The sequence below is a fragment of the Paracoccus pantotrophus genome (genome assembly GCF_008824185.1).
Classification (GTDB): domain Bacteria; phylum Pseudomonadota; class Alphaproteobacteria; order Rhodobacterales; family Rhodobacteraceae; genus Paracoccus; species Paracoccus pantotrophus.
Genome location: NZ_CP044423.1, coordinates 641,490 through 697,372 on the forward strand (window position 1 = coordinate 641,490; position 55,883 = coordinate 697,372).

A 55,883-nucleotide genomic window follows, 5' to 3' on the forward strand; every position below is an offset into this window, starting at 1 on the left:
TTGCCGCCGGTCGTCGTGAACGGCGTGACGCTCGATCCCGGCCGCATCGCGGCCGAGGCGCAGAACCACCCCGCGCCCAAGGGCAAGCCCGGCCATGCCTGGCGCGCTGCCGCCCGCGCGCTGGCGGTGCGCGAGCTTCTGCTGCAGGAAGCTCGCGTCCAGGGCATCGCGGCGGAACCCGCCGAGCTTGCCCCCGGCCAATGGGAGACCGAGGACGAGGCCGCGATCCGTGCCCTGCTGGACCAGGCGGTCGAGCCCGCGCCCGCCGACGAGGCGGCGCTGGCCGCGCATTATGCCGCCCATCCCGAACAGTTCCGCGCGCCCTCGCTCTATGAGGCGGCGCATATCCTGTTTGCGGCCGCCCCCGACGATGCCGAGGCCCGTGCCCAGGCGCGGGAGCGGGCCGAGGCGGTGCTGGCCGAGCTGCGCGCCCAGCCGCGACGCTTTGCCGAACTGGCCGCCGAGCTTAGCGCCTGTTCGTCGAAAAGCGCCGGCGGGGTGCTGGGGCAACTGACCTCGGGCGATACCGTGCCCGAGTTCGAGGCCGTGCTGGCCACGATGGAGGAGGGGGGGCTGGCCCTGGCCGAGACCCGCTATGGCCTGCATGTCATCCGTCTGGATGCGCGCGCGCGCGGCGCCGTGCTGCCGCTGGAGGCGGTGTTGCCGCAATTGCGCCAGGCCCATGACAAGGCGGCCTGGCTGCGCGCCAGCCGCGACTATCTTGACAGGCTGATCGCCGGGGCGGACATCTCCGGCATCTCCTTCGACCGGGAAAGGCGCGCGTGATGCAGCTTGCCTATGTCAGCCTGCCGGGCCGCGGCGCGAGCGACCGCTTCCTGGCCGCCTTTGCCCAGGCGGCGCAGGCGGCGGGGCTACGGCTGGCGGGCACGGTGCAGACCAATCCCCAGCGCGAGGGCCGCGTCAAATGCGACATGGACCTGCGCGTGCTGCCCGACGGCCCGGTGCTGCGCATCAGCGAGGACCGCGGCAATGGCGCACGTGGCTGCCGGCTGGACGCGGGCGTGCTGGAGGCGGCGGTGCTGGGCGTCACGGCGGCGCTGCCCGGTGCCGACCTGCTGCTGGTCAACAAGTTCGGCAAGCAGGAAGCCGAGGGCCGCGGCTTTGCGCCCCTGATCGCCGAGGCGCTGTCGCGCGGCATCCCGGTGCTGGCCGGGGTGAACGGGCTGAACCTGCCGGCGTTCCAGGCCTTTGCCGATGGGCTTGCCACGCCGCTTCCCGGTGAGCAGGCGCAGGTCATGGGCTGGTGCCAGCGGATTTGCGGGCTGCAACCCGCCTAAGCCGAAAAGCTCCGCAACGAAAAAGGCCCGGTCGCGCTGACCGGGCCTTTTTGCATGGCGCGCTTCAGGCTGGGCGCCTTGCCCCCGAGACCGGCTTTTTCGCCACCCGCGGCCGCGCCAGCACCGGCAGGTAGAGCAGGGCGAAGCCGCCGAAGGCCAGAACCCACAGCGTGCCCGACAGATGCAGTAGCCAGACCTGGGCCGGCAGCAGCCCGGCCAGCAGCCGCAGCGCGACCGAGGCGGTCAGCGCCAGGTAAAGCGCCGTGGTGCCGCGCCCGGCATGCAGCGCGCGGCCGCTATGGCCCAGGCTCGCACGGCTCATTACCGCAAGCGTCATCAGCCCGATGGCGCCGGCCAGCCAGACATGCCGCGCCGGCGCCGCGGCCATCAGGCCGAAGCCCGCCACCGCCTCGGCCCAGAAGCCGAGCGCCAGGAAGCCATAGGCCAGGTGCAGCACCCAAAGCAGCGGCTCGGCCCCGGTCTGCGCGCCCTGCCAGCGCGCCAGCCGCCACAGATGCGCCGCACCGCAGGCCAGCATCAGCCAGGGCATGGCCCGGCCGTCGGGCAGGGCGACGAAGCCCGCCAGCGTGACCACCGTCAGGCCCAGCACCAGCCCGTCGCCGCGGCCGAAGGGCGCCGGCAGGCGCTGCACCCCCCGCGCCGCCAGCCAGTTGCGGGTAAAGCTGGGGATGATGCGCCCGCCGATCAGCGCGACCAGCACCAGGCCCGCGGCCAGGCCCAGCCGCATGCCCATGCCCTCGAAGGCCGCGTCTCCGCGAGCGGCCTCGATGTGAAACAGCGCGTTGCCGGCGGTGAACAGCCCGAGCAGCGCCAGCACCGGCAGGTTGCGCCAGTTCCGGCCATGCAGGATCTCGCGCGCCAGGAAGGCCAGCAGCATCACCCCGCAGGCCAGGTCGGCCAGCAGGACCACGCGCCAATCGAGCAGCGCCGAAGCCCCGACCGCGGCCCGGCCCAGCAGCCACAGCCCGACCAGCCCGGCCAAGGGCGCGCCCATCACCGGCAGCCGCCCGGTCCAGTTCGGTACCGCGGTCAGCAGGAAGCCGGCGATGACCCCGCCGAGATAGCCGTAAAGGAACTCATGGGCGTGCCAGCTGAACGGGTCGAAGGCCAGGGGCAGGATCTCGGCCCCGCCGAGCATGGCGACCCAGATCGCCATGGCCAGCGCCGCCCAAAGCGCCGAGAGCAGGAAGAAGGCCCGGAAGCCGTGGCTCAGCAGTACCGGGCCGTGGTAGTTGCGCATGCGTTCCGAGGTGGACATCGCGCGTCTCCGTCAGACAGGGATCAGGGGCAGGGGGCGGCGCCGGGGCGCGCCTCCAGGAAGCCTTGGGCAAAGATGGCGCCGGGCTGGATGCGGCGCAAGCCGGCCAGTGCGTCCTGCGCCGAAAGCCCGCTTTCCAGCAGCCGCGCGTAAAGCCGGGTCACGGCCGCGAAATCGCCCGGCTGCGGCGACAACCGCAGCGCGGCGACCCCGGCCTCGCGCAGGGCATCGACCTGTCCCGCGACGCTCATATGCGCATAGCTCAGCGTCTGGACGCCGTTCACGGTCAGGAAGGGCTGGCCCTCCAGCGTCTCGACCGTGCGGCCGTCGGGATCCTCGGCGCAGACGAACTGGCAGCTGTCCTTGGCGCGGTCGTGCAGCCGGGCGTGATAGCAGCGCCCCGAGATCGCGAGCGGCGCTCGGCCATGGCCCCAGACCTCGACCGCGACGCCGGCCTGCCGGCCGGCCTGCGCCAGCTGCGCGACCGAGTCCAGCGGCAGTTCGGGCGGCAGGCAGATGCGCTGCGCGCCCTTGCCGGCCAGCCATTCCAGCGTGCCCTCGTTATAGACGTTGACGGTCGGGCCGACCCAGAAGGGCGCGCCCTCGGGCAGGTGCTTGAGCGCGCTGAGGTCGGCGATCTCGACCGGCAGGCCCGAGGCGAACAGCTCCTCGGTCTGCCGCCTTTCGCGTTTCAGCGTGATCAGCGTCAGCGTGGACAGCGCCACCTCCTTGCCGGCGGCTTGCAGAACCTCGACGGCGGCGGGGATCTCGTGCTGCCAGAAGGGCAGGCGCTTCGAGCAGACCCATTCGCCGATCACCACCCGCTGAACGGGGGTATCGGCCAGCGTCCGGTAAAAGGCGCGGACCTGCTCCGCGCTCCAGAAAAAGGCGATGGCGCCGACGGTCAGGTCCATGGTCATCTCCAGGTCTTGGCATAGGCGCCGGTGGTGGCGGCCTGACCCTCGGTCAGCCGCGCAAGCAGTCCCTCGGGCATGGGCGCACCCTGTTCGGCGGCCTCGACGGCGGCACGGAAGGCGCGCACCACCTGCGCGACATAGGCGCGGGATCGCTGCCGCCCCTCGATCTTCAGGGCGCTGACCCCGGCCTTTTGCAGCGCCGGAATCAGCCGGGTCGCGTCCAGGCTGACCGGATCCTCGAAGATATGGCCGGTCTGGCTGTCCCCCTTGCCGTCGGGCGAGGTGAAGCAGCCCTTGCACAGCGTCGGATAGGGCACCGGCATGCCCTTGGGCGTGCGGTGGATCAGGAAATCACCCAGCCGCGCCTCGTGATTGCCGCCAACATCGGCATAGGCGACGTGGCTTGCGGGCGAGCAGACGCCGTTCATGTTCGGCGAAAGCCCCGTGGCATAGGAGGACAGCGAACAGCGCCCCTCGGCCATGACGCAAAGCCCGCCAAAGACGAAGACCTCGGTTTCCACCTCGATCTCGCGGTTGATGGCGGTGATTTCCTCGACCGACAGCACGCGGGGCAGCACGACCCGGCGGATGCCGAAGGTTTCGGCATAGAAGTTGATCGCGTCGGGATTGGCGGCGGCGGCCTGCACCGACAGGTGCAGCCGCAGGCCGGGATGGGCCTCGGCGGCATGCGCGATCAGGCCCAGGTCGGCCAGGATCACCGCATCGGCGCCCAGCCGGGCGGCATCGGCCACGGCGCGGTGCCACAGCGCCTGGTCGCCAGCGCGCGGAAAGGTATTGATCGCCACCAGAACCTTGGCGTCGCGGGCATGGGCATAGGCCACGCCCTCGGCCAGTTCCTCGCGGCTGAAATTCAGGCCGGGAAAGTTGCGGGCATTGGTTTCGTCGGCAAAGCCGCAATAGACCGTATGCGCGCCCGCATCGACCGCGGCGCGCAGCGCCGCCGGGGTTCCGGCCGGGCAGACCAGTTCCATCATGGCATCACCTCTTGTCGGGACAGGACCAGCCCGCTTCTGCGCGCGACCAGCGCCGAGCCGCGGCGCAGCCAGCGCCCCAGCGGCCGGCCGGTCAGCGCCGCCAGTTCCTCGGTCAGGTCCAGTTCGGCATCGTCCAGCGCATTGCGCAGCGCCAGTACCGCCGAGGTATCGCCGCCGATCTGCAACTCGCCGGAAAAGAACAGCGCATCGCCGTCCTCGGCGCCGTGCAGCATGGCGAGGAAGGCCGCCAGCCCGCCCCGGATCGCGGCGTCATGCTCGGGCGGGGGGGCGTGGCGCGGATGCGCGGTCAGCCGCCGCGCCTGGGGCTGCATCAACAGCAGGAACGGCGCGTCGCTGACATCGAGCAGGAAGCGCGCCTGGGCATAGGGGCCGAGGCGCGACAGGATCGCGGGCTCGCGCGCGGCGATGCGGCGCAGGAAAGCCGTCAGCGCCAGGCCAAGGGCCGGGCGGGCAAGCGGCGGGGGCGGAAGCCGCATCAGCAGCGGCGGCAGGGTGGGGCGCTGGGTCATGATCCCGGTCTAGGCCGCCCAATCGGCGCTGTGATTGATATTCGTCAAATCAGCCGCGGAAATTCCCGCCTAGCCTTTCCGCCATGATCCGCCCGCCTTGCCGCGGGCCTGCCGGAGCCATTGATGCGCAGCCTTCCTTCCTTTCCCGACCTGCGGGCCTTTCTCTCCTGGCTGGAGGCGCGGGGCGAGTTCGCCCGCATCGCCGAGCCCGTCTCGCTGCGCCACGAGATGACCGCGGTCGAACTGGCCTGCCTGCGCCGCGGCGGCCCGGCCCTGCGCTTCGACCGGCCTGAAGGGGCGCGCATCCCGGTGATCGCCAATCTTTTCGGCACCAGGGCACGGGTCGCGGCCGGGTTGGGCCTGCAGCCGGACGAGGTCGCGGGCTTTGGCGAATTCCTGGCCGCGCTGCGCAGCCCGGCGCCGGTCGAGGGCATGCGCGACGCCATGTCGCGCTGGCCGATGCTGCGCGCGGCGCTGGCGACGCGGCCCAAGCTTTTGCGCCACGGCCCGGCGCAAGAGGCCGAACTGCCCGGCCTCGATTCGCTGCCGGTGCAGACGCCCTGGCCCGAGGATGGCGGGCCGCTGATCACCTGGCCGGTGGTGCTGACCCGGCCGCGGGACAGCCGGGCCGAGGATCTGACCCGCTACAATCTGGGCGTCTATCGCGCGCAGGTTCTGGGCCCCGACCGGCTGATCCTGCGCTGGCTGGCGCATCGCGGCGGGGCGGCGCATCACCGCAGCTGGGCGCAGGCGGGCGAGCCGATGCCGGTCGCCATCGCGCTGGGGGCCGATCCGGCGCTGCTGCTGGCCGCCGCGCTGCCGCTGCCCGAAACCGTGTCCGAACTGGGGTTCTCCGGCGTGCTGCGCGGTGCGCGCAGCGAACTGGTCGCGGCGCAGACCGTGCCGCTGATGGTGCCCGCCCGCGCCGAGGTGATCGTCGAGGGCTGGGTGCATCCCGGCGAGACCGCGCCCGAAGGCCCCTTCGGCGACCATACCGGCTATTACAACGCCGTCGAGCCCTTTCCCGTCATGCGCGTCAGCCGCATCACCTGCCGGGGCGATCCGCTTTACCTGTCCACCGTCACCGGCCGGCCGCCCGACGAGCCCTCGGTCATCGGCGAGGTGTTCAACGACCTGGCGCTGCCGGTGATCCGCGCCCAGATCCCCGAGATCACCGACCTGTGGCTGCCGCCCGCCGCCTGTTCCTATCGCATGGCGGTGGTGGCGATCGACAAGCGCTATCCCGGCCAGGCGCGGCGGGTGATGATGGCGCTGTGGGGGATGCTGCCGCAATTCAGCTATACCAAGCTGGTCGTCGTGGTGGACAGCGACATCGACGTGCGCAGCTGGGACGACATCGCCTGGGCGATCTCGACCCGGATGGACCCCGGCCGCGACGTGATGCTGCTGGACCGCACGCCGATGGATTACCTGGATTTCGCCTCGCCCGTCGAGGGGCTGGCGGGCAAGCTGGGGCTGGACGCCACCACCAAGATCGGCGCCGAGACCAGCCGCGAATGGGGCCGGGTCATGCAGCTTGACCCGGCGCATGAGGCACGGGCCGAGGCGCTTCTGGCCGCGGTGCTGCCATGAGGGTGGTGCTGGGCGTGTCCGGCGCCTCGGGCGCGGCGCTGGCGCTGGATTGCGCCCGCGCGCTGGCCCGGCTCGGGACGGAAATCGACCTGGTCGTCTCGGCCATGGCGCGGCGCACCCTGGCCGAGGAGGTCGGACCCGATGCGCTGTCCGCCTTGCAGGCGCTGGCAACGCGCGTTCACGCGCAGCGCGACCTGGGCGCGGCCATCGCCTCGGGCTCCTGCCCGGTCGCGGGCATGATCGTGGCGCCCTGTTCGATGCGCAGCCTTGCGGCCATCGCGCATGGTTTCGACGACGGGCTGCTGACCCGCGCCGCCTCGGTGCAGCTCAAGGAGCGCCGGCCTCTGGTGCTGCTGGCGCGCGAGGCGCCGCTGACGCTGGCGCATCTGGAAAACATGCAGGCCGCGACCCGGATGGGCGCGGTGATCCTGCCGCCGGTGCCGGCCTTTTACCTGCGCCCGCAAAGCCTGGCCGAGGTCACCGCCCAGATCGCCGCCCGCGCGGTCGATCTGCTGCGCCTCGGCCCGCCGCTGGCCCAAGCCTGGGCCGCCTCTCGACCCGCACCCCATGGAGGAGACCATCATGACTGACATCACCCTTGCGCCCGACAGTATCGTCGGCGACATCGCCGCCCGGCTGCCCGGTGCCGCCGAGGTGTTCCGCCGCGCCGGCATCAGCTTTTGCTGCGGCGCCGATTCGGGCCTGGCCGAAGCCGCTGAAAAGGCCGGCGTCGCCTTGCCGGCGCTGACCGCCGAATTGCAGGCGCTGATCGACAATGCCGGCCGCGACGCCCCGGCCGAAACCCCGGCGCTGATCGACCATATCCTCAGCCGCTATCACGACACCCATCGCGAGGAACTGGGCTGGCTGATCGGGCTGGCCGACCGGGTCGAGATGGTGCATGGCGACCATGACGAGGCGCCCCTGGGCCTGACCGAGGCGCTGATCGCGCTGCGCGACGACCTGGAATCGCACATGGCCAAGGAGGAGACGGTGCTGTTCCCGGCCATCCTGCAGGGCGGCGGCGCCATGCTGGCCGGGCCCATCCGCATCATGCGGGCCGAGCATCAGGATACCGCGGAACTGCTGCGCCGGATCGAGCATGTGACCCATGGCCTGACCCTGCCGGTCGGCGCCTGCGGTTCGTGGACGGCGCTTTACACCGGCCTGCGCAAGCTTTGCGACGACGTGGTCGCCCATATCCACCTGGAGGAGGAAGTGTTGTTCCCGCGCGTTCTCGCCTCGTGACCGGCTGCGGGGCTTCCGGCCGGCCGGATGCCCCGCTTGCGCGCTCAGCCGCCGCCGGCGTTGCGGGCCGGGACGTCGAAGCGGGCGCGTTTCAGGATCCTGCCCTCGGCGTCGACGGTCAGGCGCAGCGCCTGGTGCTGGAAAAAGAAGGTCAGGCGATGGCGCCCGGCATCCTCGCCCTCTCCGGTCTCGCAGCGGGTGGTGATGCGATTTTCCCGCATCAGTTCAGGCACCCGGCCGGGCTCGATCCCGAAGGCCGCGGCCAGTTCCTGCGCTTCGACGATGAAACCCTGTTCGGTCAAGTCGATCTTGCTCATGCCGTTTCCCTTCGCGGTGACGCCATGCCCGGCATATGGGGATGCGCCCGGCGTTTGGCCATGGCGGGACCGGGATTGGAAGCGACTTTCATCAAGAAAGGCGCGGGCGAGTGTATCGCGCCGCGCCCGGTCCCTCTCCCGGCGGTCGGTGCCGTCCCGGTCAGTTGACCTGGGCCAGTTCGGCATCCATGCGCTCGCGCGCCTTCTTGGGCATCTTGGCGGTCTTGGCGGCGTCGAGATTCTCGGGCGCGTCGCCGACCTGCACCAGCCCGACCATGCCCATGCCGAAATGCGGCGTGCATTTCACGCCATAAAGCCCCGGTTCGGTCACGGTCAGCGTGTAGGATTCGTTGATCTTGCTTTTGAAGGATTCGACGCCTTCCGGCAGGATTTCCTTGATCGCTTCGACATTGTGGCTCTTGTCGGTGGGGACGAAGTTGATGACGTCGCCCGGTTCGGCGCGCACGAAGGCCGGTTCAAAGACCATGGCGCCCGATTCGCCCTTGTTGAGCATATGCACCTCGTGGGTTGCCGCGAAACCGGGCGCGGCAAGGGCCAGAAGCGCGGCGGCGGCAGCGGCGAGGGAATGGTGGAACATCGTGTTCTCCTTGGTGGTCCGGGCGGACAAGCCCGCCCGTCGTGCCTGGTTTAGGTCCGGTACAGGGCATTCGGCTTGAGAAAAGTCAAAGTAAGAGAGAAAAGCTCGGACTTCCGGCATGACAGAATGTCGCAGGCGGTCCACCCGGTCCGCGGAATTGCTTCCCGGGAGCATTTTGCGGCTTCCAGGTTTGACCGAAATCAAAGCACGCGGCGGACAAAGGCATAATGAGAGGGGCATGTGCCACAGTGCAGCTCATAATCCGGCCCGGGCCTTGCTGTCTTTCGCGGCGATTCTCCTCCTTCTGTTGGCGGGATGGGCCGGCACGGGCGCTGCCATGCCCGGCCACCTGGCCGCGGCGCTGGCGGGCCCGCTGCAACAGACGGTGATCTGCGCCGAGGGCCATGCCCGCACCGTCTGGTTGGATGCCGATGGCAACGAACATCCCGCGCCGCAGGATTGCCGCGACTGCCCCGTCTGCCATTCGCCGCTGCTCGTCTCGGGGTCCGAGCCCGTCCTGCCGGGCAGGCCGGTGCGGTGGACGCGTCCCGCGGTGACGGCGGACGCGGCGCAGGTGCGCGGCGCGATCCGCCCGCTGCTGGTCCTGACGCGCGGCCCCCCGTCTTTCTCCTCTGTCTGGACCCATGCGGTCCCGTCGCCCGCGGGCGACAGCCTCTGGTCTGATGCGGGCGATCCGCGCCAGCCGAAGCGCCGGGCCCAGGCAATTGCCATGGATGCCCGAGCATGAAGATCCTCCGCCTTGCCCTGACGATCGCATCGCTGTTGCTGCCGACCCTGCCGGCAGCCGCCGAAAGCGTGCTGGCACAGCTGCTGCCGGAGCAGAACGCGGCCGAACTGGTGCCCGGCGCCGACGGGTTCGGGCCGATCCGCGCCGATCTGGCCGTGGCGCCGGTGCTGAAGGGCGGCGAGACCATTGCCCATGCCTTCGTCACCTCGGATTTCGTCGGCACCACCGGTTATTCCGGCAAGCCCATCCATACGCTCGTGGCGCTGGACAAGGATGCGAAGGTTGCCGGCGTCCGGCTGGTCAAGCATTCCGAACCCATCGTGCTGATCGGCATCCCCGAAGCCAAGGTCAAGGCGCTGGTCGAGGGCTACAGGGGCCTCGACCTGGTGGCCGAGGCGCAATCGGGCGGCACCGGGCATGAGGTCGAGATCATCTCGGGCGCCACGGTCACGGTGATGGTGATCGACGATTCCATCACGCGCTCGGGGCTGAGGGTCGCCCGCGCGCTCGGCCTGGGCGGGCTGGCGACCGAGGCCGCCGCCAGCGGGCCGAAATTCGAGATCGACCCCGAGGCCGCCCTTCCCGCCGACTGGCACGAGATGGAGGGCGACGGCACCCTGCGCCGGCTGACCCTGGACGCGGGACAGGTGAACGCGGCCTTTGCCGGCAATGCCGATCCCCGCGCCGGCCGGCGCGCCCTGTCCGAGCCCCCCGAGACCACCTTCATCGAGATGCAGGCCGGGCTGGTCTCGGTCCCCGCCATCGGCAAGGCGCTGCTGGGCGATGCGCAGGCGGCGAACCTGCAGGCCTGGCTCGCGCCCGGCGACCAGGCAGTGGCGGTGATGGGCCGCGGGCTCTACAGCTTCAAGGGCTCGGGCTATGTGCGCGGCGGCATCTTCGACCGCATCGTGCTGATCCAGGACGACATCTCGGTCCGCTTCCGCGACCGCGACCACCGGCGGGTGAATGCCATCGCTGCCGAAGGCGCGCCGGATTTCACCGAGATGGACCTGTTCAAGATCCCCGCCGCCTCGGGCTTCGACCCGACGAAACCCTTCCGCATCCAACTTCTGGTGCAGCGCGAGGTGGGGCCGATCGAGAAGGTCTTCCACACCTTCGACCTGGGCTATCAACTGCCGCAGAAATACCTGCGCAGCGTCGCCGCGCCGGCGCCCGAGGCGGCAGCGCCCGCGGCCCAGCACGACGAGAGCCAGGCCCAGGCGCAGCTGTGGAAGCGCATCTGGCTGGATTCCAAGGCCAAGATCGCCGGGCTCGGCGTCATGCTGCTGGTGCTGACCGGGGCCTTCTTCTTCCAGAGCTTCGCCACCCGCAACGAGCGCGCCTTCTATGTCTTCCGCATGGGCTTCCTGACCGTGACGCTGGTCTTCCTGGGCTGGTATGCCAATGCGCAGCTGTCGGTGGTGAACCTGATGGCGCTGTTCGGCAGCCTGGTGAACGGTTTCAGCTGGCAGGCCTTCCTGCTGGACCCGCTGACCTTCATCCTGTGGTTTGCGGTCGCCGCGGCGCTGCTGTTCTGGGGCCGCGGGGCCTATTGCGGCTGGCTTTGCCCCTTTGGCGCGCTGCAAGAGCTGACGAACCAGGTCGCCCGCAAGCTGCGCATCCCGCAATGGACGCTGCCCTGGGGCCTGCACGAGCGGCTCTGGCCGGTCAAGTACATGATCTTCCTTGGGCTTTTCGGCGTGTCGCTGATGAGCGTGGAACGGGCCGAGCATCTGGCCGAGGTCGAGCCCTTCAAGACCGCGATCATCCTGAACTTCGTCCGCGCCTGGCCCTTCGTGGCCTATGCGGCGGCGCTGCTGATCGCCGGGCTCTTCGTCGAACGCTTCTATTGCCGCTATCTGTGCCCCCTGGGCGCGGCGCTGGCGATCCCGGCGCGGATCCGCATGTTCGACTGGCTCAAGCGCTATCGCGAATGCGGCAATCCCTGCCAGATCTGCGCCCAGCAATGCCCGGTGCAGTCCATCCACCCGACGGGCGAGATCAATCCCAACGAATGCATCAACTGCATGCATTGCCAGGTGCTTTACCAGTCCAAGACCACCTGCCCGGTGGTGATCCGCAAGTTGAAGCGGCGCGAGGCCGTGGCCGCCGGCAGCGTGCCCAAGCTGGGCCAGCCCCCGGCCGGGCACCCCAACGCCGCCCGCAAGATCGAAGCTTGAACACGAAAAGGAGTTCGACCATGGAAACCAAACAGCAAAACGGCCTGAGCCGCCGCGCGCTTCTGGGCGCGACGGCCGGCGGCGCGGCCATGGCCGGCGCGTTCGGGGGGCGGCTGGCGCTGGGGCCGGCCGTGATCGGCGCGGGCGCCGCGGGCCTCGCCACCGCCGCGGGCAGCGGTGCGGCGCTGGCCGCCAGCGGTGCCGGTGCCGTTGCGCCCGGACAGCTGGACGATTATTACGGCTTCTGGTCCTCGGGCCAGACCGGTGAGCTGCGCATCCTGGGCATCCCCTCGATGCGCGAACTGATGCGCGTGCCGGTCTTCAACCGCTGCTCGGCCACCGGCTGGGGCATCACCAACGAATCGATCCTCATCCACGAACGCAGCATGACCGAGCGGACCAGGAAGCACCTTGCCGCCAACGGCAAGCGCATCCACGACAACGGCGACCTGCACCATGTCCACATGTCCTTTACCGAGGGCAAGTATGACGGCCGCTTCCTGTTCATGAACGACAAGGCCAATACCCGCGTGGCGCGGGTGCGCTGCGACGTGATGAAATGCGACGCCATCCTGGAGGTGCCGAACGCCAAGGCCATCCACGGCCTGCGCCCGCAGAAATGGCCGCGCAGCAACTATGTGTTCTGCAACGGCGAGGACGAGGCGCCGCTGATCAACGACGGCACCACGATGGACGACATCTCGACCTATGTGAACGTCTTCACCGCTGTCGATGCCGACAAGTGGGAAGTCGCCTGGCAGGTGCTGGTCTCGGGCAACCTCGACAATTGCGATGCCGATTACGAGGGCAAATATGCCTTCTCGACCTCCTACAACTCGGAAATGGGCATGACGCTGGCCGAGATGAGCGAGGCCGAGATGGACCATGTCGTCGTCTTCAACATCGTCGAGATCGAAAAGGCCATCGAGGCCGGCCAATACGAGGAAATCAACGGCTGCAAGGTGCTGGACGGCCGCAAGGAGGCGGGCAGCCTGTTCACCCGCTACATCCCCATCGCCAACAACCCGCATGGCTGCAACATGGCGCCGGACAAGAAGCACCTGGTCGTCGCCGGCAAGCTGTCGCCCACGGTGACGGTGCTGGACGTGACCAAGTTCGACGCGATTTTCTATGAGGATGCCGACCTGCGCAGCGCCGTGGTGGCCGAGCCGGAACTGGGGCTGGGCCCGCTGCACACCGCCTTTGACGGGCGCGGCAACGCCTATACCTCGCTTTTCATCGACAGCCAGGTGGTCAAGTGGAACATCGAGGAGGCGATCCGCGCCTATGCCGGCGAGGACATCGACCCGATCAAGCAAAAGCTGGACGTGCATTACCAGCCCGGCCATCTCAAGACCACGATGGGCGAGACGCTGGACGCGCGCAACGACTGGCTGGTCGTGCTGTGCAAGTTCTCGAAGGACCGCTTCCTGAACGTCGGGCCGCTGAAGCCGGAAAACGACCAGCTGATCGACATTTCGGGCGACCAGATGGTGCTGGTCCATGACGGCCCCACCTTTGCCGAGCCGCATGATGCGATCGGCGTCGATTCGGCGATCCTGTCGGGCGTCATCAAGTCGGTCTGGGACCGCAACGACCCGATGTGGGCCGAGACCCGCAAGCAGGCCGAGGCGGACGGCGTCAATATCGACGAATGGACCGACACGATCATCCGCGACGGCAACAAGGTGCGGGTCTACATGTCCAGCGTTGCGCCCAGCTTCTCGATCGAGAGCTTCAGCGTGACGGAAGGGGACGAGGTCACCATCGTCGTGACCAACCTCGACGAGGTGGACGACCTGACCCACGGCTTCACCATGGGCAACCACGGCGTCGCGATGGAGATCGGGCCGCAGATGACCTCTTCCGTGACCTTCGTCGCGGCCAATCCGGGGGTCTACTGGTATTATTGCCAGTGGTTCTGCCATGCGCTGCACATGGAGATGCGCGGCCGCATGATGGTCGAGCCGAAGGCGGCCTGACCCGATGCGCCGGCTGTCCCTGATCCTTGCCCTGCTGCTTGCCTCGCCCGCTCTCGCGGCCGAGCATGGGGTGGCGCCTGGCCGGGGCAGCCTGGCGCAGGCCATCGCCGGGGCCGAGCCCGGCGATGTGCTGGAACTGGCGGACGGGGTCCATGCGGGCCCCGTCATCATCGACCGGCCGCTGACCATCATCGGCAGCCGCGCGGCGGTCATCGACGGCGGCGGGCGCGGCACGGTTGTCACCATCGCCGCGCCCGATGTCACGCTGAAGGGCTTTTCCGTCACCGGCTCGGGCATGGTGAACAAGGATCTGGATGCCGGGGTCAAGATCGCCAAGGGCGCCGACCGGGCGCAGGTTCTGGACCTGCGGCTGACCGAGAACATGCACGGCATCGACGTGCATGGCGGCCGCGATGCCCGCATCGTCGGCAACGAGATCATCGGCACCCGCGACCCGCGCATGAACGAGCGCGGCAACGGCATCTATGTCTGGAACAGTCCCGGCGCGCTGGTCCGGGGCAATTCCGTGCGCTATGGCCGCGACGGCATCTTCTCGAACACCAGCGCCGACAGCTTCTATCGCGACAACCTGTTTCGCGACCTGCGCTTTGCCGTGCATTTCATGTATACCCGCAACACCGAGGTCACGGGCAATGTCAGCATCGGCAACCACCTGGGTTTCGCCATCATGTTCTCGGACCGCACGGTGATCCGCGACAACCGAAGCCTGGGCGACCGAGAGCATGGGTTGATGCTGAACTATGCCAACAATGCCGACGTGACCGGCAACCTGATCCGCGGCGGTGCGAAGAAATGCCTGTTCATCTATAACGCGCACAAGAACCTGATCTGGAACAACCGCTTCCAGGATTGCGGCATCGGCATCCATTTCACCGCCGGGTCCGAGCGCAACGTGCTCAGCGGCAATGCCTTCATCGGCAATCGCGAGCAGGTGAAATACGTGGGCACCCGCCATGTCGAATGGAGCCACGAGGGGCGCGGCAATTTCTGGTCCGACCATCCGGGCTTCGACCTGAACGGCGACGGCATCGCCGACGGGGTCTATCGCCCCAACGACCTGATGGACCATATCCTGTGGTCGCAACCCGCCGCGGCGCTGCTGACCGGCGCGCCGGCCGTGCAGCTGATCCGCTGGAGCCAGCAGAGCTTTCCCGCCACCCTGCCGGGCGGCGTGCAGGACAGCGCGCCCCTGATGCGGCCCCTGACCATCCCCGTCCCGCCCGAGATCGAGGCCTACGAGGCCGAGGCCGCGGGGCGTTGGGCAAAAGGAAACTACGATGACATCGACCCTGACGATCTCTCATCTCACTAAGCGCTTCCAGAATGTCGAGGCGCTGGCCGAGGTCTCGCTGGACCTCGGGCCGGGGATGCGCGTCGCGCTGCTGGGCCATAACGGCGCCGGCAAGTCCACGATGATGAAGATCATCCTGGGCCTCATTCCCTTCGATGCCGGCGAGGTGCGGGTCTGCGGCGCCGCGCCCGGCTCGGGCCAGGCGCGCATGCAGGTGGCCTATCTGCCGGAAAACGCCGCCTTTCACCCGGCCCTGACCGGAGAGGAGCAGATCCGCCACTACCTGTCCCTGCGCGGCGAAAGCCCGCGCCGGGCCATGGAACTGCTGGAGCGGGTGGGGCTGGCCAAGGCGGCGCGCCGCCGCATCGGCACCTATTCCAAGGGCATGCGCCAGCGCGTCGGCCTGGCCCAGACCCTGATCGGGCGGCCGCGGCTGCTGGTTCTGGACGAGCCGACATCGGGGCTCGACCCGGTGTCGCGGCGCGACTTCTATGCGCTGCTCGACGGGCTGGCGGCCGAGGGGGCGGCGATCCTTTTGTCCAGCCACGCGCTGACCGAGGTCGAGGCCCGCACCGACCGCATCCTGATCCTGTCGCAGGGCCGGCTGGTGGCCGAGGGTACGCTGGCCGATCTGCGCCGCCGCGCCGCGCTGCCGGTCGGGTTGACCGTGACGCCCGCCGCCGGCGCGGGGGCGGCGCTGGCCCAGGCGCTGCCGCAGGCGCGGATGGCAGAGGACGGCACGCTGCACCTGGCCTGCGCGCAGGACGAAAAGCTGGGGCTGCTGGCGCGCATCGCCGGGCTGGGCGGGCAGGTCGCGGACCTGGACGTGATCCCGCCGAGCCTCGAGGACATCTACAGCCATTTCAGCCGGAGGGACGGGCAATGATCCGCCGCATCCTTTCCACCGCGGCGCTGGAGTTCCGCATCGCGCTGCGCAACCGCTGGGTCGCCATCGCCACCGCGCTGATGGTGGTCTTTGCGCTGGTGCTGGCGGCGGCGGGTGCCGCGCCGACCGGCGACATCGGCGCCGACCGGCTGTCGGTCGTGGTCGCCTCGCTGACCTCGCTCGCCGTCTATCTGGTGCCGCTGCTGGCGCTGCTGATGAGCTTCGACGCCGTGGCCGGCGAGGTCGAGCGCGGCACCTTGCCCCTGCTGCTGACCTATCCGGTGGCGCGGGCCGAGGTGCTGGCGGGCAAGCTGGTCGCGCATATGGCGATCCTGGCTCTGGCGGTGGGGGCGGGCTATGGCGCCGCGGCGGCTGCGGCGGTCTGGACCGACCCGGCCTCGATCGCCGGCCTGCCGGCGCTCTGGCGGCTGATGTGGAGTTCGACCCTGCTGGGCGCGACCTTCCTGGGCGCGGGCTATGCGCTGTCCAGCTTTGCGCGCCGACCCTCGGGCGCAGCCGGGCTGGCGGTCGGGCTGTGGCTGGGGCTGGTGGTGCTTTACGACCTGGCGCTGCTGGCGCTGATCGTCGCCGATGGCGGCGGCGGCTTCACCACCGAGGTGCTGCCGGTGGCGTTGCTGGCCAACCCGGCCGACGCCTTCCGCCTGTTCAACCTCTCGGCCGCCGAGGCCACCGCCGCCGCCGCCGGCGTCGGCGGGGCCGCCGCGACCATCCCGCTCTGGCAATCGGCGCTGTCGGTCCTGGCCTGGCCGCTGGCCGCGCTTGGCCTGGCCATTGCCGCATTCCGAAAGGTCACGCCATGAGACATGCGCTGCTGCTGGTGCTGATGCTGGGCCTAGCCGCCTGCCGCGACGAGGTGGCGCAGGACACCGCCCCGGTCGAGATGAATGCCCAGACGCTGGGCCATTTCTGCCAGATGAACCTGCTGGAACATCCCGGCCCCAAGGCCCAGGTGCATCTGGAGGGGATGCCGGGCACGCCGCTGTTCTTCAGCCAGGTCCGCGATGCCATCGCCTATGCCAGGATGCCGGAACAAAGCCACCCGATCTTGGCCATCCAGGTGAACGACATGGGTGCCCCCGGCGCGACCTGGGACGATCCGGGGCAGGGCAACTGGATCGCGGCCGAGGACGCCTTCTTCGTCATGGGCTCGGTCCAGGCCGGCGGCATGGGCGCGCCCGAGGCGGTGCCCTTTTCCAGCCGCGAGGCCGCCGAGGCCTTCGTCGCCGCGCAGGGCGGGCAGGTGATGCGGCTGGACGCGATCCCGGACGAGATGGTGCTGGCACCCGAAGAGACCGTGCCCGACAGCGGTACCGAAGCCGATTTCATGAACCGCCTGCGCGCGCTGAGCCAACCCAAGGAGCCCGCGACATGAGCCTGTCCCGCCGTCGCTTTCTGACCATCACCGCCGCTGTCGCGCTTGCGCCGGCAAGCCTGCGCGCCCAGCCCGGCCGGCATTGGGTCGGCCAGGCGCTTGGCGCCCGCGCCTCGATCCGCATCGACCACCCCGAGGCCCCGGCGATCACCGCGCGCTGCCTGGCCGAGATCGAGCGGCTGGAAGGCATCCTCAGCCTCTATCGCCCCGAGAGCGCGCTCTCGCGCCTGAACCGCGACGCGGTGCTGGAGGCGCCGCCCTTCGAATTGCTGGAATGCCTGTCGCTGGCGGGCGCTGTGCATCGCGCCAGCGGCGGTCGGTTCGATCCGACCGTGCAGCCGCTCTGGGCGCTCTGGGCCGAGGCCGCCGCGGCCGGCCGCCGTCCCGCGCCGGACGAGCGGCGCGCGGCCCTGGCGCGCACCGGCTGGGACCGGGTGCGGCTGGACGCGGCCCGCATCACGCTGGAGCCGGGGATGGCGCTGACGCTGAACGGCATCGGCCAGGGCTATGTCGCCGACCGCGTCGCCGCCGTGCTGGAGGCCGAGGGGCTGGGCGAGATCCTGATTGACACCGGGGAATTGCGCGCCCTGGGCGGCCGGCCCGATGGCAGCGACTGGCCGGTGCGGCTGGCCGCGGGCGGCGCGGTGGGCCTGCGCGGCCGGGCGCTGGCGACCTCGGCGCCGCTGGGTACCAGCTTCGACGCGGCGGGGCGAGACGGCCATATCCTCGACCCGCTGAGCGGCGCGCCGGCGCGCCCGGCCTGGCGCGCGGTCAGCATCTCGGCCCCCGGCGCGGCCCTGGCCGATGCGCTGTCCACCGCAGCCTGCCTGGCCGAGGACCGGCCGCAGATCCTGGCGCTGCTGGCCGGTTTCGACGGCGCCCGGCTGGAATCGCTGCATCGCGGCGCCTAGGGCCGTCCGCGACCAGCCCCGGAATGCCGCCGTGTCCTGGCCGCGCGGCGGCTTTCGCATGTCCCGCGGCGGCGGGCTGTGAAGTATTTACAAAAATAGCCTAAACTGCGTCAATTAATTTACAAAATTTTCTTTTTAAAAAAATAGTTTACTGGAAAACAGAAATTGCATTAACATCAGCGCAACCGGTGTTCCGCCGCCCGTTGCAGCGCCTTGAGGAGGGTGCGGGCGTGCCGGAGCCGATCCTGTCGCGAGTAGAGGAGGCGCGCCATGAGCATTGAATCGATTAAGAAACATCCTGTTCCGGCTGGTTTTGAGGCTGCGCTGGTCACGCCTGGGGACTATGCGCGGCTCTATGCCGAATCGATCTCGGATCCGGCGGGGTTCTGGGGGCGCGAGGGGCGGCGTCTGGACTGGATCCAGCCCTATAGCCGGGTGAAGGACACCGATTTCACCCTGGGCCAGGTCTCGATCAAATGGTTCGAGGACGGGATCCTGAACGCCTCGGTCAATTGCATCGACCGCCACCTGCCCCGGCGCGCGACCCAGACCGCGATCATCTTCGAGCCGGATGATCCGAACCAGCCCGCCCGCCACATCACCTATGCGGAACTGTCGGACAAGGTGAACCGCTTTGCCAACGTGCTCCTGTCCCAGGGGGTGATGCGCGGCGACCGGGTGGTGATCTACCTGCCGATGATCCCCGAGGCCGCCTATGCCATGCTGGCCTGCGCGCGCATCGGCGCCATCCATTCCATCGTCTTCGCCGGCTTCTCGCCCGATGCGCTGGCCAACCGCATCAACGATTCGGGCGCCAAGCTGGTGATCACCGCCGACACCGCGCCGCGCGGCGGCCGCAAGACGGCGCTGAAGTCGAATACCGACGCGGCGCTTCTGCATTGCTCGGACCGGGTGCGCTGCCTGGTGGTCAAGCATACCGGCGACCAGACCAGCTGGATCGAGGGGCGCGACGTGGACGTGCTGAAGCTGATGGAGGAGGTCAGCCCCGACTGCCCGCCGCGGCCGATGGGGGCCGAGGATCCGCTGTTCATCCTCTATACCTCGGGCTCGACCGGCAAGCCCAAGGGCGTGGTCCATACCACCGGCGGCTACCTGCTTTATGCGGCGATGACGCATCAATACGTCTTCGACTACAAGGACGGCGACGTGTTCTGGTGCACGGCCGACGTGGGCTGGGTGACCGGGCACAGCTACATCGTCTACGGCCCGCTGGCCAACGGCGCCACGACGCTGATGTTCGAGGGGGTGCCGACCTGGCCCGATGCCGGCCGCTTCTGGGCGGTGTGCGAGAAGCACCGGGTCAACCAGTTCTACACCGCGCCGACCGCGATCCGGGCGCTGATGGGCCAGGGGCCGGAATGGGTCGAGAAGCACGACCTGTCGAGCCTGCGGGTTCTGGGCACGGTGGGCGAGCCGATCAACCCCGAGGCCTGGGTCTGGTATGACAAGCATGTCGGCAAGGGGCGCTGCCCGATCGTCGACACCTGGTGGCAGACCGAGACCGGCGGCCACATGATCACCTCGCTGCCGGGCGCGATCGAGACCAAGCCGGGCTCGGCGACGCTGCCCTTCTTCGGGGTCAAGCCGGTGGTGCTGGATCCGCAGAGCGGGGTGGCGCTGGACGGCGATGGGGTCGAGGGGGTGCTGTGCATCGCCGACAGCTGGCCGGGTCAGATGCGCACGGTCTGGGGCGACCACCAGCGGTTCATGGAGACCTATTTCCAGCAATATCCGGGCTATTACTTCACCGGCGACGGCTGCCGGCGCGACGAGGACGGCTATTACTGGATCACCGGGCGGGTGGATGACGTGATCAACGTCTCGGGGCACCGGATGGGCACGGCCGAGGTGGAATCGGCGCTGGTTGCGCATGAGAAGGTGGCCGAGGCGGCGGTGGTGGGCTATCCGCATCCGCTGAAGGGTCAGGGCATCTATGCCTATGTGACGCTGATGAACGGGGTCGAGCCCAGCGACGGGTTGCGCGCCGAGCTGGAGAAATGGGTGCGCACCGAGATCGGGCCGATCGCCAAGCCGGACCTGATCCAATGGGCGCCGGGCCTGCCGAAGACGCGTTCGGGCAAGATCATGCGCCGCATCCTGCGCAAGATCGCCGAGGACGATTTCGCCGCCCTCGGAGACATCTCAACCCTCGCTGACCCAAGCGTCGTCGACGAACTCATCGAAAACAGGATGAACCGGCACTGACGGCCGGCGGCCGGCGGCGGATCGCCGGCCCCGCAGGGTGCAGGACCGATTGCCATGGGCGATGCGCGCCCATGGACCGGCCGCGGCATGGCCATGGAGGCCCGCCGCCCGCCCAAGAGCCTTCCAGAAGAAGATCGTCTCGCCGGCAGGACGCCGGCGCGGCTGAAAAGACAGCATATCGTGGCAGTGGAGGAGCACGACCCCGATGCAAGACAACCTGGCCGAACGGATCGCCGCAGATCCGAACTATCAGTTACTAAAAGCGAAACGATCCCGCTATGGCTGGATCCTGACGATTGCGATGCTCGTGGTCTATTACGGCTATATCGTGCTGATCGCCTTCGACAAGGAACTGCTCGCCGCGCGGATCGGCGACGGTGTCATGACCTGGGGCATCCCCCTGGGCTTCGGCGTGATCGTCTTTACCATCATCATCACCGGCGTCTATGTGCGCCGCGCGAACAGCGAGTTCGACGAGCTGAGCGAGAAGGTTCGCCGGGAGGCGCTGAAATGACCAACAAGATCCTGCGCAACGGGCTGATGGCCGCGGCCCTGGCCATGCCGGGCGCCGCCATGGCCGCCGACGTGATCCAGGGCGCCGAGAAACAGGCGACGAACTGGACCGCGATCATCATGTTCGCCGCCTTCGTGCTGGCGACGCTTTACATCACCAAATGGGCGGCGGCGAAAACCAAGTCGGCGGCGGATTTCTATACCGCCGGCGGCGGCATCACCGGCTTCCAGAACGGGCTTGCCATTGCCGGCGACTACATGTCGGCGGCATCCTTCCTGGGGATCTCGGCCGCGGTGATGATCTCGGGCTATGACGGGCTGATCTATTCGATCGGTTTCCTGGTCGGCTGGCCGATCCTGACCTTCCTGATGGCCGAGCGGCTGCGCAACCTGGGCCGCTTCACCTTTGCCGACGTGGCGGCCTTCCGCTTTGCCCAGACCCCGGTGCGCATCTTCGCCGCCTCGGGCACGCTGGTCGTGGTGGCCTTCTACCTGATCGCGCAGATGGTGGGTGCGGGTTCGCTGATCCAGCTGCTGTTCGGGCTGGACTACTGGATCGCGGTGGTGATCGTCGGCGCGCTGATGATGATCTATGTGCTGTTCGGCGGCATGACCGCGACGACCTGGGTGCAGATCATCAAGGCCTGCCTGCTGCTGGGCGGCGCGACCTTCATGTCCTTCATGGTCATGTGGCATTACGGCTTCAGCCCCGAGGCGATGTTCGCCGACGCGGTCCGCGTCAAGGCCGAACTGGCCACCGCCGGCGGCAAGACCGCCGAGGAAGCCGCCGTTGCCGGCCAGTCGATCATGGGTCCGGGCACCTTCATCAAGGATCCGATCTCGGCCATCAGCTTCGGTATGGCGCTGATGTTCGGCACCGCCGGCCTGCCGCATATCCTGATGCGCTTCTTCACCGTTCCCAGCGCCAAGGAAGCGCGCAAGTCGGTGATGTGGGCGACCGGCTGGATCGGCTATTTCTACCTCTTGACCTTCATCATCGGCTTCGGCGCCATCACCTTCGTTCTGACCAATCCCGAGTTCCTGGACGGCACCGGCGCGCTGGTCGGCGGCAGCAACATGGCCGCGGTGCATCTGGCCAAGGCGGTGGGCGGCAACGTCTTCCTGGGCTTCATCTCGGCCGTGGCCTTCGCCACCATCCTGGCGGTGGTCGCCGGCCTGACACTCTCGGGCGCCTCGGCGGTCAGCCACGATCTCTATGCGACCGTGATCAAGAACGGCAACCCCGCGCCGGGCAGCGAGCTGCGCGTCTCGCGCATCACCACGCTGGTGCTGGGCCTGGTCGCGGTCGTGCTGGGCATCGCCTTCAAGAACCAGAACATCGCCTTCATGGTGTCGCTGGCCTTCGCGGTGGCTGCCTCGGCCAACTTCCCGGTGCTGTTCATGTCGGTGCTGTGGAAGGATTGCACGACCCGCGGCGCGGTGATCGGCGGCTTCCTGGGGCTGATCTCCTCGGTGGTGCTGACGGTGCTGTCGCCCTCGGTCTGGGAAGCGACGCTGGGCAATCCCGCCGGCTCGGCGCCCTTCCCCTATACCTCGCCGGCGCTGTTCTCGATGACGCTGGCCTTCCTGGGCATCTGGATCGTGTCCAAGATGGACAACGGCGCGCGGGCGCGCATCGACCGGGCCGGCTACCTGGCCCAGCAGGTGCGCTCGGAAACCGGGATCGGCGCGGCGGAAGCCTCGTCGCACTGAACCGGCCGGCCCGTCCCTTCCGGGGGCGGGCCGCTTCGCCGCCTCGATCCGGCCGGGCCGGGTCTGGTGTCCGGTCTTTCGGAGGGGGTGATGGCCCATATCCTGATCGTCGAGGACGAGGACAATATCGCCGCCGCGCTGGAGTTCCTGCTGGCGCGGGCCGGCCACAGCTACAGGCGGACTGCCGGCGGCCTCGCGGCGCTGGACGAGATCCGTTCCAACCGGCCCGACCTGGTGCTGCTGGACATCATGCTGCCCGACATCTCGGGTTACGAGATCGTCGTGGCGTTGCGTGCCGATCCCGCCCTGCGCGACGTGCGGGTGCTGTTGATGACCGCGCGCGGCTCGGTGGTGGAACGCCGCAAGGGGCTGGCGCTGGGGGCGGACGGTTTCATCGCCAAGCCCTTTGAACTGTCGGAACTGCGGGCCGAGATCGCCCGGCTTCTGGAGCATGCCAACTGATCTCCGGGATCGGCTGGCCGCGCCGGATCGTCGCAGCGGGCCGGCTGTTCGGGCGGGACGCAGCTTTTCCCTTGCCTCCCGACGGCATATCGCGATCCTCGGGGCCGGGATCCGCGCCAGCACGGAGGATAGCGATGACCGACGCCTATCAAGCCATCATCGACCGCTGCGCCGGTCTGCCGCCCCTGCGCACCGCCGTGGTCCATCCGGTGCAGCATTCCGTCTTCGAGGCGGTGGGCGATGCGGTGGCTGCCGGGCTGATCGAGCCGGTGCTGATCGGCCCCGCCGCCCGCATCGCCGCTGCGCTGGCCGAGGCCGGCCAGGCCCCCGACGCCTATGAGATCGTCGATACCGAACACAGCCACGCCGCCGCCGCCCGTGCCGCGCAGATGGCCGCCACGGGTCAGGTCGGCGCCATCATGAAGGGCTCGCTGCATTCCGACGAGCTGTTGGGCGCGGTGATCCACCCGCAATGCGGGCTGCGCACCGAGCGGCGGATCAGCCACGCCTTCCTGATGCTGACCGAGGATTACCCGCGCCCCTTCATCATCACCGATGCGGCGGTCAACATCGCGCCCGACCTGATGGTCAAGGCGGATATCCTGCACAATGCCATCGTTCTGTGGCGCGTGCTGTGGGGGCCGGCCCGGCCCAAGGTCGCGATCCTTGCCGCGGTCGAGACGGTCAATCCCAAGATGCAGGCCACGCTGGACGCGGCGGCCTTGTGCAAGATGGCCGATCGCGGCCAGATCGCGGATGCGGAGCTGGACGGGCCGCTGGCCTTCGACAATGCGATCAGCCCGGCGGCGGCGCGGGAAAAGGGCATCGTCTCGCCGGTGGCGGGGCAGGCCGACATCCTGCTGGTGCCCGACATCGAATCGGGCAACATGCTGGCCAAGCAGCTGATCTTCATGGGCGGCGCCGATGCGGCGGGGATCGTGCTGGGCGCGCGGGTGCCGGTCATCCTGACCAGCCGCGCCGATTCCGTGCGCGCCCGGATGCTGTCCACCGCGCTGGCCGTGCTGATGGCCGAGGCGCGCCGGCTGGGGCAGGTGAAATGATCGCGGCGATTCTGACGCTGAATGCCGGCTCGTCCAGCCTGAAGTTCCGGGTCTTCGCGCGCGAGGGGCTGGCGCTGCTGGCGCGCGGGGCGGTCAGCCGCATCGGCGCGGATGCCGAGCTGGCGGCCCGGCTGGCCGGCGGGCCCGAGTTCCGCAGCCCGGTCGCCGGCGGCGATCATGCCGCGGCCATGCAGGCGGTGCTGGATTTCATCGATGCCCATGACGAGGGCTGGCGGATCGAGGCGGTGGCGCATCGCATCGTGCATGGCGGCACGCGCTACACCCGCTCGACCCCGGTCACGCCGCAGGTGCTGGAGGATCTGGCGGCGCTGATCCCGCTGGCGCCGCTGCACCAGCCGCACGGGCTGGCCGCCATCGCCGCGGCGCGGCGGCTGGTGGGCGAGGACGTGCCGAACCTGGCCTGTTTCGACACCGCCTTCCATGCCGGGCGGGATGCGCTGTTCACCCATTTCGCCCTGCCCGAGGCATTGTTCGAGCAGGGCGTACGCCGCTATGGCTTTCATGGCCTGTCCTATCAATGGCTGGCGCAGGTGCTGGCGCGCGACCATCCCGACCTGCATCGCGGTCGCGTCGTCGCCGCGCATCTGGGCAATGGCGCCAGCCTTTGCGCCATGCATCAGGGGCGCAGCGTCGATACCACCATGGGCATGACCGCGGTGGACGGCATTCCCATGGGCACGCGCTCGGGTGCCGTCGATCCGGGCGCGATCCTGCTGATGCAGCGCAGCTTCGGCATGGCCCCCGAGCAGGTCGAGGATCTGATCTACAACCGCTCGGGCCTTCTGGGCATGTCGGGCAGGTCGAACGATGTCGCGGCGCTGCTGGCCGACGGCTCGGCGCAGTCGCGTTTCGCGCTGGACCATTTCGCGCTGAAATGCGCGCAGGCGGCGGCGGCCATGGCGGTCTCGCTGGGCGGCATCGACGCCATGGTCTTCACCGGCGGCATCGGCGAGAACGCGGCCCCGGTGCGCGAGGCGATCCTGCGCCGCATGGCGCCCTTGGGCGATTTCGCGACGCTCATCATCCCCGCCAACGAGGAGCGGATGATGGCGATGGAGGCCGCGGCGCTGCTGGCCTAGCGCTGGCGGACATAGCTGCCCGGCGCGTCCTCCAGCACCGGATAGCCCGCGGCGGCGGCGCCCATGGCCGGCGGCGCCACCCGCTCGGCCGCGGAATGCCGCGCCAGCCAGTCGGTCCAGGCCGGCCACCAGCAGCCCTCGCGCAGCGCGGCGGCGTGCAGCCAGTCGTCGGACGGCAGGCAGGTGCCGTCCCGGCCGCGGGTAGCGATGCGGTGATGGCCGGGCCCGGTCGGATCCAGGATGATCCCCGCCAGGTGGTCCCGGTCCCCCAGCACGAAGGTCAGCTCGGCATCGCTGAGGCAATGCAGCCGGTAGACCGAGCGCCAGGGGGCGACGTAATCCTCTTCGGTGCCGACGGCAAAGACCGGCGCGCGGATGTTGCGCAGCGCCACCGGCCGGCCGTCCGCCAGCAGCCGGTCGCCGGCCAGCGCGTTCTCCAGGTAGAAGCGGCGCAGGTATTCGCCCTGCATGCGATAGGGCATGCGGGTCGAATCGCTGCTCCAGGCCAGGATGTCGGTCATCGGCTCGCGCTCGCCCATCAGATAGGCGCGCACCATGCGCGACCAGACCAGGTCGTTCGAGCGCAGGAAGCGGAAGGCGCCCAGCATCTGCTCGGCCGTCAGGTAGCCGCGCTGCCGCATCGCGCCTTCCAGGCTGTTGAGCTGGTCGTGGTCGATGAACAGGCCCAGCTCCCCCGGTTCGGCGAAATCCGTCTGCGCCGCCAAGAGCGAGATGCTGGCCAGTCGGTCGTCCCGTGCCCCGCCCATCGCCGCCGCCGCGATGGCCAGCAGCGTGCCGCCCAGGCAATAGCCTGCCGCATGGATGCCCCGCCCCGGCAGGATGGCCGAGATCGCATCCACCGCCGCCATCACCCCCAGGCTGCGGTAATCCTCCAGCGTCAGGTCGCGGTCCTCGGCCGTGGGATTGCGCCAGGAGATGCAGAAGACCGTGTGCCCGGCCCGGACCAGGTGCCGGACCAGCGAGTTTTCCGGCGACAGGTCGAGGATGTAGTATTTCATGATCCAGGCCGGGACCAGCAGCACCGGCTCGGCCAGCACGGTGTCGGTGTCGGGGGCGGGGGCGTATTGGATCAGCTCGATCAGGTGGTTGCGATAGACCACCTTGCCGGGGCTTGCCGCGACCTCCTGGCCGACGCGGAACCGCTCGGTCCCGACCGGGGGCTTGCCGGCGGCCAGCCGCGCCATGTCCTCGGCCCAGTTGCGCATGCCCACCCATTGGCTCAACCCCGCGGTCTCAAGGGTGCGGGTGATCACCTCGGGATTGGTGAAGGGCAGGTTGGCCGGCGAGGCCATGTCCAGCCATTGCTGCACCATCGCCGAGAGCAGGTTTTCGCGGTGCGGATCGACGCCGGGCACGTCGCGCGTCGCCTCCTGCCACCATTGCCGCGCCAGCAGGAAGCCCTGGGCCCAGAGGCTGAAGGGCGGGTTCTGCCAGGCTGCGGCCGCGAAGCGGCGGTCCTGGGGACCGGGGCGGATCACCGGCTCGGCCGCCGGATCGGCGGCGAGCGCCGCGGCATGGGTCAAGAGCGCGGCCGCCTCGCGCGCGGCCTTGTCGGCCAGTTGCAGCCGCTTGCCCGGCGCGGCGGCCAGATGCGCCGACCAGTCCATCAGCGCCATGCCGAGCGCCAGGGGCGAGACGCCGGTGCCGAAGCCGGCGGCCATCGCCTCGCGCAGCCGGTCGATGGCGCGATAGGGGGCCGCCCCGGTCGGGGTTGGGCCGGTTGCAGGGCTATTCACCGTTTCCTCCATGGCAGCAGATCCCGGTCGCGGGTGGGGCGGGCCGGGCGCCGCCGCGCCCGGCGGGCGGCTCAGGGCACCAGCACGGCCGCGCCGTCGAAGCGGCCGGCGCGCAGGTCGTCCAATGCGCGATTGGCCTCGCGCAGCGGATAGGTCGTGGTTTCGGTGGCGATGCCGATGCGGGGCGCCAGCGACAGGAAGTCCAGCCCGTCCTGCCGCGTCAGGTTGGCGACCGAGGCGATCTGGCGTTCGTGCCAAAGCAGCGCATAGGGAAAGGCGGGGATGTCGCTCATGTGGATGCCGGCGCAGACCACGCGGCCGCCCTTGCGCACCGCCTTCAGTGCCGTCGGCACCAGATCGCCCACCGGGGCGAAGATGATCGCGGCATCCAGCGGCTCGGGCGGGGGCTGGTCCGAGCCACCGGCCCAGACCGCGCCCAGCCGGCGCGCGAAATCCTGCGAGCGCAGGTCGCCGGGGCGGGTGAAGGCATGGACCGCACGGCCCTGCCACGTCGCCACCTGCGCGATGATATGGGCCGCCGCGCCAAAGCCGTAAAGCCCCAGCCGCGGCGCCTGGCCCGCGATCACCAGCGCGCGCCAGCCGATCAGCCCCGCGCAAAGCAGGGGCGCCAGCGCCACGTCCTCGCCCGCCTCGCCCAGGGGAAAGGCGAAGCGCGCGTCGGCGATCGCCGCGGTCGCATAGCCGCCGTCCCGCGTGTAGCCGGTAAAGCCCGGCGCGTCGCACAGGTTCTCGCGCCCGTCGCGGCAATAGGGGCAGGCGCCGCAGGCGTGGCCGAGCCAGGGGATGCCGACCCGCTGGCCCAGGGCAAGGCCGGTAACGCCGGGGCCGAGCGCCTCGATCCGGCCGACGATCTCGTGTCCGGGGATGATCGGCAGCACCGGGTCGGGCAATTCGCCGTCGACCACGTGCAGGTCGGTGCGGCAGACCCCGCAGGCCAGGACGCGGACCCGGATCTCGCCCGGACCGGGGTCACGGTCGGGCAGTTCGGTCCAGACCAGCGGCGCGCCGATCCTGTGCAGCAGCATGGCATGCATCGGGCATCTCTCAACAGCGGGGTCATGTCCAATATGCGGATGCCGGGGCGGGCTTGTAAATGGGCGCGGCCTTAGGTCGCGGGCCTTTCGGCCCGGCCGGTCACGCCGCCGCGTGCGGCAGCACCCAGATGCCGTTGTCGGGCACGGCATTGACGCGCAGCCGGCAGCCATAGGCGCTGGACAGCGCCTCGTCGGTCAAGACCTCGTCGGGGCGGCCCTGGCACAGGACGCACCCGCCGCTCATCAGCACCAGCTTTTGTGCGAAAAGCGCAGTCAGGTTCAGGTCGTGCATGACCGCGACCACGCCGCCGCCGGCCCTGGCGTAACCGGCGGCCAGCCGCATCACCGTTAGCTGATGGGCGATGTCGAGGCTGCTGACCGGCTCGTCCAGCATCAGCCAGCGCGGGCCCTCCGCGTCCAGCGGCTGCCAGACCTGCGCCAGCACGCGGGCCAGCTGCACCCGTTGCTGCTCGCCCCCTGACAGCTCCTGGTAGAGCCGGCCGGAAAAGCCCGGCAGATCGACCGCCGCCAGCGCCGCCGGCACCAGCGCCTCGGCGCGCTCGCCCCGCGCCTCGACGCCGATGCGCACGACCTCGGCCACGGTGAAGGGAAAGGACAGCGCGGCGGCCTGCGGCAGCACGCCCCGGCGCTGGGCCAGCGCCTCGGGCGACAGGGCGGCGATGTCGCGCCCGTTCAGGGTGATGGCCCCGCGGCAGGCCAGTTCTCCGGTCAGGCTGCGCATCAGCGTGGTCTTGCCCGAGCCGTTCGGCCCGACGATGGCGGTGATCTCGCCCGCCCGCGCCTCGACCGAGACGCCGTGCAGGATCTCTTTGCGGCCAAGGCTGACCCGGATGTCGGTGGCAATCAGGCTCACAGGTCCAGCACCCCCCGGTTGCGCAGCAGGATCCACAGGAAGAACGGCCCGCCCATGACGGCGGTGACGATGCCGATCGGCAGCTCGGCCGGGGCGATGACGGTGCGGCTGACCATGTCGGCCAGCAGCAGCGTCACCGCGCCCAGAAGCGCCGAGTTGACCAGCAGCCAGCGGTGATCCGGCCCGCTGGCCAGACGCAGCAGATGCGGCACGACGATGCCGACGAAGCCGATGCCGCCCGAGACCGCGACCGCGGCGCCGGTGGCGGCGGCGACGGTCAGGATGGCGCGGTTCTTGACCTTCTGCACCCGGATGCCGACATGGCCGGCCGCCGCCTCTCCCAGCGCCAGCGCGTTCAGGCCGCGCGCGAGCCAGGGGGCGTAAAGCAGCGCCAGCGCCATGATCGGCGCGCCGGCCAAGAGCTTGGGCCAGTTCGCCCCGGCCAGCGAGCCGAGCCCCCAGAAGGTCAGGTCGCGCAGCTCGCGGTCATTGGCACGCAGGATCACCAGCCCCGACAGCGCCGCCATGATCGCCCCCAGCGCGATGCCGGCCAGCAGCATGGTGGCGACCGAGGTGCGCCCGCGCCGGGTGGCGATGCGGTAAAGCGCCATGGTGGTCAGCCAGCCGCCGGCAAAGGCGGCGACGGGCACCAGATACCAGCCGAAGAACGCCGCGATCCCGGCCGGCAGCGTGCTGCCCAGCACGATGGCAAGGATCGCGCCCAGCGAGGCGCCCGAGCTGACGCCGACGATGCCCGGATCGGCCAGCGGGTTGCGGAACAGCCCCTGCATCACCGCGCCCGAGACCGCCAGCGAGGCGCCGGCAAAAATGCCCATCAGCACCCGCGGCAGCCGGATGTCCATCAGCACCACCCGGTCCTGCACCGCAAGCTCGCGCCCCGCCAGCAGGTCCGAGACCGCCCGCGCAAGCGACGTCCCCGAGGCGCCCCAGCCCAGCGAGACCACCGCGACCACCGCCAGCAGCAGCGCCAGGAACAACCCCAGGCGCCGCGCGCGATGGCTGCGGTCGCCTTGCAGCCGTCCGGGGCGAAGGTCGGGCGACAGGGCCACCATCACGACCCCGCGTATATCAGGTCGTGCAGCTCGACCGCCGCCTCGCCGGTGCGGGGACCGAAGCCCAGCAGTTTCAGCCCGTCCATCATCACCACCGTGCCCGCGCGTCCCGCCGGGGTCTGGGCCAGCGCCGGCATGGCCAGCACCGCCTGTTTCGCCGCCGTGTGGCTGCTGCCGCCATTGGCATCCGCGTCCGCCTGCGCGTCGCCGCGGCGCATCATCAGGATGACATCGGGCGCGGCCGCGATCACCGCCTCGTCGGTGACGGGCTTGTAGCCCTGGACGCCCGGCATGGCGTTCTGCGCCCCGGCCAGGCGGATGATGCCGTCCGCCGCCGTGTCCGCGCCGCCGGCCATGACGCGCCCGCCCTGCAGGGACAACACGAACAGCACCTTCTTCGGCTCGCCCACGGCCTGCGCCCGGCCGAGCGCCGCTTGCAGCTCCGCCGCCAGTTTGTCGTGCAGCGCGCGGCCCTTGTCCGGCACGCCGAGCGCCTCGGCCACCGCATCGACCTTGTCCAGAACGCCCTCGGCGTCATAGCGTTCCGCGACGCTGACGAAGGCCACGCCGGCCGATTGCAGCACTGCCACCGCCTCGGGCGGGCCGGCGCCGTCCTCGGCGATGATCAGGTCGGGTGCGACCGACAGCACGCCTTCGGGCGACAGCGCGCGCACATAGCCGACATCGGGCAGGGCATTGGCCTCGGGCGGCCAGTTCGAGGTGGTGTCGCGGCCGATCAGCCGCGCCTCCTCGCCCAGCGCATAGACGATCTCTGTCACGGAACCGCCCAGCGACAGCACGCGCTGCGCTTCGGGTTGATCCTCGGCCGCGGCCTGGCCGGCCAGCAGGACCAGGGCAAGCGCCAGCCGTTTCATTCTGCCGCCTCGGCCAGCGCCGGCAGGCCGGCGACCAGCGCCGCCCATTGTTCGGCATCACCGCCCTTTTCCGGGCGCAGGCCGAAGCATTGGAAGATCAGCGCCCCCTCGGCGTCGAAGGCCTCGACCGAAATGGCCGGGCCTCGCCTGGTGGGCTTGTCCACCGCCCAGACCTCGGCCACGTGGTCGCCGCGCAGATGCAGGTTGAAGCGCGGGTCCATGACATTGAGCCACGGCCCCATGGGCCTCAGCGACTGGACCTGGCCGGAATGGATCTCGATGCAGCCCATGTTGCCGACAAAGAACATCACCCCCACGCCCCCGGCATGGACGCGCTCCAGCAGCGCCGGCACCGCCTCGACCGCCAGCGGCCGCACCAGCGGCGCGCCGGCGATGCGATAGGCGCCCAGCCGGTTCATCTTGAGCCGCCGGATCAGGATGTTGAACTGATGCGTATCGGTCATCGCCGCCCATTCCCGGCGCAGGGCATCGGCGCGCTCGGCGCCGGCCTTGGGCGGCTCGACCGGCGCGCGGGGCTCGAAGCGGGCGGTGTCGGACTGGTCCGCCAGCGCCAGGTCGCGCTTCAGCGCCTCCCAGGCCGCCAGTTCCGAGCCCTCGCGCAGGTGGATCTTGTGGACCGCGTCGCCCGCCGCGTCAAAGACCTGGACCGAGCGGCGGGTGGCGGTTCCGACCTCGGATTCGACGGCGAAGGCATGCAGCCAGTGGCGCGGAAAGATGCGCAGGTCGATCTCGGGGTCCAGGGTCATGGCGGCATGCTCGCCATCGTGGAAGTCGTTGTAGGTGCCGAGTTTCTCGATCACGCAGGACCGGTTGCGGGTCAGGGCCATCACCTCGCCCAGGGCCTGCACCTGCGGGATCAGCCGGCCGGGCAGAGGGTCGATGCGGGTCGCGCCATGGCCGACCCGCGCCGCGACCAGCGCGGCCTCGGGGACGCCCAGCCGTTCGGCCAGGTCATAGGGGCGGCCGCCGTCCTCGGCCTGGATGCGGCGCAGATCCGCCGGGGAATGGTCGGTCATCGCGGTGTCCTTCGTTGCTGTTGCGCGCCAGCCTCTGCCCGGCTCGGTGCCGGACAAGGCGCAAGGAATCATTGACAGTTTTACTAAGAATATTTTAACCCGCGCAAGATGCCAGCCCCGTGGCCAGCCGTAGACTTCACGACATGACGACGGGGATCACATGCCACGCCATCCGATTCGCGGCGCGCTTCTGGCCGGAAGCGCCTGCGCCCTTACCTTTTCCACGCCGCTGCTGGCGCAGGAAACCGCCGGGACGCAGCCTGCGCCATCCACCTATGTGCTGGACCAGATCGTGCTGCGCGCCGGCAAGCCCAAGGTGGCCTCCGAGGTGCCGCAATCGGTCTCGGTCGTGGACGGCCAGCAGCTTGCGGATATCGAGCCGGTGCATATCGGCGAGGTGCTGGCGACGGTGCCCGGCGTCGCCGGCGTCGGCTCGGGCAGCTTCTTCGGCCAGGGTTTCAACATCCGCGGCTTCGGTTCCTCGGGCGCCGCCGCCTCGGAATCCGGGATCGTCCAGCTGATCGACGGCGAGGAGAAATATTTCGAATCCTACCGCCAGGGCGCGCTCTTCGTCGAGCCGGACTTCCTGCGCCAGGTCGAGGTGCTGCGCGGCCCCGGCTCATCCACGCTTTACGGCTCGGGCGCGCTCGGCGGGGTGATCGCCATGGAGACGATCGAGGCCGGCGACCTGATCGCCGAGGGCCAGAGCTTCGGCGGCAAGGCCAAGCTGGGCTATGCCAGCAACCCCGACACGGCCTTGGGCAGCGTCGCGCTCGGCTGGCGCCCGGCCGAGGATTTCGAGGCGCTCGCCGCCTTCGCCTGGCGCAAGCTGGGCGATACCAAGGATGCAGAGGGCAATACCAGCATCCGCTCGAACTCCAGGACGCCGAACCTGCTTCTGAAGGCGAGGAAGACCTTCGGCGATCACCATGTCGCCTTTTCCTACCAGCATCTGGAGGCCAAGGGCGAGAACCAGGACTTCAATCAGCTGGAAGGGGCGCAGGTGGGGCTGTTCCCGGGCTTTTCGGGCTGGGGCGTCGGCGACATCACCACCCGCGACCAGACCGCGCGGCTGATCTGGGGCTGGAACCCGGACGACAACCGCTATGTCGATGTGACGGCCACGCTGTCCTATACCAACACCATGAAGGACGTGCGGCAGGGCGACGATCCGGACGAGCCGATCATGCCCTCGCTGCTGGGGCGGCGCGACTATCGCCTGTGGAAGTTCAAGCTGGCCAACGTGGCCGACCTGTCGGGCGCCGGCCATGATCATGCCCTGACCACCGGCTTCGAGCTGCTCAAGCAGGATCGGTCGTCCAGCGTGCCCTCGGCCTCGCATCCCGAGGGCTTCACCCGCGCCTGGGGGGTCTATGCCCTCTCGGAAGTGACCTGGGACAGGCTGACGGTCAATTCGGGCCTGCGCTACGAAAGGCAGCGCACCGAGCCCAAGGACACCGTCGGTTTCGCCGCCGAAGAGCGCAGCTTCGAGGCGGTCGAGCCGCAGGTCGCGGCGATCTACAGGCTGGACGGGCAGTGGTCGGTCTTCGGCTCCGTCGCCTTCGTGAACCGGATGCCGACGGTGGACGAACTCTACGACGGCTCCATGGCCACGGCGCCGAACCCGAACCTGAAGGACGAGAAGGGCAAGAACCTCGAGGCCGGGATCTCCTATCGCGGCAATGGGCTGTTTGCCGAGGGCGACGAGGCGGTGATGAAGCTGACGCTGTTTCGCAATCACATCACCGACATGATCGCCCGCTCGGGCGCGGGACCGTCGGCCCATTTCACCAATATCGACCGCGCCTATCTGCGGGGCGGCGAGCTGGAGGCCAGCTATACGCTCGACGCCTGGGAGTTCGGCGCCGCGGTCTCGGTGGTCGAGGGCGAGGACCAGGACGGTACGGTGCTGGACACGCTGCCCAACGACCGCGTGACCTTGCAGGCGATCTGGCAGGCCGGCGACGCCTGGCGGCTGGGGCTGCGCAGCACCCTGGCCAGGGGCCGTGACAAGTCGGATGGCGAACATCGTGCCGGCTACGGCGTGCATGACGTCTTTGCCACCTGGGCGCCGCAATCCGGCGCGGCGGCGGGGATCGAGGTGCATATGGGCATCGACAACATCGCCGACCGTGACTATACGCCCGCCTCCTGGCTCAGCGGTCCGGCACCGGGGCGGAATTTCAAGCTGTCGGTCTCGCGCAGCTTCTGACGGGGCTTTCGGGCAGTCCCCGGAACGGCCGGGCCAGGCGCCGGCCGTTTTCATGCCCCGCGCCGGCCCCGCCTTGATGCGGGGCACGGGGTTCGGTTTCCGATCCGGGCCCGCCGCGTTCGGGCGGTTTACGCGACGGAACTGCCGCCGCCCCCTTGCGGTCGGCAAGGGGTTAGTGGTCGGAAATCACCTCAAGAAATGTATTTTACCCATTGCTGTCACTGGATTTTCACAAATCCATGCCACAGAGCCGCTGTTTCCGGCGCGGCGCTTGCCTGCCGCCTGCCATACCAAACCGACCAGTTGCGAATTGACACCCCGGCCCCCGGCAGGTGACAAATCCGCACAGGGAGGCGGATGGCGCATGGCGGGCCCTGGCCCAGTTGCTGCCGTCCGGGAACGATGACGCCGCAAGGCACGACTCGGAGGATACCATGCAGAAAACCCCATTCTGGCTTGCAGGGCTGATGGCGCTGCCCGTCGCGGCCGAGGCCAAGACCGAAATCTCGTGGTGGCACGCCATGACCGGCGCCAATGCCGAGGTCGTGACCAAGATCGCCAGCGATTTCAACGCAAGCCAGGCCGACTACGAACTCAAGCCCGTCTTCAAGGGCACCTATCCCGAAACGCTGAATGCCGGCATCGCCGCTTTCCGCGCGGGCCAGGCCCCCGACATCATCCAGGTCTTCGACGTCGGCACCGGCGTCATGATGGGCGCGCAGGGCGCCATCAAGCCGGTGGCCGAGGTGCTGCAGGAAGGCGGCTACGAATTCGACAAGAGCCAGTATCTGCCCGGCATCGTCGGCTATTACTCGACGCCCGAGGGGGACATGCTGTCCTTCCCCTACAACTCCTCCTCGCCGATCCTGTATTACAACAAGGACATCTTCGAAAAGGCGGGGCTGGACGTCGAGAACCCGCCCAAGACCTGGGCCGAGGTCTGGGCCGCTGCGCGCAAGATCAAGGAATCGGGGGCGGCGACCTGCGGCTATACCTCGACCTGGCTGACCTGGATCCATACCGAGAACTTCGCCGCCTGGAACAATGTCAGCTGGGGCACGAACGAGAACGGCCTGGCCGGCACGCCCGAGCTGAAGATCGACGGCCCGCTGTTCGTCAAGCATTTCCAGGAACTTGCGGACCTGGCGAAAGAGGGCGTCTTCGTCTATGGCGGCCGCACCAGCGAGGCCAAGCAGAACTTCACCTCGGGCGAATGCGGCATCCTGACCGAAAGCTCGGGCGGGCTGGGCGACATCGTGAAATCGGGCATGAACTACGGCATCGGCCAGCTGCCCTATGACGAGACCGCCGAGGGCGCGCCGCAGAACACCACGCCGGGCGGTGCCTCGCTCTGGGTGATGGGCGGCAAGTCGGACGAGACCTACAAGGGCGTCGCCGCCTTCTTCAACTACCTGTCGCAGACCGAGGTGCAGCAATACCTGCACGAGCAATCGGGCTATCTGCCGGTGACGATGGCGGCCTACGAGGCGACCAAGGGCTCGGATTTCTACCAGCAGAACCCCGGCCGCGAGACGCCGATCCTGCAGATGATGGGCAAGCAGCCGACCGAGAACTCCAAGGGCGTGCGCGCGCCGAACCTGCCGCAGCTGCGCGACATCCAGAACGAGGAGTATGAAAAGATGCTGGCCGGCCAGCAGGACGCGGCCACGGCGCTGAAGAACGCCGTCGAGCGCGGCAATGCCGCGATCCGCGAGGCCGCGGGCGGCTGAAACCAGGGGCGGGCGTTGCGGCGCCCGCCTGATCCGACAAGGGGGACGGATGAGACGCACGGTCTTTCCGCACAAGCTGTTGCCCTGGCTGCTGCTGGCGCCGCAACTGGCGATCACGCTGATCTTCTTCTACTGGCCGGCGGCGCAGGCCTTTCGCCAGTCGGTGCTGCGCGAGGATGCCTTTGGCCTGAAGACGACCTTCGTGGGGCTGGCGAATTTCCGCAAGGTGCTGAGCGATCCGAACTATCTGAACTCGGTCCGGGTGACGGTGGTGTTTTCGGTGCTGGTCGCCTTTTGCGCCATGGCGATTGCGCTGTTCCTGGCCGTGCAGGCGGAAAAGATCATCCGCGGCAAGGGCTTCTATCGCACGCTGATGATCTGGCCCTATGCGGTGGCGCCCGCCATCGCCGGCATGCTGTGGCTGTTCATGTTCAATCCCAGCTTCGGCACGCTGGCCTGGCCGCTGCGGCAGATGGGCATCTACTGGAACCCGCTGCTGGACGGCGAGCAGGCGATGGCGCTGGTTGTCGCGGCCGCGACATGGAAGCAGATCAGCTATAATTTCCTGTTCTTTGTCGCTGGCTTGCAGGCGATTCCTCGATCGCTTCTGGAGGCGGCGGCGATCGACGGCGCCTCGCGCCGCCATGCCTTCTGGACCATCACCTTCCCGCTTCTGGCGCCGACGACCTTCTTCCTGCTGGTGGTGAACACCGTCTATGCGCTGTTCGACACCTTCGGCATCATCCATGCCGTGACCGGCGGCGGCCCCGGCAAGGCGACCGAGACGCTGGTCTACAAGGTCTATAACGACGGTTTCGTGAACCTGATCATGGGCGATTCCGCCGCGCAATCGGTGATCCTGATGATCATCGTGATCGCGCTGACCGCCTTCCAGTTCCGCTTCATCGAGCGGAGGGTGCATTATGGCTGAATCCTCTCCGCTGGCCGCGCGCGGCGCCGGGCGAGTGCTGGCGCATTTCTGGATGGTGCTGGGCGTGATCGTGGTGGCCTTTCCGGTCTATTACGTCTTCGTCGCCTCGACCCATTCGGTGCAGACCATCCTGCGCCCGCCGCTGCCGCTCTTGCCCGGGCCCGAGGCGGCGCGGAACTATTCCGATGCCTTCTCGGGCGGGATCAGCCGCATCGGCGGGGTCAGCCTGTGGCGGCTTCTGGCCAATACCACCATCGTCGCCATGGGCATCGCGCTGGGAAAGATCGTGATCTCGATGGCCTCGGCCTATGCCATCGTCTTCTTCCGCTTTCCGCTGCGCATGGCCTGTTTCTGGCTGATCTTCATCACCCTGATGCTGCCGGTCGAGGTGCGCATCCAGCCGACCTACAAGGTCATGGTCGACCTGGGGCTGATCGACACCTATCCGGGGCTGATCCTGCCCCTGATCGCCTCGGCCACCGCGACGCTTCTGTTCCGGCAGTTCTTCATGACCATCCCGGACGAACTCTTGGAGGCGGCGCGGGTCGACGGCGCCGGGCCCTGGCGGTTCTTCAAGGACATCCTGTGGCCGCTGTCGCTGACCAATGTCGCGGCGATCTTCGTGATCCAGTTCATCTATGGCTGGACGCAATACCTGTGGCCGCTGCTGGTCACCAATTCCAACGAAATGAACACCATCGTCATCGCGCTGAAGAAGATGATCTCATTCGCCGATGCCGATACGCCCTGGAACCTCGTGATGGTCACAAGCGTGCTGGCCATCCTGCCGCCGATCCTGGTGGTGGTGCTGATGCAGCGCTGGTTCGTCAAGGGCCTGGTCGAGACGGAGAAATAGATGGCCCGCATCCTGCTTAACGATGTCCGCAAGAGCTATGCGGGAAACCAGGTCATCCACGGCATCACCATGGAGATCGCCGACGGCGAATTCGTGGTCATTGTCGGACCTTCGGGCTGCGGCAAGTCCACGCTTCTGCGCATGGTGGCCGGGCTGGAGGCGATCAGCGCCGGCACGGTCGAGATCGGCGGCAAGGTGGTCAACGACCTGGAGCCGCGCCAGCGCGACATCGCCATGGTGTTCCAGAACTACGCGCTTTATCCGCATATGTCGGTGCGCGAGAACATGGCCTACGGGCTCAAGATCGCCCGGATGTCGAAAGCCGAGATCGAGGCCCGCGTCGCCAAGGCCGCGACCATGCTGGAGCTGGAGCCCTATCTGGACCGCAAGCCGCGCGCGCTGTCGGGCGGCCAGCGCCAGCGCGTCGCCATGGGCCGGGCGCTGGTGCGCGAGCCCGCCGCGCTGCTGCTGGACGAGCCGCTGTCGAACCTCGACGCCAAGCTGCGGGTGCAGATGCGCCTGCAGATCAAGGAGATGCACCTGCGCACCGGCCAGACCACGCTTTACGTCACCCATGACCAGGTCGAGGCGATGACGCTGGCGGACCGGCTGATCGTGATGAACAAGGGCGTGGCCGAGCAGATCGCGACGCCCTTGGAAGTCTATCAGCGCCCGGCCAGCGAATTCGTCGCCGGTTTCATCGGCTCGCCCGCCATGAACATCTTCACCGTCTCGGCGGCCGAGGGCCGCGTGACCCTGCCCGGCGGGGCGGTGCTGCCGCTGCCGGGCCTGCCGCGCGGCGGCGATCTGCGGCTTGGCCTGCGTCCCGAGCATCTGCGGCCCGCCGCGCCGGGCGAGGCGGCGATCCCGGTCCTGCTGCGTTCGGTCGAGCGGCTGGGCGCCGATGCCTTCGGCTATGGCATGATCGAGGGCTCGGAGGTGCCACTGGTGTTGCGCCTGCCCGGCACCAGCGGGCTGGCGCGCGGCGACCGGGTCGACGTGGTGCCCGATCCGGGGCACCTGCATGTCTTCGATGCGCAAGACGGCCGGCGCATCGAGGGCTGAACGGGGGTCAACCGGTCAGCGCCCTGTCCAGCGCCGCGAAGATCGGCCGGGTCAGGCTTTGCCGCACCCGCCTTATGCCGGCCCAGCCGCGTTCCCGCGCCGCCTGGGTGCCGAAGGCACGGGCGCTGGCGATCCCGGCCAGCTCGTCCCAGCCGACCGGCGCCGCCACCGGGGCGCCGGGCCGGGCGCGCACCGAAAAGGGCGCAACCGCCGTCGAGCCGCGCTCGTTGCGCAGCCAGTCGATGAAGATCCGGCCCTTGCGGCTGGCCTTGGCCAGTTCCACCGTATAGCGGTCCGGTTCGTCCTGCGCGCAAAGCGTCGCAAAGTCGCGGGCGAAACGCTTGAGATCGCCCCAGCCGAGGCTGCGGCGCAGGGGCACGACCAGATGCACGCCCTTGCCGCCGGTCAGCATCGCCCAGGGCTCAAGCCCCAGGTCCAGCAGCCGGCCGCGCAGCGACAGGGCGGCGGCACGCACGGCGTCGAAGTCCAGCCCCTCGTCGGGGTCTAGGTCGAAGACCAGCCGGTCGGGCCGCTCCAGCCGGTCGCGGCGGGCGGGCCAGATGTGGAACTCGACCGTGCCCATCTGCACCGCGGCGACCAGCCCGGCCGCGTCGGCGACATAGGCATAGGCCGCATCCTCGCCGTCGCTTTCGGTGATCCGCATCTGCCGGATCGCCTTGGGAAAGCCCTTGCCGGGATGCTTCTGGAAGAACCGCTCGCCCGCCATCCCGTCGGGCAGGCGCAGCAGCGACAGCGGGCGGTCGGCGGCCTCCTCCAGCATCAGCGGCGCGATCTGCTGGTAATAGCGCGCCAGCCCCGCCTTGGTCAGCCCCGCCTTGCCCGGTCCGGCATCGGCAAAGATCACCCGCTCGGGATGCGAGATGGTCACGCCTTCGATCCGCTCGGTCATCACCGGCTCCTGCGCTGCCTTTGGGGACCAACGCCGGCGGCGGGGTCGCGGTTCGCCGCCGGCCGGATTTGCGCTTGGCCGCGCCGCACCTATATCCCTCGCTGCAATGCGAAAGGGACAGGCAGGATGATGGACGAGGCGCAGCGACCCGGCCGGGCAGGGCCGATCCTGCATTTCCGCGGCATGGCGGGGCAGGGCATCCGGCTGGCGGCCATCGTCATCCGGCCGAAGGACGAACCCGCCCCGCCGCCGATCCGCCTGTCAGAGGCCGAGATCGCGCCGCGCCGCATCGCCCAGATCGCCGGCATCGCCGTCTGGAGGCACGATTTCACCCTGACCCCGGCGGATGGCGGCTATGAATTCGAGGGCACCTTTCACGCGGTCGCGACGGATCTGTCGGGCGACCTGCGCCTGGCCTTCGTTTCCTGCAACGGCGAGGAGAACGGCGATCTGGACCGCGACGGCGCCGAGCGCAACCTGATGTGGACGCGGCTGGCGCGCGACCATGCCCGCGCGCCCTTTGCGCTGCTGCTGCAGGGCGGCGACCAGATCTATGCCGACGAGGCGACGCAGGGCCACCCGCTGAGCCGGGACTGGCCCGACAAGGTGCCCGAGGTGGACGACCTCGCGCAGCTTGCCGATCTGGCGGAACACCTGCGCCGCCGCTTCGTCGCGCGCTATCTGCATGTCTTGCAGGCGCCGGGCTATGCCGCGATGGCGGCGCAGGTGCCGGCGCTGTCGGTCTGGGACGACCATGACATCTGCGACGGCTGGGGCTCGCTGCCGGAACAGCGCAGCCGCTCGGCCGTGGGCCGGACCCTGTTCGGCGTGGCGCGCGAGACCTACCTGCTGTTCCAGCACGGTGCGGCGGAAGGCGACATTCCCGAGCTGTTCCTGGATGCCTCGGGCGAAAGCCTCGGCTGGAAGCGCGAACTGCCCGGCCTGACCATCGCCGCGCCCGACCTGCGGTCCGAGCGCCACCGCCACCGCATCATGGGGCCCGCGGGCTGGCAAGCGGTCGAGGCGCTGGCGCCGCAGGGCGAACATGTGTTCCTGGTCTCCAGCGTCCCGCTGCTGGGTCCGCGCCTGTCGCTCCTGGAGCGGGTGATGATGGCGATTCCGCGCATGCAGCATTACGAGGACGACCTGCGCGACCAGTGGCAAAGCCGGGTGCATCGTGCCGAATGGCGGCGCTTGCTGGCCGAGGTGCTGAAATGGCGCGCCCGTGCCCATGTCACCGCGCTGTCGGGCGAGATCCACCTGGCGACCCGCGCCGTGATGGGGCCGGATGCGCAGAAGGTGCATCAACTGGTCGCCTCGGGCATTTCGCATCGCGCGCCGCCGCAGGCCTATGCCCGCGCGCTGGGGCTGTTCGCCGGCTTGGGCGAGGCGCCCTTGCCCGGCCACCCGATCCGCATCCACCCGCTGCCCGGCCAGCGCCACCGCTATGTGGCGCAGCGGAACTACCTGATCCTGGCCCGCCGCGACGGGCGCTGGCAGGCGGTCTGGCACCTGGAGGAGAGCGGCGAAACCCCGGCGCTGGATCTGTCCGACTGATGGGACGGGAAGGGACGGGCGGTTGCGCCGCCGGCCAAAGCCCGCTATGTCGGGCGCCCATACCGGTCGCAGCCTACCCGGTCATCAAAACAAGGGTCACATGATGAAGACGACAGTTGTCTGCTCGGGCGGACTCGATTCCGTATCGCTGGCGCATATGATCGCGGCGCAGGGCGGGCTTTCGCGCCTGATTTCCTTCGACTACGGCCAGCGCCACCGCAAGGAGCTGGATTTCGCCGCCGCCGCCGCCCGGCGGCTGGGCGTGCCGCATCACGTCATCGACATGCGCGGGGTGGGGGCGGTGCTGACCGGCTCGGCCCTGACCGGCGGCGCCGAGGTGCCGGACGGGCATTATGCCGAGGAGACCATGCGCATCACCGTGGTCCCGAACCGCAACGCCATCATGCTGACCGTGGCCTTCGGCATGGCGGCGGCGATGGGCGACCGGGCGGTGGCGACCGCCGTGCATGGCGGCGATCATTTCATTTATCCCGATTGCCGCCCCGCCTTCACCGAGGCCTTCCAGCACATGCAGGACGCGGCGCTGGACGGCTATGCGCAGGTGCGGCTGCTGACCCCCTTCGTGCATCGGAGCAAGGCCGACATCGTGACCGAGGGCGCCCGCCACGGCACGCCCTTTGCCGAGACCTGGTCCTGCTACAAGGGCGGCACCCTGCATTGCGGCCGCTGCGGCACCTGCGTCGAGCGGCGCGAGGCCTTCCACCTGGCCGGCATCCCCGACCCGACCGCCTATGAGGATGGCGATTTCTGGCGGCAGGCCATCGCGGAACGGGGGCGGGCCTGATGTTCCGCATCGCCAAGGAGTTCCATTTCTCGGCCTCGCACCAGCTGGCGCATCTGCCGCCGGATCACCAATGCGCCCGGCTGCACGGGCACAATTATGTCGTCGTGGTGGAACTGGCCGCGGCCGAGCTGAATGCCGACGGCTTCGTGCGCGACTATCACGAGCTTGCGGCGCTGAAGCATTATATCGACACGCATTTCGACCATCGCCACCTGAACGACGTGCTGGACGGCCCCTCGACCGCCGAGAACATGGCGCGGCATTTCCATGACTGGTGCAAGGCGCGCTGGCCCGAGACGGTGGCGGTCCGGGTGTCCGAGACGCCCAAGACCTGGGCCGAGTATCGGCCATGACCCTGCGCATTGCCGAAATCTTCGGCCCGACCATCCAGGGCGAGGGCGCGCTGATCGGCGAGCCCACGGTCTTTGTCCGTGCCGGCGGCTGCGACTACCGCTGCCTCTGGTGCGACAGCCTGCACGCGGTGGAGAGCCGCCACCGCCACGAATGGCGGCCGATGAGCGCCGAGGCGATCTGGGCCGATGTGCGGCGCCTGTCCGGCGGCCAGCCGCTGACCGTCTCGCTGTCCGGCGGCAATCCGGCGATCCAGGATTTCGCCCCGCTGATCGCGCTGGGACGCGCCGCAGGCTACCGCTTCGCCTGCGAGACGCAGGGCTCGGTCGCGCAGCCCTGGTTCGCGGACCTGTCTACGCTGGTGCTGTCGCCGAAACCGCCCTCCAGCGGGCAGGTGGTCGATTGGGACGCCTTCGACCGCTGCCTCAAGGCCGGCGAGGGTGCCGGCCAGCGGGTGCTGAAGATCGTGATCTTCGACCGGCGCGACCTGGACTGGGCGCGCGCGGTCGCCGACCGCCATCCCGGCCTGCCGCTCTACCTGCAGCCCGGCAACCCCGAAACCGATCCCGCCCAGCCGGTCGATCCGCAGGCCCTGGCCGACCGGCTGCTCTGGCTGGTCGAGAACACGGTCGGCCGTGGCTGGCTGAAACCGCGCATCCTGCCGCAGCTGCATGTCCTGATCTGGGGCAACCGGCGCGGCGTCTGACATTCGGAGAGAAGCATGACCGAGACGATCTACAGCGGCCTCAAGCAGCTGGGCGGCGCCACCCGGCTGCCCGAAAGCCCCGACAAGGCCGAGCTGGAGCGGGTGCAGAACCCGCAGGCCGACGTGTCCTATAACGTGCGCTTTACCGCGCCCGAGTTCACCTCGCTCTGCCCGATGACCGGGCAGCCGGATTTCGCGCATCTGGTCATCGATTATGTGCCCGGAGACTGGCTGGTCGAATCGAAATCGCTGAAGCTTTACCTTGGAAGCTTCCGGAATCACGGCGCTTTCCACGAAGACTGCACCGTCTCGATCGGCCGGCGGCTGGCGGGGTTTCTTGCGCCGCGCTGGCTGCGCATTGGCGGCTACTGGTATCCGCGCGGCGGCATGCCCATCGACGTGTTCTGGCAGACCGGACCCGTGCCCGAGGCGGTCTGGATCCCCGACCAGGGCGTGCCGCCCTATCGCGGCCGCGGCTGAACCCCGCCCATCCCTGCAAGAAACTATCGGTCGGCGCGGTCCCGGAGTATCGGGCCGCGCCGATTTCGCTTGACAGCCCGGCGGCGAGTATGTGAGCATTTGCCCATCACATTAGCAAATGCTGATCCGCAGGGGAGGACAATCGAATGAGCATGATGCTGCGCGGCCTGATGGGGGCTTGCGCCATGACGGCGCTGGCGGCGCCCGCCTTGGCCGAGACGCTGACCATCGCCACCGTGAACAACGGCGACATGATCCGCATGCAGAAGATGACCAAGCCGTTCACCGATGCGAACCCGGACATCCAGCTGGAATGGGTGACGCTGGAAGAGAACGTGCTGCGCCAGCGCGTCACCACCGACATCGCCACCAAGGGCGGGCAATACGACATCGTGACCGTCGGCAATTACGAGGTGCCGATCTGGGCCAAGCAGGGCTGGCTGACGCCGCTCGAGGACATGGGCGAGGATTACGACGCCGCCGACATCCTGCCGCCCATCGCCGAGGGGCTGTCGCTGGACGGCAAGCTTTATGCCGCGCCCTTCTACGGCGAATCCGCGATGATCATGTATCGCACCGACCTGATGGAGAAGGCCGGGCTGGAAATGCCCGAGCGCCCGACCTGGGACTTCGTCTATGACGCGGCGCGCAAGATGACCGACAAATCGGCCGAGGTCTATGGCATCTGCCTGCGCGGCAAGGCCGGCTGGGGCGAGAACATGGCCTTCCTGACCTCGATGGGCGCAAGCTACGGCGCGCCCTGGTTCGACATGGAATGGAAGCCGCAATTCTCGGGCGAGGCCTGGAAGAAGGCGCTGACCGATTACGTCGCGATCATGAACGAGGCCGGCCCGCCCGGCGCCTCGTCGAACGGCTTCAACGAGAACCTGGCGCTGTTCCAGACCGGCAAATGCGGCATGTGGATCGACGCCACCGTGGCGGCCAGCTTCGTGTCGAACCCCAAGGATTCGACCGTGGCCGACAAGGTCGGCTATGCGCTGGCCCCCGAGGGCGAGAAGCCGCAGATGTGGCTCTGGGCCTGGACGCTGGCGATCCCGTCCTCGACCGATGCGCCGGATGCGGCCAAGAAGTTCGTCGCCTGGGCGACCTCGAAAGCCTATACCGAACAGGTCGCGGCCGCCGAGGGCTGGGCGAACGTGCCGCCCGGCACCCGGACCTCGCTTTACGAAAATCCGGCCTATCTTGAGGCCGCGCCCTTCGCCAAGCCGACGCTCGACAGCATCATGTCGGCCGATCTTGCGAACCCGACCACCGTGGAAGTGCCCTATATCGGCACGCAATGGGTGGGCATCCCCGAGTTCCAGGCGCTTGGCACCGCGGTCGGCCAGCAATTCTCGGCCGCGCTGGCCGGGCAGGCCAGCGTCGAGCAGGCGTTGCAGATGGCCCAGCAGATCGCCGAGCGCGAAATGGCCCGGGCCGGCTATCCGAAGTGACCGCCGGTCCGGCCTGACGGCCGCGAACCGGGCGGGGGGCGGCAAGCCCGGCCCCTGCCGCAATCCGAACCCTCATCGCTCGCGTGGGAGGCGCGCCGATGGCTACCCGACATCAGAAAACACTCGCGCGCCTGATGGTCGCGCCCTCGGTCCTGCTGCTGCTGGGCTGGATGATCGTGCCGCTGGCCATGACGCTGTGGTTCAGCTTCCAGAGCTACAACCTGCTCTCGCCCGGCATGGAACGCTTCATCGGCTGGGCCAATTACCAGTATTTCCTGTCCGATCCCGCCTTCTGGACCGCGATGCAGAACACGCTGCTGCTGGTCGGGGGCGTGCTGGTCATCACCGTGGGGGGCGGCATCCTGCTGGCCCTGCTGCTGGACCAGCCGATGTTCGGGCAGGGCGTGGTGCGCATCCTGGTGATCGCGCCCTTCTTCATCATGCCCACCGTCTCGGCGCTGGTGTGGAAGAACATGTTCATGAACCCGGTGAACGGGCTTTTCGCCTGGCTCGCCAAGGCGGTGGGCGCGCAGCCCATCGATTTCCTGGCGCAATATCCGCTGATGTCGATCATCCTGATCGTCGCCTGGCAATGGCTGCCCTTCGCCACGCTGATCCTGCTGACCGCGCTGCAATCGCTCGACAGCGAGCAGATGGAGGCGGCCGAGATGGACGGCGCCGGTGCTTGGGCCAAATTCACCCACCTGATCCTGCCGCACCTGTCGCGCGCCATCACCGTGGTGATCCTGATCGAGACCATCTTCCTGCTTTCGGTCTTCGCCGAGATCCTGGTCACCACCAATGGCGGGCCGGGCTACCAGTCCACCAACCTGACCTATCTGGTCTTTTCGCAGGCGCTGCTGCAGTTCGACGTGGGCGGCGCATCCGCCGGGGGCATCATCGCCGTCATCCTTGCCAATATCGTCGCGATCTTCCTGATGCGGATGATCGGCAAGACGCTGGAGTAAGAACCATGGCCCGCAAGATTTCCGATACCCGCCGCTGGGGCTTCACCATCCTGGCCTGGGGCGTGGCGCTGCTGATCTTCTTTCCGATCCTGTGGACGATCCTGACCAGCTTCAAGTCCGAGGCCGACGCCATAGCATCCCCGCCGAAATTCCTGTTCTTCGACTGGACGACCCAGAACTATGCCGAGGTGCAGTCCCGCTCGCCCTATTTCCGGCATTTCATGAACTCGGTCATCATCTCGGTCGGCTCGACGCTCTTGGGCCTCTTGATCGCCATCCCGGCCGCCTGGTCGATGGCCTTCCAGCCGGCCAAGCGCACCAAGGATCTGCTGATGTGGATGCTGTCGACCAAGATGATGCCGGCCGCGGGCGTGCTGATCCCGATGTATCTGCTGTTCCGGTCCTGGGGCCTTCTGGATACGCGGCTGGGCATCACCGTCGTCCTGATGCTGATCAACCTGCCGATCATCACCTGGATGCTCTATACCTATTTCCGCGAGATTCCCTCCGAGATCCTCGAGGCGGCGCGGATGGACGGGGCGAGCCTCAAGAACGAGATCCTGCACGTGCTGACGCCGATGGCGGTGCCCGGCATCGCCTCGACCCTGCTTCTGAACGTCATCCTGGCCTGGAACGAGGCGTTCTGGACGCTGAACCTGACCACGTCCAAGGCGGCACCGCTGACGACCTTCATCGCCAGCTATTCCAGTCCCGAAGGGCTTTTCTACGCGAAACTCTCGGCGGCGAGCACCATGGCCATCGCCCCGATCCTGATCCTTGGCTGGTTCAGCCAGAAGCAACTCGTGCGCGGCCTGACCTTCGGCGCGGTGAAATGAAAGGGGGGAATGATGGGTAGCATCACGCTTCAACAGGTCCGCAAGAGCTTTGGCGAGGTCGAGGTCATTCCGGGCGTCGATCTGGAGATCCACGACGGCGAATTCGTGGTCTTCGTCGGCCCCTCGGGCTGCGGCAAGTCCACGCTCCTGCGCCTGATCGCGGGGCTCGAGGATGTGACCTCGGGCCGGATCGTCATCGACGGGCGGGACGTGACCCAGGCGCCGCCCTCGCAGCGCAAGCTGGCCATGGTGTTCCAGTCCTATGCGCTTTACCCGCATATGTCGGTCAGGAAGAACATCGCCTTTCCGCTGAAGATGGCGGGCATGGCGGCGGATGAGCAGGAGCGGCGCGTCCAGCACGCCGCCGGCATCCTGAACCTGACCGATTACCTGGACCGCCGTCCCGGCCAGCTGTCGGGCGGCCAGCGCCAGCGCGTCGCCATCGGCCGCGCCATCGTGCGCGAGCCCTCGGCCTTCCTGTTCGACGAGCCATTGTCGAACCTCGACGCGGCCTTGCGGGTGAACATGCGGGTCGAGATTTCCGAGCTGCACAAGAAGCTGGCGACGACCATGGTCTATGTCACCCATGACCAGGTCGAGGCGATGACCATGGCCGACAAGATCGTCGTGCTGCGCGCCGGCCGGGTCGAGCAGGTGGGTTCGCCGCTCGAGCTTTACCGCAAGCCCGCGAACCGCTTCGTTGCCGGTTTCATCGGCAGCCCGAACATGAATTTCATCGAGGGCGAGGCGGCCGCCGCCAAGGGGGCCCATGCCATCGGCGTGCGCCCCGAGCATTTCACCATGTCCACCACCGGCGGCCAGTTCGCCGGCACGGTGGGCGTGGCCGAGCATCTGGGCTCGGACACCTTCCTGCATGTCGAGCTGGACGGCGGCACCCCCATCGTCGCGCGGGCGGCGGGCGAGTTCCCGGTGGATCACGGCGACCGCATCTGGCTGACCCCGCAGGACGGCCGGGTCTATCGCTTCGACCAGAACGGCCTTGCGCTTTGACGGCAGCCGCGTCGGGGTCGCTGCCGCGGCCCCGTCTTTGCAGATCAGAACCGGGATGAATTCGGATGGACAGGCTTTCCAACCAGACCCTCGACCGCCTCGGCCAGCCGGTGCCGGGCTATAACCGCGCCGCCCTGCGCCCCGGCATCCTGCATTTCGGCGTCGGCAATTTCTTCCGTGCCCATCAGGCCGCCTATCTGGACCGGCTGATGAACATGGGGCTGGCGCAGGATTTCGCCATCATCGGCGCCGGCGTCATGCCGGGCGATGCGCGGATGCGCGACACGCTGGCGGCGCAGGACTATCTTTACACGCTGGTCGAGCAATCGGCCGACCGCTCGGACGCCCGCGTGCTGGGGCCGATCATGGACTATATCGCGCCGGGCGATCACGGGCGGGTCATCGCCGCGCTGGCCGATCCGGCGATCCGCATCGTGGCGCTGACCATCACCGAGGGCGGCTACTTCATCGATGCCGCCACCGGGCATTTCGACCCGGCCCATCCCGCCATCGCGGCGGACGCGCAAAACCCCGACGCGCCGCGGACCGTGTTCGGCCTGATCGTCGCGGGGCTGAAGGCGCGGCGGGCGGCGGGGCACGCGCCCTTCACCGTTATGTGCTGCGACAACATCCCGCATAACGGCAAGGTCACCTGCGAGGCGGTGGCCGAAACCGCGCGGCTCTCGGACCCGGAGCTGGCCCGGTGGATCACGGCGAATGTCGCCTTCCCGAACGCCATGGTGGACCGCATCACCCCCGCCACCAGCGACCGCGAACGCCGCATGGTGCGCGAGAATTTCGGCATCCATGACGACGCCCCGGTCTTCTGCGAGGATTTCATCCAATGGGTGCTCGAAGATAACTTTCCCGCCGGCCGCCCGCCGCTTGAGAAGGCCGGCGTCGAATTCGTCGCCGACGTGACGCCCTGGGAACTGATGAAGATCCGCATCCTCAACGGCGGCCATGCGGTGATCGCCTATCCGGCCGGGCTGCTGGACATCCATTTCGTGCATGAGGCGATGGCCGACGCCCAGGTCCGCGCCTTCCTGGGAAAGGTCGAGGCGGACGAGATCATCCCCGCCGTGCCGCCGGTGCCCGGCACCGACCTGCAGGCCTATTTCGCCAAGGTGGCCGAACGCTGCGCCAATCCCAAGATCGGCGACACGGTGCGCAGGCTTTGCCTCGACGGTTCGAACCGGCAGCCGAAATTCATCGTGCCGACCATCGCCCACCGGCGGGAGCGCGACCTGCCCGTGGACGGGCTGGCGCTGGAATCGGCGCTGTGGTGCCGCTATTGCGCCGGCACCAGCGACAGCGGCGCGGTGATCGAGCCGAACGATCCGAACTGGGACCACCTGACGCAGGTGGCGCAGGCGGCCCGGACCGATCCCTCGGCCTGGCTGGACATGGCCGAGATCTATGGCGCGACCGGCCGCGATCCGCGCTTTGCCGAACCCTTCGCACGCTGGCTGGCCATGCTGTGGGACAGGGGCACGCGCGCGACGCTCGACGCCTATCTCAAGGGCTAGGCGGTGGTGCGCGGGCTGATCTTCGACTGCGACGGGGTGCTGGTGGATTCCGAACCCCTCGCCGTGGCCGAGATCGAGGCGCTGCTGCAAAGGCTGGGCGCGCCGATCGCTCGCGCCCGCATCTATGACGAGTTCCTTGGCCGTTCGTTTTCGACCATCGTCGAGGCGGCAGAGGGGCAGGGCGTCGATCTGCGCCCTGCCGTGCCCGGCTATGCCGAGGCGCTGGCCCTGCGCTTTCGCCGCGAATTGCGCCCGGTGCCGGGCATGGCCGAGGCGCTGGCGCAACTGTCCGGGCCGCGCGCCGTGGCCTCCTCCAGCGCGCCCGAGCGGTTGCGGCTGTCCTTGTCGCTGACCGGGCTGGCACCGCTCTTCGGGCCGCATGTCTATTCCGCGACGCAGGTGGCGCGCGGCAAGCCCGCGCCCGACCTGTTCCTGTTCGCCGCCCGGCACTTGGGCATCGCGCCGGCCGATTGCGTGGTGATCGAGGACAGCCCGGCCGGTCTGCGCGCCGCCCGCGCGGCGGGGATGCGGGTTATCGGCTTTCTGGGCGGCAGCCATGCCGCGCCGGCGCGGCTGGCCGAAAAGCTGGCGGCGCTGGCCCCCGACGCGCTGATTGACCACGCGCGGGATTTGCCCAAGACTTTGGCCGGACTGGGCTAGGGAAGGGGAATCGGCGTGCTGATCGGGGCCGTGGATGTGGGCTCGGCCCGCGCGCGAGCGGGGATTTTCACCCCCGAAGGCCGGCTGGTCGCCCGCGCGAGCCGGGGGTTCGCCACCATTCCGGGCCCCGACCGGCAGGCCATGCACGATTTCGCCGAGATCTGGCAGGCCGTGGCCGAGGCGCTGGCCGAGGCGCTGCGGCAGGCCGGCGCCGATCCCGCGCAGGTCGGGGCGCTGGCCTTTGACGCCACCTGCTCGCTGGTGGTCGAAGCGCCGGGCTTTGCCCCCGACGTGATCGCCTGGCACGACCACCGCGCCGTGGCCGAGGCGGCGGAACTCAGCCGCATCCCGCATGAGATCGTCACGCGGGCCGGGGGCTCGGTCTCGCCCGAGATGCAGACGCCGAAGCTGATGTGGCTGCGCCGCCACCGGCCCGAGGTCTGGGCGGCGCTGCAAGGGGTGCGCGACCTTTGCGACCACCTGGCCTTTCGCGCCACCGGGACCGAGGCGCGTTCGCTTTGCGCGGCGGCGGCGAAATGGCCCTGGCTGCCCGACCGCGGCGGCTGGCAGCGGGACTTGCTGGAACGGGCGGGGATCGCCGATTTCCCGCGCCCCGGCCCGGTCCTGCCGCCCGGCGCGCGTATCGGGCCGCTGTCGCCGCGGGGTGCGGCGGAACTGGGGCTGGAGCCCGGCACGCTGGTCGCCGCCGGGCTGATCGACGCCTTTGCCGGGGCGCTTGGCGCGGCGCCGGACATGCCGGCGCTGATCGCCGGCACCTCGAATTGCGTCATGGCGACGGGGCTGGCGCCGCGCGCGGCGCTTTGGGGGCCCTATCCCGGCGCCATCCTGCCCGGCGAAAGCGTCAGCGAGGGCGGCCAGTCCGCGACCGGCGCGTTGCTGGAGCGGGTGCGCGGGCTTTTCCCGCAGCCGGCCAGCCACGACGAGATCCTGGCCCGCATCGCCGCCGATCCCGAGCCTGCGCCCGACCTGCATGTCCTGCCCGACATCAAGGGCAGCCGCACGCCCTTTGCCGATCCGCTGCTGCGCGGCGTGATCCACGGCCTGACGCTGGAGCGCAGCGCGCAGGCGCTGGACGCGCTTTACTGGCGCGCGGCGGTCGGCATCGCGCTGGGAACGCGGCAGGTCATCGCGCATATGGGGCTGGCGCCCGCTGCGCTGGCCATGGCCGGGGGGCAGGCGCGCTCGGCCCTGCTGCGCCAGCTTTATGCCGATGCGACAGGGGCCGAGATCCACTGGCAGCCGCAGGACGCGGTGCTGCGCGGCACCGCCATCGCCGCCGCCGCGCCGCTGCTGGGCGGGATCCGCGCGGCGCGGGCGCGCTTTGCCCGGCCGGCCGAGGTGACCCGCCCCGAGCCCGCCGCCCGCGCCCGGCGCGAGCGGGACTGGCGCATCTTCCTGCGCATGCAGCAGCAGCGCGCCGAGATCGCCGCGATGTAGGGGTCAGTCGGCCAGCAGCGCCGCGCCGGTCGCGGCATCGGTGATCAGCCCGCTGATCAGACCGCCGCGCAGCGCGCCGCGGATCGCCGGCACCTTTTCGGCGCCATGGGCGGCGCCGATCACCAGCGTCGTCTCGCGCGGCGGGATCGGGGCCGAAGCCACGCGGTCGTTGCTGAGCCCCGCCACCAGTGCGCCCCGCGCGTCATAGGCCCAGCCGGTGATCTCGCCCACCGCGCCGGCCGCGACCAGCGCGTCCAGGTCGGGCTGCGACAGGAAGCCGTCCAGCATCAGCGGCGCGCCCGCGCCCACCGTGCCGATGCCGACAAAGGCCACCGCGGCCTCGGCCGACATGCGGATCAGCCGCTCGATGCTGGGCTGGCTGTTGACCGCCTGCCGCTCGCGCACGCTGGGGGCGATGACCGGCAGCGGCAGGGGAAAGCTGCGCGCCGTCACCAGGTCCGACAGCGTGAACAGCACGTTGTAATAGGCGGTCGAGCCGTCCGGCGCGATATTGCCGGTCAGCGAGACGATGCGGTGCTGCGGGCAGTCGATATGCGGCAATTGCGCGATGGCGCTGCGCAGGGTGCGCCCGGTGCCGATCGCCATGGTCATCGGCTCGGCCCGGCGCAGCCATTGCTCGATCACATCGGCCAGCATCAGCGCCACCCCGGCCTCGGGCGCATCCGAAGGGGCGATCTGGCAGAACGCCAGCCCGTACTTGCGCTGCAATCCTGCGGCCAGGTCCATGCAATGGGCAAAGGGATGGTCGATGCGGATCTTGACGATGCCCTCGGCCATGGCCTGCGCCACCAGGCGCTGCGCGGTCTGGCGCGAGATGCCCATGATCCCCGCGATCTCGTCCTGGGTCTTGCCCGCGACATAGGAAAGCCACGCCGCCTTGGCCGCTTGCTCCAGTTTCCGGCCCTGGTTCGACATGGGTTGGCTTTTCCGTCTTTCGCGCGTGTTCGGGGTGTTTTTTGCCGTCCCTGTGTAGCTTGCCGGCAACCCGGCTGTCCAGCGCGCCGCCCGCGGCGGCAGGCTGCGGCAAAAGCGACCTGTCTAAAATATGACCTTCACATTCATGTTTTGCTGACCTATGCAGGCGGGGTCATTCCGGCGTGCCCGCAGCCCATGCCCGCCGCCGCTATGCCGCATCGCAAGCCCTGTGCCAGCCGTTTCATTGCCACCCTCGCGCCGCACATCGCCGCCGGCGCTGTCCCTTGCGGGAAGATGAAGGACGTGCCGACATGGACGCTGACGACAAAACGAAACCCCTTGCGCGAATGATCCCGGTCTTGTCCGGGCTGGCGGCCGGGCTGTCCTTGCAGGCGGGGGCGGCGCTGGCGCAATCGGCCGCGCCCGGCGCGGTGATCGTGCTGGACGAGATCGAGATCCGCGCCGACACCACCGCCCGCCGGTTCGAGGCGACGCCCGGTGCGGTGACGCTGATCGACCGCAGCGAGCCCGTGGGCGAGGCCGCGCCGACGCTGGCCGACACGCTGTCCGAGGTGCCCGGCGTCGTGGTGCAGGAGTTCTTCGGCGGCAACGACCAGCCGCGCATCCAGATCCGCGGCGCGGGCCTGCAGCAGAACCCGGCCGAGCGCGGCTTGCTGATCCTTCAGGACGGCATGCCGGTGAACCGCGCCGACGGCTCCTATGTCGTGGGCCTTGCCGCGCCGGGCCAGGCCGAGAGCATCGAGGTGTTTCGCGGCGCCGCGGCCAATCGCATCGGCGCCAACGTGCTGGGCGGCGCGATCAACTTCGCCTCGCCCTCGGGCGTAACGGCGCCGGGGCTGCGGCTCAGCTTCGGCGGCGGCAGTTTCGGGCGGGGCGAGGTCGCGGGCAGCTATGGCATCGACGGCGAGCGGGCCGATGTGCTGCTGCGCTTCGAACATGCGCAGAAGGACGGCTATCGCGACCATAACGGCTCGCGCCGCAGCGGCATCGGCGGCAATGTCACCCTGCAGACCGGCGAGGCGGTGACGCGGTTGTTCTTCAGCCATACCGACCTGGAATTCGACGTGGCCGGGCCTCTGACCTGGGATGCGGTCCGGAACGATCCCGAAAGCAACCATGCCGGCCCGGTGATCGTCGGCGGCGCGCCGGTGGGGCCGGGGCCGAACGTGCCGCGCGACCGGCCGCGGCGCGACACCCGGCAGACCCTGGCCGGCGCCCGCACGACGCTGGAGCGCGGCGCGGACATCTATGATTTCGGCCTGAGCCTGTCGCGGACCGACGACAGTTTCGCCTTTCCGATCTCATCCGGGTTCCGCGATACCGAGGGCAGCGACGCCACGCTGACCGCGCGCTACAGCCGGATGGGCGAAGGGGAGTTGCCGCTGTTCGAGACCGGGCTGACCTGGTCCTTCGGCAAGGCCGACCGCGATTATTTCCACAACCTGGGCGGCGCGCGCGGCCCGGCCTTCGGCCGCAACCGGCTGACGGCCGATACCCTGTCGATCTTTGCCGGGGGGAACCTGCCCTTGGGCGGGTTCACCCTGTCGCCCTCGATCGCCTTCAACCATGCCAGCCGCGAAAGCGAGGATCGCTGGGGGGCGGCGACCCGGCCGACGGTGGGCTACAGCCCGATGAATCCCGGCATGCGCCTGCCCGATGGCGCGGTGCCGGCGGTCTCGACCAGCTACGACCGCAGCTATAGCGGCTTCACCCCGGCGCTGGCCCTGTCCTGGACCCCGGCCGAGGGGCAGTTTGCCTGGATTTCGCTGGCGCGCGGCTTCGAGCCGCCGACCCATGACGACCTGCTGGGGACGGTTGGCGGCACGCCGAACAGCGGGCCGGGCCGGCCGAACCCTGCCGATCCCGCGGCGCCTGCGGCCATGTTCGCGACGCCGGACCTGGAGGCGCAGACCTCGACCACGCTGGAGCTGGGCTGGCGCGGGACATGGCAGCGCCTGTCCTGGGACGCGACCCTCTATCACGCGCGGCTGAAGAACGAACTGCTGTCGCTGCGCGACGTGACCGGCGCCACGCTGGCCTCGGTCAATGCCGGGCGGACCCGGCACAGCGGGGCCGAGCTTGGCCTGTCGGGCGAGCTGACGGAAACGCTGGCGGCGCGGCTGGCCTGGACCTGGCAGGATTTCCGCTTCGACGACGATCCCCTGCGCGGCGACAACCGCATCGCCGGCGCGCCGCGCAACGTCATCTCGCTGGTGCTGGACTGGCGCCCGGTCGAACGGCTGGTGCTGACCGGCAAGCTGCATTGGGTGCCGGGCCGGACGCCGGTGGACAACATGAACACGGTCTTCAACGATTCCTATGCGCTGCTGGACCTGGGGGCCGAATATGCGCTGACGCCGAACGCCGCGGTCCATGTCCAAGTCACCAACCTGACCGACGAACGCTATGCCGCCTCGACGCTGGTCGTGGATCAGGCCATGGCCGGACAGGCGGCCTTCATCCCCGGCGAGGGACGCGCCTTCTACCTGGGCACGCGGCTGCGGTTCTGACCATGCCCGCCGCCGCCTTCCTTTCCGCGCCGCCGTCCCGCCTGTCCCTGTGCCCCCAGACCGCGCCGCGCCGCGCCCTGGCGGGCGCCATTGACCGCCTGGCGCGGGCCGTGCTTTTGTGCGGGCGGATCGAGGAAGCCCCCCGCATGCGACTGACCAGCTTTTCGGATTACGCCCTGCGCCTGCTGATCTATGCGGCGCGGCATCCCGACCGGCTGATCACCATCGAGGAGGCGGCCTTGGCCTATGACATCTCGCGCAGCCACCTGACCAAGGTGGCGAACGTGCTGACGCGGGCGGGGTTCCTGAACTCGGTCCGCGGCCGCTCGGGCGGGCTGGAGCTGGGCCGCAACCCGGCCGCGCTGTCCCTGGGCGAGGTGCTGCGCGTGACCGAGCCGGACATGGCCGCCGCCGAATGTTTTGGCCCCGAGGAGATCCGCGCCCCGAACCGGCCCGGCGCGCTGGACGCGGCGATCCGCGATGCGCTGGCCGCCTTCCTGCAGGTGATGGACCACCGCACGCTGGCCGACCTGCTGGCCGAGGAACAGGAGTGAGCCATGGTTTTTCCCGCCTTCTTCGACGATGCGCCGGCGATCCGGCTCCGCGATCCCCTGGCGGGTTTCCTGGGCTCGGCCGAGGACGGGGTGATGACCTATCGCTATGTCGATGCGGTGCGGCTTTGCGGCCATTCCTGCCCGGTGGTCGCCGGGGCCTGGCTGATGGTGCTGGCCGGGCTGGAATGGCTTTACGGCGACGACCTGCCCGAGCGCGGCGGCATCGAGGTGCATATGCGCGAGGGCGTCGGGCAGGGCACGACCGGCGTTGTCGCCTCGGTCGCGACGCTGGTCACGGGTGCCGCGGCCGAGGGCGGCTTTCACGGCATCGGCGCGGGGCAGCTGTTCGCGCGCCGCGGGCTCTTGCGCTTCGAGGCGCCGATCGACGGGGTCATGGCGCTGCGCCGGCG

53 protein-coding genes (2 of these 53 cut by a window edge) are annotated in these 55,883 nt (G+C 69.2%); 39 read left to right on the forward strand and 14 right to left on the reverse strand.

Features of this window, described 5'->3' with window-relative positions; translation table 11 throughout:
* Together ESD82_RS03030 and ESD82_RS03035 are read left to right on the forward strand one after the other, a co-directional pair.
* Nucleotides 1-786, forward strand: the 3' portion of a protein-coding gene (locus ESD82_RS03030; RefSeq protein ID WP_024842637.1) for a peptidylprolyl isomerase. It extends 18 nt beyond the left edge of the window; the window shows 786 of its 804 coding nt (coding positions 19-804); its start codon lies off the left edge, out of view; the stop codon is at nucleotides 784-786.
* A complete protein-coding gene (locus ESD82_RS03035; RefSeq protein WP_147429029.1) occupies nucleotides 786-1,298 on the forward strand; it encodes a DUF2478 domain-containing protein in 513 nt (170 codons plus the stop codon). Before ESD82_RS03030 ends, ESD82_RS03035 begins: the two co-directional genes overlap by 1 nt.
* Nucleotides 1,299-1,362: 64 nt before the next feature.
* Here ESD82_RS03035 and ESD82_RS03040 read toward each other — a convergent pair whose 3' ends face one another.
* Genes ESD82_RS03040 through ubiT form a run of 4 tightly spaced genes read right to left on the reverse strand, consistent with a single transcriptional unit; the run spans nucleotide 1,363 to nucleotide 5,019 of the window.
* A complete protein-coding gene (locus ESD82_RS03040) occupies nucleotides 1,363-2,577 on the reverse strand; it encodes an NnrS family protein (protein ID WP_024842639.1) in 1,215 nt (404 codons plus the stop codon).
* 23 nt (nucleotides 2,578-2,600) lie between these two features.
* Nucleotides 2,601-3,491: a ubiquinone anaerobic biosynthesis protein UbiV gene (gene ubiV, locus ESD82_RS03045; protein ID WP_024842640.1), complete on the reverse strand. Its 891-nt coding sequence runs from the start codon at nucleotides 3,489-3,491 to the stop codon at nucleotides 2,601-2,603.
* A 2-nt stretch (nucleotides 3,492-3,493) separates the two neighbouring features.
* Complete coding sequence (ubiU, locus tag ESD82_RS03050) at nucleotides 3,494-4,486, reverse strand: ubiquinone anaerobic biosynthesis protein UbiU (protein WP_024842641.1); 993 nt, start codon at nucleotides 4,484-4,486, stop codon at nucleotides 3,494-3,496.
* Nucleotides 4,486-5,019, reverse strand: a complete 534-nt coding sequence (gene ubiT, locus ESD82_RS03055; protein WP_024842642.1) for a ubiquinone anaerobic biosynthesis accessory factor UbiT — start codon at nucleotides 5,017-5,019, stop codon at nucleotides 4,486-4,488. Before ubiT ends, ubiU begins: the two co-directional genes overlap by 1 nt.
* 123 nt (nucleotides 5,020-5,142) lie before the next feature.
* On the opposite strand from ubiT, the gene ESD82_RS03060 reads away from it, so the two are divergent.
* The 3 genes from ESD82_RS03060 to ric are packed head-to-tail and all read left to right on the forward strand — an operon-like array spanning nucleotide 5,143 to nucleotide 7,860.
* A complete protein-coding gene (locus tag ESD82_RS03060) occupies nucleotides 5,143-6,612 on the forward strand; it encodes a UbiD family decarboxylase (protein WP_024842643.1) in 1,470 nt (489 codons plus the stop codon).
* Nucleotides 6,609-7,202, forward strand: coding sequence for a UbiX family flavin prenyltransferase (locus ESD82_RS03065; protein WP_024842644.1), 594 nt, complete (start codon nucleotides 6,609-6,611; stop codon nucleotides 7,200-7,202). Before ESD82_RS03060 ends, ESD82_RS03065 begins: the two co-directional genes overlap by 4 nt.
* A complete protein-coding gene (ric, locus tag ESD82_RS03070; RefSeq protein ID WP_024842645.1) occupies nucleotides 7,195-7,860 on the forward strand; it encodes an iron-sulfur cluster repair di-iron protein in 666 nt (221 codons plus the stop codon). Before ESD82_RS03065 ends, ric begins: the two co-directional genes overlap by 8 nt.
* 44 nt (nucleotides 7,861-7,904) lie before the next feature.
* Here ric and ESD82_RS03075 read toward each other — a convergent pair whose 3' ends face one another.
* Both ESD82_RS03075 and ESD82_RS03080 read right to left on the reverse strand, forming a co-directional pair.
* Nucleotides 7,905-8,177, reverse strand: a complete 273-nt coding sequence (locus ESD82_RS03075; protein WP_024842646.1) for a DUF6522 family protein — start codon at nucleotides 8,175-8,177, stop codon at nucleotides 7,905-7,907.
* 160 nt (nucleotides 8,178-8,337) lie between these two features.
* Nucleotides 8,338-8,775 carry a pseudoazurin gene (locus ESD82_RS03080; RefSeq protein WP_024842647.1) on the reverse strand — a complete coding sequence of 146 codons (438 nt, stop codon included), beginning with the start codon at nucleotides 8,773-8,775 and terminating at the stop codon, nucleotides 8,338-8,340.
* 238 nt (nucleotides 8,776-9,013) lie between these two features.
* Here ESD82_RS03080 and ESD82_RS03085 point away from each other — a divergent pair, with 238 nt between their 5' ends.
* From ESD82_RS03085 to ESD82_RS03150, 14 genes are all read left to right on the forward strand, one after another.
* Nucleotides 9,014-9,523, forward strand: coding sequence for a hypothetical protein (locus ESD82_RS03085; RefSeq protein WP_147429028.1), 510 nt, complete (start codon nucleotides 9,014-9,016; stop codon nucleotides 9,521-9,523).
* Nucleotides 9,520-11,703 (forward strand): NosR/NirI family protein, encoded by a 2,184-nt coding sequence (locus ESD82_RS03090; RefSeq protein ID WP_024842649.1) that lies wholly within the window; start codon nucleotides 9,520-9,522, stop codon nucleotides 11,701-11,703. The genes ESD82_RS03085 and ESD82_RS03090 overlap by 4 nt, the downstream gene beginning before the upstream one ends.
* A 20-nt stretch (nucleotides 11,704-11,723) precedes the next feature.
* Nucleotides 11,724-13,685, forward strand: coding sequence for a TAT-dependent nitrous-oxide reductase (gene nosZ, locus ESD82_RS03095; RefSeq protein ID WP_024842650.1), 1,962 nt, complete (start codon nucleotides 11,724-11,726; stop codon nucleotides 13,683-13,685).
* A 4-nt stretch (nucleotides 13,686-13,689) separates the two neighbouring features.
* On the forward strand, nucleotides 13,690-15,018 hold the full coding sequence (locus tag ESD82_RS03100; protein WP_024842651.1) for a nitrous oxide reductase family maturation protein NosD: 1,329 nt from the start codon (nucleotides 13,690-13,692) through the stop codon (nucleotides 15,016-15,018).
* Nucleotides 14,984-15,883, forward strand: coding sequence for an ABC transporter ATP-binding protein (locus tag ESD82_RS03105; protein ID WP_028709804.1), 900 nt, complete (start codon nucleotides 14,984-14,986; stop codon nucleotides 15,881-15,883). Before ESD82_RS03100 ends, ESD82_RS03105 begins: the two co-directional genes overlap by 35 nt.
* A complete protein-coding gene (locus tag ESD82_RS03110) occupies nucleotides 15,880-16,704 on the forward strand; it encodes an ABC transporter permease (RefSeq protein ID WP_036747029.1) in 825 nt (274 codons plus the stop codon). Before ESD82_RS03105 ends, ESD82_RS03110 begins: the two co-directional genes overlap by 4 nt.
* Nucleotides 16,701-17,276 (forward strand): nitrous oxide reductase accessory protein NosL, encoded by a 576-nt coding sequence (locus ESD82_RS03115; RefSeq protein ID WP_024842654.1) that lies wholly within the window; start codon nucleotides 16,701-16,703, stop codon nucleotides 17,274-17,276. The genes ESD82_RS03110 and ESD82_RS03115 overlap by 4 nt, the downstream gene beginning before the upstream one ends.
* Nucleotides 17,273-18,187 (forward strand): FAD:protein FMN transferase, encoded by a 915-nt coding sequence (locus tag ESD82_RS03120; RefSeq protein WP_147429027.1) that lies wholly within the window; start codon nucleotides 17,273-17,275, stop codon nucleotides 18,185-18,187. The genes ESD82_RS03115 and ESD82_RS03120 overlap by 4 nt, the downstream gene beginning before the upstream one ends.
* A 270-nt stretch (nucleotides 18,188-18,457) precedes the next feature.
* Nucleotides 18,458-20,413: an acetate--CoA ligase gene (gene acs / locus ESD82_RS03125; protein WP_024845138.1), complete on the forward strand. Its 1,956-nt coding sequence runs from the start codon at nucleotides 18,458-18,460 to the stop codon at nucleotides 20,411-20,413.
* Nucleotides 20,414-20,618: 205 nt separating this feature from the next.
* Nucleotides 20,619-20,927 (forward strand): DUF485 domain-containing protein, encoded by a 309-nt coding sequence (locus ESD82_RS03130; RefSeq protein WP_024845139.1) that lies wholly within the window; start codon nucleotides 20,619-20,621, stop codon nucleotides 20,925-20,927.
* 26 nt (nucleotides 20,928-20,953) lie between these two features.
* Entirely contained in the window at nucleotides 20,954-22,639 is a 1,686-nt protein-coding gene (locus ESD82_RS03135; protein ID WP_231486855.1) for a cation acetate symporter, read from the forward strand.
* A gap of 90 nt (nucleotides 22,640-22,729) precedes the next feature.
* The gene (locus tag ESD82_RS03140; RefSeq protein ID WP_147429026.1) at nucleotides 22,730-23,101 is read left to right on the forward strand and encodes a response regulator transcription factor; all 372 of its coding nucleotides are present in this window, start codon (nucleotides 22,730-22,732) and stop codon (nucleotides 23,099-23,101) included.
* A 134-nt stretch (nucleotides 23,102-23,235) separates the two neighbouring features.
* Nucleotides 23,236-24,162: a bifunctional enoyl-CoA hydratase/phosphate acetyltransferase gene (locus ESD82_RS03145; RefSeq protein WP_024845142.1), complete on the forward strand. Its 927-nt coding sequence runs from the start codon at nucleotides 23,236-23,238 to the stop codon at nucleotides 24,160-24,162.
* Entirely contained in the window at nucleotides 24,159-25,262 is a 1,104-nt protein-coding gene (locus ESD82_RS03150) for an acetate/propionate family kinase (protein WP_147429025.1), read from the forward strand. The genes ESD82_RS03145 and ESD82_RS03150 overlap by 4 nt, the downstream gene beginning before the upstream one ends.
* Here ESD82_RS03150 and ESD82_RS03155 read toward each other — a convergent pair.
* The 6 genes from ESD82_RS03155 to ESD82_RS03180 all read right to left on the reverse strand — a co-directional run bounded on the left by ESD82_RS03155 (nucleotide 25,259) and on the right by ESD82_RS03180 (nucleotide 31,933).
* The gene (locus tag ESD82_RS03155; protein ID WP_244314492.1) at nucleotides 25,259-27,019 is read right to left on the reverse strand and encodes a PHA/PHB synthase family protein; all 1,761 of its coding nucleotides are present in this window, start codon (nucleotides 27,017-27,019) and stop codon (nucleotides 25,259-25,261) included. The genes ESD82_RS03150 and ESD82_RS03155 overlap by 4 nt on opposite strands.
* Nucleotides 27,020-27,090: 71 nt before the next feature.
* Entirely contained in the window at nucleotides 27,091-28,074 is a 984-nt protein-coding gene (locus tag ESD82_RS03160) for a zinc-dependent alcohol dehydrogenase family protein (protein WP_147429023.1), read from the reverse strand.
* Between the two features lie 100 nt (nucleotides 28,075-28,174).
* Entirely contained in the window at nucleotides 28,175-28,948 is a 774-nt protein-coding gene (locus ESD82_RS03165) for a heme ABC transporter ATP-binding protein (RefSeq protein ID WP_147429022.1), read from the reverse strand.
* Nucleotides 28,945-30,021 (reverse strand): FecCD family ABC transporter permease, encoded by a 1,077-nt coding sequence (locus tag ESD82_RS03170; protein ID WP_147429021.1) that lies wholly within the window; start codon nucleotides 30,019-30,021, stop codon nucleotides 28,945-28,947. The genes ESD82_RS03165 and ESD82_RS03170 overlap by 4 nt, the downstream gene beginning before the upstream one ends.
* Complete coding sequence (locus ESD82_RS03175; RefSeq protein ID WP_147429020.1) at nucleotides 30,021-30,896, reverse strand: heme/hemin ABC transporter substrate-binding protein; 876 nt, start codon at nucleotides 30,894-30,896, stop codon at nucleotides 30,021-30,023. Before ESD82_RS03175 ends, ESD82_RS03170 begins: the two co-directional genes overlap by 1 nt.
* Entirely contained in the window at nucleotides 30,893-31,933 is a 1,041-nt protein-coding gene (locus ESD82_RS03180; RefSeq protein ID WP_147429019.1) for a hemin-degrading factor, read from the reverse strand. Before ESD82_RS03180 ends, ESD82_RS03175 begins: the two co-directional genes overlap by 4 nt.
* A 160-nt stretch (nucleotides 31,934-32,093) precedes the next feature.
* Between ESD82_RS03180 and ESD82_RS03185 the strand changes: the two genes are divergently transcribed.
* The 5 genes from ESD82_RS03185 (at nucleotide 32,094) to ESD82_RS03205 (ending at nucleotide 38,727) form a co-directional block, all read left to right on the forward strand.
* Entirely contained in the window at nucleotides 32,094-34,145 is a 2,052-nt protein-coding gene (locus ESD82_RS03185; RefSeq protein WP_147429018.1) for a TonB-dependent receptor domain-containing protein, read from the forward strand.
* A gap of 434 nt (nucleotides 34,146-34,579) precedes the next feature.
* Nucleotides 34,580-35,875, forward strand: a complete 1,296-nt coding sequence (gene ugpB / locus ESD82_RS03190) for a sn-glycerol-3-phosphate ABC transporter substrate-binding protein UgpB (protein WP_024845150.1) — start codon at nucleotides 34,580-34,582, stop codon at nucleotides 35,873-35,875.
* Between the two features lie 49 nt (nucleotides 35,876-35,924).
* Entirely contained in the window at nucleotides 35,925-36,806 is an 882-nt protein-coding gene (gene ugpA, locus ESD82_RS03195) for a sn-glycerol-3-phosphate ABC transporter permease UgpA (RefSeq protein ID WP_024845151.1), read from the forward strand.
* A complete protein-coding gene (ugpE, locus tag ESD82_RS03200; protein WP_147429017.1) occupies nucleotides 36,799-37,662 on the forward strand; it encodes a sn-glycerol-3-phosphate ABC transporter permease UgpE in 864 nt (287 codons plus the stop codon). The genes ugpA and ugpE overlap by 8 nt, the downstream gene beginning before the upstream one ends.
* Entirely contained in the window at nucleotides 37,663-38,727 is a 1,065-nt protein-coding gene (locus ESD82_RS03205; RefSeq protein ID WP_024845153.1) for a sn-glycerol-3-phosphate import ATP-binding protein UgpC, read from the forward strand.
* Between the two features lie 7 nt (nucleotides 38,728-38,734).
* Here the strand turns inward: ESD82_RS03205 and ligD are convergent, their stop codons facing one another.
* Entirely contained in the window at nucleotides 38,735-39,637 is a 903-nt protein-coding gene (gene ligD / locus ESD82_RS03210; protein ID WP_244314493.1) for a non-homologous end-joining DNA ligase, read from the reverse strand.
* Nucleotides 39,638-39,763: 126 nt separating this feature from the next.
* Here ligD and ESD82_RS03215 point away from each other — a divergent pair, with 126 nt between their 5' ends.
* The 12 genes from ESD82_RS03215 (at nucleotide 39,764) to ESD82_RS03270 (ending at nucleotide 51,452) form a co-directional block, all read left to right on the forward strand.
* Nucleotides 39,764-41,194, forward strand: a complete 1,431-nt coding sequence (locus ESD82_RS03215) for an alkaline phosphatase D family protein (protein ID WP_147429015.1) — start codon at nucleotides 39,764-39,766, stop codon at nucleotides 41,192-41,194.
* Nucleotides 41,195-41,297: 103 nt separating this feature from the next.
* Complete coding sequence (queC, locus tag ESD82_RS03220) at nucleotides 41,298-41,999, forward strand: 7-cyano-7-deazaguanine synthase QueC (protein WP_147429192.1); 702 nt, start codon at nucleotides 41,298-41,300, stop codon at nucleotides 41,997-41,999.
* Nucleotides 41,999-42,352, forward strand: a complete 354-nt coding sequence (locus ESD82_RS03225) for a 6-pyruvoyl trahydropterin synthase family protein (protein ID WP_147429014.1) — start codon at nucleotides 41,999-42,001, stop codon at nucleotides 42,350-42,352. The genes queC and ESD82_RS03225 overlap by 1 nt, the downstream gene beginning before the upstream one ends.
* On the forward strand, nucleotides 42,349-43,056 hold the full coding sequence (gene queE, locus ESD82_RS03230; RefSeq protein WP_147429013.1) for a 7-carboxy-7-deazaguanine synthase QueE: 708 nt from the start codon (nucleotides 42,349-42,351) through the stop codon (nucleotides 43,054-43,056). The genes ESD82_RS03225 and queE overlap by 4 nt, the downstream gene beginning before the upstream one ends.
* Nucleotides 43,057-43,071: 15 nt before the next feature.
* Nucleotides 43,072-43,536: a preQ(1) synthase gene (queF, locus tag ESD82_RS03235; protein ID WP_024845159.1), complete on the forward strand. Its 465-nt coding sequence runs from the start codon at nucleotides 43,072-43,074 to the stop codon at nucleotides 43,534-43,536.
* A 146-nt stretch (nucleotides 43,537-43,682) separates the two neighbouring features.
* Nucleotides 43,683-44,990: an ABC transporter substrate-binding protein gene (locus ESD82_RS03240; RefSeq protein WP_147429012.1), complete on the forward strand. Its 1,308-nt coding sequence runs from the start codon at nucleotides 43,683-43,685 to the stop codon at nucleotides 44,988-44,990.
* A 98-nt stretch (nucleotides 44,991-45,088) separates the two neighbouring features.
* Nucleotides 45,089-45,958 (forward strand): carbohydrate ABC transporter permease, encoded by an 870-nt coding sequence (locus tag ESD82_RS03245; protein ID WP_024845161.1) that lies wholly within the window; start codon nucleotides 45,089-45,091, stop codon nucleotides 45,956-45,958.
* A gap of 5 nt (nucleotides 45,959-45,963) precedes the next feature.
* Nucleotides 45,964-46,794, forward strand: coding sequence for a carbohydrate ABC transporter permease (locus ESD82_RS03250; protein WP_024845162.1), 831 nt, complete (start codon nucleotides 45,964-45,966; stop codon nucleotides 46,792-46,794).
* Nucleotides 46,795-46,806: 12 nt separating this feature from the next.
* Nucleotides 46,807-47,805: an ABC transporter ATP-binding protein gene (locus ESD82_RS03255; protein WP_147429191.1), complete on the forward strand. Its 999-nt coding sequence runs from the start codon at nucleotides 46,807-46,809 to the stop codon at nucleotides 47,803-47,805.
* Nucleotides 47,806-47,870: 65 nt separating this feature from the next.
* Nucleotides 47,871-49,334 (forward strand): mannitol dehydrogenase family protein, encoded by a 1,464-nt coding sequence (locus tag ESD82_RS03260; protein ID WP_147429011.1) that lies wholly within the window; start codon nucleotides 47,871-47,873, stop codon nucleotides 49,332-49,334.
* Nucleotides 49,335-49,340: 6 nt separating this feature from the next.
* A complete protein-coding gene (locus ESD82_RS03265) occupies nucleotides 49,341-49,994 on the forward strand; it encodes an HAD-IA family hydrolase (RefSeq protein WP_244314494.1) in 654 nt (217 codons plus the stop codon).
* Between the two features lie 15 nt (nucleotides 49,995-50,009).
* A complete protein-coding gene (locus tag ESD82_RS03270) occupies nucleotides 50,010-51,452 on the forward strand; it encodes an FGGY-family carbohydrate kinase (protein ID WP_147429009.1) in 1,443 nt (480 codons plus the stop codon).
* Nucleotides 51,453-51,455: 3 nt separating this feature from the next.
* Here the strand turns inward: ESD82_RS03270 and ESD82_RS03275 are convergent, their stop codons facing one another.
* The gene (locus ESD82_RS03275) at nucleotides 51,456-52,388 is read right to left on the reverse strand and encodes a sugar-binding transcriptional regulator (RefSeq protein ID WP_147429008.1); all 933 of its coding nucleotides are present in this window, start codon (nucleotides 52,386-52,388) and stop codon (nucleotides 51,456-51,458) included.
* A 311-nt stretch (nucleotides 52,389-52,699) separates the two neighbouring features.
* On the opposite strand from ESD82_RS03275, the gene ESD82_RS03280 reads away from it, so the two are divergent.
* From ESD82_RS03280 to ESD82_RS03290, 3 genes are all read left to right on the forward strand, one after another.
* A complete protein-coding gene (locus ESD82_RS03280; RefSeq protein WP_147429007.1) occupies nucleotides 52,700-54,919 on the forward strand; it encodes a TonB-dependent receptor family protein in 2,220 nt (739 codons plus the stop codon).
* A gap of 146 nt (nucleotides 54,920-55,065) precedes the next feature.
* Nucleotides 55,066-55,473 (forward strand): RrF2 family transcriptional regulator, encoded by a 408-nt coding sequence (locus ESD82_RS03285; protein ID WP_028710437.1) that lies wholly within the window; start codon nucleotides 55,066-55,068, stop codon nucleotides 55,471-55,473.
* A 3-nt stretch (nucleotides 55,474-55,476) separates the two neighbouring features.
* Nucleotides 55,477-55,883, forward strand: partial view of a hypothetical protein gene (locus ESD82_RS03290; protein ID WP_114669325.1) — the 5' portion only. Its footprint extends 214 nt past the window's final position; 407 of the gene's 621 nt are visible here — the first part of the coding sequence; its start codon is at nucleotides 55,477-55,479; its stop codon lies beyond the right edge, outside the window.

Bases quoted from the DNA above. Each gene is read 5' to 3' on its own strand.
- ESD82_RS03035 (WP_147429029.1), top strand. From the start codon at position 786: ATGCAGCTTGCCTATGTCAGCCTGCCGGGCCGCGGCGCGAGCGACCGC.
- ESD82_RS03040 (WP_024842639.1), bottom strand. From the start codon at position 2,577: ATGTCCACCTCGGAACGCATGCGCAACTACCACGGCCCGGTACTGCTG.
- ubiV (WP_024842640.1), bottom strand. From the start codon at position 3,491: ATGGACCTGACCGTCGGCGCCATCGCCTTTTTCTGGAGCGCGGAGCAG.
- ubiU (WP_024842641.1), bottom strand. From the start codon at position 4,486: ATGGAACTGGTCTGCCCGGCCGGAACCCCGGCGGCGCTGCGCGCCGCG.
- ubiT (WP_024842642.1), bottom strand. From the start codon at position 5,019: ATGACCCAGCGCCCCACCCTGCCGCCGCTGCTGATGCGGCTTCCGCCC.
- ESD82_RS03060 (WP_024842643.1), top strand. From the start codon at position 5,143: ATGCGCAGCCTTCCTTCCTTTCCCGACCTGCGGGCCTTTCTCTCCTGG.
- ESD82_RS03065 (WP_024842644.1), top strand. From the start codon at position 6,609: ATGAGGGTGGTGCTGGGCGTGTCCGGCGCCTCGGGCGCGGCGCTGGCG.
- ric (WP_024842645.1), top strand. From the start codon at position 7,195: ATGACTGACATCACCCTTGCGCCCGACAGTATCGTCGGCGACATCGCC.
- ESD82_RS03075 (WP_024842646.1), bottom strand. From the start codon at position 8,177: ATGAGCAAGATCGACTTGACCGAACAGGGTTTCATCGTCGAAGCGCAG.
- ESD82_RS03080 (WP_024842647.1), bottom strand. From the start codon at position 8,775: ATGTTCCACCATTCCCTCGCCGCTGCCGCCGCCGCGCTTCTGGCCCTT.
- ESD82_RS03085 (WP_147429028.1), top strand. From the start codon at position 9,014: ATGTGCCACAGTGCAGCTCATAATCCGGCCCGGGCCTTGCTGTCTTTC.
- ESD82_RS03090 (WP_024842649.1), top strand. From the start codon at position 9,520: ATGAAGATCCTCCGCCTTGCCCTGACGATCGCATCGCTGTTGCTGCCG.
- nosZ (WP_024842650.1), top strand. From the start codon at position 11,724: ATGGAAACCAAACAGCAAAACGGCCTGAGCCGCCGCGCGCTTCTGGGC.
- ESD82_RS03100 (WP_024842651.1), top strand. From the start codon at position 13,690: ATGCGCCGGCTGTCCCTGATCCTTGCCCTGCTGCTTGCCTCGCCCGCT.
- ESD82_RS03105 (WP_028709804.1), top strand. From the start codon at position 14,984: ATGACATCGACCCTGACGATCTCTCATCTCACTAAGCGCTTCCAGAAT.
- ESD82_RS03110 (WP_036747029.1), top strand. From the start codon at position 15,880: ATGATCCGCCGCATCCTTTCCACCGCGGCGCTGGAGTTCCGCATCGCG.
- ESD82_RS03115 (WP_024842654.1), top strand. From the start codon at position 16,701: ATGAGACATGCGCTGCTGCTGGTGCTGATGCTGGGCCTAGCCGCCTGC.
- ESD82_RS03120 (WP_147429027.1), top strand. From the start codon at position 17,273: ATGAGCCTGTCCCGCCGTCGCTTTCTGACCATCACCGCCGCTGTCGCG.
- acs (WP_024845138.1), top strand. From the start codon at position 18,458: ATGAGCATTGAATCGATTAAGAAACATCCTGTTCCGGCTGGTTTTGAG.
- ESD82_RS03130 (WP_024845139.1), top strand. From the start codon at position 20,619: ATGCAAGACAACCTGGCCGAACGGATCGCCGCAGATCCGAACTATCAG.
- ESD82_RS03135 (WP_231486855.1), top strand. From the start codon at position 20,954: ATGGCCGCGGCCCTGGCCATGCCGGGCGCCGCCATGGCCGCCGACGTG.
- ESD82_RS03140 (WP_147429026.1), top strand. From the start codon at position 22,730: ATGGCCCATATCCTGATCGTCGAGGACGAGGACAATATCGCCGCCGCG.
- ESD82_RS03145 (WP_024845142.1), top strand. From the start codon at position 23,236: ATGACCGACGCCTATCAAGCCATCATCGACCGCTGCGCCGGTCTGCCG.
- ESD82_RS03150 (WP_147429025.1), top strand. From the start codon at position 24,159: ATGATCGCGGCGATTCTGACGCTGAATGCCGGCTCGTCCAGCCTGAAG.
- ESD82_RS03160 (WP_147429023.1), bottom strand. From the start codon at position 28,074: ATGCATGCCATGCTGCTGCACAGGATCGGCGCGCCGCTGGTCTGGACC.
- ESD82_RS03170 (WP_147429021.1), bottom strand. From the start codon at position 30,021: ATGGTGGCCCTGTCGCCCGACCTTCGCCCCGGACGGCTGCAAGGCGAC.
- ESD82_RS03175 (WP_147429020.1), bottom strand. From the start codon at position 30,896: ATGAAACGGCTGGCGCTTGCCCTGGTCCTGCTGGCCGGCCAGGCCGCG.
- ESD82_RS03180 (WP_147429019.1), bottom strand. From the start codon at position 31,933: ATGACCGACCATTCCCCGGCGGATCTGCGCCGCATCCAGGCCGAGGAC.
- ESD82_RS03185 (WP_147429018.1), top strand. From the start codon at position 32,094: ATGCCACGCCATCCGATTCGCGGCGCGCTTCTGGCCGGAAGCGCCTGC.
- ugpB (WP_024845150.1), top strand. From the start codon at position 34,580: ATGCAGAAAACCCCATTCTGGCTTGCAGGGCTGATGGCGCTGCCCGTC.
- ugpA (WP_024845151.1), top strand. From the start codon at position 35,925: ATGAGACGCACGGTCTTTCCGCACAAGCTGTTGCCCTGGCTGCTGCTG.
- ugpE (WP_147429017.1), top strand. From the start codon at position 36,799: ATGGCTGAATCCTCTCCGCTGGCCGCGCGCGGCGCCGGGCGAGTGCTG.
- ESD82_RS03205 (WP_024845153.1), top strand. From the start codon at position 37,663: ATGGCCCGCATCCTGCTTAACGATGTCCGCAAGAGCTATGCGGGAAAC.
- ligD (WP_244314493.1), bottom strand. From the start codon at position 39,637: ATGACCGAGCGGATCGAAGGCGTGACCATCTCGCATCCCGAGCGGGTG.
- ESD82_RS03215 (WP_147429015.1), top strand. From the start codon at position 39,764: ATGATGGACGAGGCGCAGCGACCCGGCCGGGCAGGGCCGATCCTGCAT.
- queC (WP_147429192.1), top strand. From the start codon at position 41,298: ATGAAGACGACAGTTGTCTGCTCGGGCGGACTCGATTCCGTATCGCTG.
- ESD82_RS03225 (WP_147429014.1), top strand. From the start codon at position 41,999: ATGTTCCGCATCGCCAAGGAGTTCCATTTCTCGGCCTCGCACCAGCTG.
- queE (WP_147429013.1), top strand. From the start codon at position 42,349: ATGACCCTGCGCATTGCCGAAATCTTCGGCCCGACCATCCAGGGCGAG.
- queF (WP_024845159.1), top strand. From the start codon at position 43,072: ATGACCGAGACGATCTACAGCGGCCTCAAGCAGCTGGGCGGCGCCACC.
- ESD82_RS03240 (WP_147429012.1), top strand. From the start codon at position 43,683: ATGAGCATGATGCTGCGCGGCCTGATGGGGGCTTGCGCCATGACGGCG.
- ESD82_RS03245 (WP_024845161.1), top strand. From the start codon at position 45,089: ATGGCTACCCGACATCAGAAAACACTCGCGCGCCTGATGGTCGCGCCC.
- ESD82_RS03250 (WP_024845162.1), top strand. From the start codon at position 45,964: ATGGCCCGCAAGATTTCCGATACCCGCCGCTGGGGCTTCACCATCCTG.
- ESD82_RS03255 (WP_147429191.1), top strand. From the start codon at position 46,807: ATGGGTAGCATCACGCTTCAACAGGTCCGCAAGAGCTTTGGCGAGGTC.
- ESD82_RS03260 (WP_147429011.1), top strand. From the start codon at position 47,871: ATGGACAGGCTTTCCAACCAGACCCTCGACCGCCTCGGCCAGCCGGTG.
- ESD82_RS03275 (WP_147429008.1), bottom strand. From the start codon at position 52,388: ATGTCGAACCAGGGCCGGAAACTGGAGCAAGCGGCCAAGGCGGCGTGG.
- ESD82_RS03280 (WP_147429007.1), top strand. From the start codon at position 52,700: ATGGACGCTGACGACAAAACGAAACCCCTTGCGCGAATGATCCCGGTC.
- ESD82_RS03285 (WP_028710437.1), top strand. From the start codon at position 55,066: ATGCGACTGACCAGCTTTTCGGATTACGCCCTGCGCCTGCTGATCTAT.